51 protein-coding genes (1 of these 51 cut by a window edge) are annotated in these 57671 nt (G+C 69.1%); 37 read left to right on the top strand and 14 right to left on the bottom strand.

The genetic code is table 11. From position 1 onward, the window contains the following. The 3 genes from CHC08_RS09245 to CHC08_RS09235 form a co-directional block, all read left to right on the top strand. Window positions 1–733, top strand: the 3' portion of a protein-coding gene (locus CHC08_RS09245; RefSeq protein ID WP_089206755.1) for a patatin-like phospholipase family protein. It extends 203 nt beyond the left edge of the window; 733 of the gene's 936 nt are visible here — the last part of the coding sequence; the start codon falls outside the window, past its left edge; its stop codon occupies window positions 731–733. Window positions 734–1011: 278 nt separating this feature from the next. Beyond that, on the top strand, window positions 1012–1545 hold the full coding sequence (locus tag CHC08_RS09240) for a PaaI family thioesterase (protein WP_089206754.1): 534 nt from the start codon (window positions 1012–1014) through the stop codon (window positions 1543–1545). Further along, window positions 1542–1718, top strand: a complete 177-nt coding sequence (locus CHC08_RS09235; protein ID WP_218825189.1) for a zinc-binding dehydrogenase — start codon at window positions 1542–1544, stop codon at window positions 1716–1718. Before CHC08_RS09240 ends, CHC08_RS09235 begins: the two co-directional genes overlap by 4 nt. Before the next feature lie 126 nt (window positions 1719–1844). Here the strand turns inward: CHC08_RS09235 and CHC08_RS09230 are convergent, their stop codons facing one another. Then, complete coding sequence (locus CHC08_RS09230; RefSeq protein WP_089206753.1) at window positions 1845–3305, bottom strand: aminotransferase-like domain-containing protein; 1461 nt, start codon at window positions 3303–3305, stop codon at window positions 1845–1847. 367 nt (window positions 3306–3672) lie between these two features. Here CHC08_RS09230 and CHC08_RS09225 point away from each other — a divergent pair, with 367 nt between their 5' ends. From CHC08_RS09225 to CHC08_RS09210, 4 genes are all read left to right on the top strand, one after another. Next, complete coding sequence (locus tag CHC08_RS09225; protein WP_089206752.1) at window positions 3673–4182, top strand: PadR family transcriptional regulator; 510 nt, start codon at window positions 3673–3675, stop codon at window positions 4180–4182. Beyond that, entirely contained in the window at window positions 4179–4430 is a 252-nt protein-coding gene (locus tag CHC08_RS52355) for an ATP-binding cassette domain-containing protein (protein ID WP_275937160.1), read from the top strand. The genes CHC08_RS09225 and CHC08_RS52355 overlap by 4 nt, the downstream gene beginning before the upstream one ends. After that, on the top strand, window positions 4427–6931 hold the full coding sequence (locus tag CHC08_RS09215) for an ABC transporter permease (RefSeq protein WP_089206751.1): 2505 nt from the start codon (window positions 4427–4429) through the stop codon (window positions 6929–6931). The genes CHC08_RS52355 and CHC08_RS09215 overlap by 4 nt, the downstream gene beginning before the upstream one ends. Before the next feature lie 141 nt (window positions 6932–7072). After that, a complete protein-coding gene (locus CHC08_RS09210; protein ID WP_089206803.1) occupies window positions 7073–7558 on the top strand; it encodes a GNAT family N-acetyltransferase in 486 nt (161 codons plus the stop codon). 318 nt (window positions 7559–7876) lie between these two features. On the opposite strand, the gene CHC08_RS09205 is transcribed toward CHC08_RS09210, so the two are convergent. Further along, window positions 7877–8692: an alpha/beta fold hydrolase gene (locus tag CHC08_RS09205; protein ID WP_089206750.1), complete on the bottom strand. Its 816-nt coding sequence runs from the start codon at window positions 8690–8692 to the stop codon at window positions 7877–7879. A 93-nt stretch (window positions 8693–8785) separates the two neighbouring features. On the opposite strand from CHC08_RS09205, the gene CHC08_RS09200 reads away from it, so the two are divergent. Continuing rightward, entirely contained in the window at window positions 8786–9586 is an 801-nt protein-coding gene (locus CHC08_RS09200; protein ID WP_089206749.1) for a helix-turn-helix domain-containing protein, read from the top strand. A 324-nt stretch (window positions 9587–9910) separates the two neighbouring features. Here the strand turns inward: CHC08_RS09200 and CHC08_RS09195 are convergent, their stop codons facing one another. Together CHC08_RS09195 and CHC08_RS09190 are read right to left on the bottom strand one after the other, a co-directional pair. Further along, on the bottom strand, window positions 9911–10195 hold the full coding sequence (locus CHC08_RS09195; RefSeq protein WP_245878220.1) for a cupin: 285 nt from the start codon (window positions 10193–10195) through the stop codon (window positions 9911–9913). Window positions 10196–10259: 64 nt separating this feature from the next. Beyond that, window positions 10260–11735: an MFS transporter gene (locus CHC08_RS09190; RefSeq protein ID WP_089206748.1), complete on the bottom strand. Its 1476-nt coding sequence runs from the start codon at window positions 11733–11735 to the stop codon at window positions 10260–10262. Between the two features lie 293 nt (window positions 11736–12028). On the opposite strand from CHC08_RS09190, the gene CHC08_RS09185 reads away from it, so the two are divergent. After that, window positions 12029–13171 carry a sensor histidine kinase gene (locus tag CHC08_RS09185; protein ID WP_089206747.1) on the top strand — a complete coding sequence of 381 codons (1143 nt, stop codon included), beginning with the start codon at window positions 12029–12031 and terminating at the stop codon, window positions 13169–13171. After that, the gene (locus tag CHC08_RS09180) at window positions 13168–13827 is read left to right on the top strand and encodes a response regulator (protein WP_089206746.1); all 660 of its coding nucleotides are present in this window, start codon (window positions 13168–13170) and stop codon (window positions 13825–13827) included. The genes CHC08_RS09185 and CHC08_RS09180 overlap by 4 nt, the downstream gene beginning before the upstream one ends. A 166-nt stretch (window positions 13828–13993) precedes the next feature. Here the strand turns inward: CHC08_RS09180 and CHC08_RS09175 are convergent, their stop codons facing one another. Beyond that, on the bottom strand, window positions 13994–14902 hold the full coding sequence (locus CHC08_RS09175) for an SDR family NAD(P)-dependent oxidoreductase (protein WP_089206802.1): 909 nt from the start codon (window positions 14900–14902) through the stop codon (window positions 13994–13996). A 60-nt stretch (window positions 14903–14962) separates the two neighbouring features. Between CHC08_RS09175 and CHC08_RS09170 the strand changes: the two genes are divergently transcribed. Then, a complete protein-coding gene (locus tag CHC08_RS09170; protein WP_089206745.1) occupies window positions 14963–15892 on the top strand; it encodes an AraC family transcriptional regulator in 930 nt (309 codons plus the stop codon). Between the two features lie 150 nt (window positions 15893–16042). On the opposite strand, the gene CHC08_RS09165 is transcribed toward CHC08_RS09170, so the two are convergent. Then, window positions 16043–17566: a GntP family permease gene (locus CHC08_RS09165; RefSeq protein ID WP_089206744.1), complete on the bottom strand. Its 1524-nt coding sequence runs from the start codon at window positions 17564–17566 to the stop codon at window positions 16043–16045. A gap of 260 nt (window positions 17567–17826) precedes the next feature. Between CHC08_RS09165 and CHC08_RS09160 the strand changes: the two genes are divergently transcribed. Genes CHC08_RS09160 through CHC08_RS09150 form a run of 3 tightly spaced genes read left to right on the top strand, consistent with a single transcriptional unit; the run spans window position 17827 to window position 20851 of the window. Then, window positions 17827–19056 carry a CaiB/BaiF CoA transferase family protein gene (locus CHC08_RS09160; RefSeq protein WP_089206743.1) on the top strand — a complete coding sequence of 410 codons (1230 nt, stop codon included), beginning with the start codon at window positions 17827–17829 and terminating at the stop codon, window positions 19054–19056. Further along, window positions 19057–20094 carry a hydroxymethylglutaryl-CoA lyase gene (locus CHC08_RS09155; RefSeq protein WP_179281958.1) on the top strand — a complete coding sequence of 346 codons (1038 nt, stop codon included), beginning with the start codon at window positions 19057–19059 and terminating at the stop codon, window positions 20092–20094. After that, on the top strand, window positions 20042–20851 hold the full coding sequence (locus tag CHC08_RS09150) for an IclR family transcriptional regulator (protein WP_089206742.1): 810 nt from the start codon (window positions 20042–20044) through the stop codon (window positions 20849–20851). Before CHC08_RS09155 ends, CHC08_RS09150 begins: the two co-directional genes overlap by 53 nt. A 46-nt stretch (window positions 20852–20897) precedes the next feature. Here the strand turns inward: CHC08_RS09150 and CHC08_RS09145 are convergent, their stop codons facing one another. Beyond that, window positions 20898–21440, bottom strand: coding sequence for a hypothetical protein (locus CHC08_RS09145; protein ID WP_089206741.1), 543 nt, complete (start codon window positions 21438–21440; stop codon window positions 20898–20900). Window positions 21441–21516: 76 nt separating this feature from the next. Here CHC08_RS09145 and CHC08_RS48085 point away from each other — a divergent pair, with 76 nt between their 5' ends. Beyond that, window positions 21517–21738 (top strand): hypothetical protein, encoded by a 222-nt coding sequence (locus CHC08_RS48085; protein ID WP_143653148.1) that lies wholly within the window; start codon window positions 21517–21519, stop codon window positions 21736–21738. Window positions 21739–21770: 32 nt separating this feature from the next. On the opposite strand, the gene CHC08_RS49390 is transcribed toward CHC08_RS48085, so the two are convergent. Continuing rightward, entirely contained in the window at window positions 21771–21908 is a 138-nt protein-coding gene (locus tag CHC08_RS49390) for a hypothetical protein (protein WP_179281957.1), read from the bottom strand. A 134-nt stretch (window positions 21909–22042) separates the two neighbouring features. Then, window positions 22043–22954, bottom strand: a complete 912-nt coding sequence (locus CHC08_RS09140) for an SDR family oxidoreductase (RefSeq protein WP_089206740.1) — start codon at window positions 22952–22954, stop codon at window positions 22043–22045. A gap of 321 nt (window positions 22955–23275) precedes the next feature. Between CHC08_RS09140 and CHC08_RS09135 the strand changes: the two genes are divergently transcribed. Next, complete coding sequence (locus CHC08_RS09135) at window positions 23276–23866, top strand: TetR family transcriptional regulator (protein ID WP_089206739.1); 591 nt, start codon at window positions 23276–23278, stop codon at window positions 23864–23866. A 476-nt stretch (window positions 23867–24342) separates the two neighbouring features. After that, entirely contained in the window at window positions 24343–25815 is a 1473-nt protein-coding gene (gene rox, locus CHC08_RS09130; protein ID WP_089206738.1) for a rifampin monooxygenase, read from the top strand. Here the strand turns inward: rox and CHC08_RS09125 are convergent. Continuing rightward, window positions 25795–26859 carry an LLM class flavin-dependent oxidoreductase gene (locus CHC08_RS09125; RefSeq protein ID WP_089206737.1) on the bottom strand — a complete coding sequence of 355 codons (1065 nt, stop codon included), beginning with the start codon at window positions 26857–26859 and terminating at the stop codon, window positions 25795–25797. The two genes, rox and CHC08_RS09125, sit on opposite strands and share 21 nt — an antisense overlap. A gap of 456 nt (window positions 26860–27315) precedes the next feature. Here CHC08_RS09125 and CHC08_RS09120 point away from each other — a divergent pair, with 456 nt between their 5' ends. From CHC08_RS09120 to CHC08_RS50600, 10 genes are all read left to right on the top strand, one after another. Next, window positions 27316–29028, top strand: a complete 1713-nt coding sequence (locus CHC08_RS09120; protein WP_089206736.1) for an ABC transporter substrate-binding protein — start codon at window positions 27316–27318, stop codon at window positions 29026–29028. Between the two features lie 66 nt (window positions 29029–29094). Then, window positions 29095–30069: an ABC transporter permease gene (locus CHC08_RS09115; RefSeq protein ID WP_089206735.1), complete on the top strand. Its 975-nt coding sequence runs from the start codon at window positions 29095–29097 to the stop codon at window positions 30067–30069. Then, on the top strand, window positions 30066–30962 hold the full coding sequence (locus CHC08_RS09110; protein WP_089206734.1) for an ABC transporter permease: 897 nt from the start codon (window positions 30066–30068) through the stop codon (window positions 30960–30962). Before CHC08_RS09115 ends, CHC08_RS09110 begins: the two co-directional genes overlap by 4 nt. After that, window positions 30959–32671, top strand: coding sequence for a dipeptide ABC transporter ATP-binding protein (locus CHC08_RS09105; RefSeq protein ID WP_089206733.1), 1713 nt, complete (start codon window positions 30959–30961; stop codon window positions 32669–32671). Before CHC08_RS09110 ends, CHC08_RS09105 begins: the two co-directional genes overlap by 4 nt. Window positions 32672–32683: 12 nt before the next feature. Continuing rightward, on the top strand, window positions 32684–33928 hold the full coding sequence (locus CHC08_RS09100; protein ID WP_089206732.1) for an LLM class flavin-dependent oxidoreductase: 1245 nt from the start codon (window positions 32684–32686) through the stop codon (window positions 33926–33928). A 66-nt stretch (window positions 33929–33994) separates the two neighbouring features. Continuing rightward, on the top strand, window positions 33995–34975 hold the full coding sequence (locus tag CHC08_RS09095) for an LLM class flavin-dependent oxidoreductase (protein ID WP_089206731.1): 981 nt from the start codon (window positions 33995–33997) through the stop codon (window positions 34973–34975). Beyond that, on the top strand, window positions 34972–36240 hold the full coding sequence (locus tag CHC08_RS09090; RefSeq protein ID WP_089206730.1) for an acyl-CoA dehydrogenase family protein: 1269 nt from the start codon (window positions 34972–34974) through the stop codon (window positions 36238–36240). The genes CHC08_RS09095 and CHC08_RS09090 overlap by 4 nt, the downstream gene beginning before the upstream one ends. Before the next feature lie 102 nt (window positions 36241–36342). Continuing rightward, window positions 36343–37383: an aldo/keto reductase gene (locus CHC08_RS09085; RefSeq protein WP_089206729.1), complete on the top strand. Its 1041-nt coding sequence runs from the start codon at window positions 36343–36345 to the stop codon at window positions 37381–37383. Between the two features lie 46 nt (window positions 37384–37429). Beyond that, entirely contained in the window at window positions 37430–38461 is a 1032-nt protein-coding gene (locus CHC08_RS09080) for an aldo/keto reductase (protein ID WP_089206728.1), read from the top strand. A gap of 123 nt (window positions 38462–38584) precedes the next feature. Then, window positions 38585–40723, top strand: coding sequence for an NtaA/DmoA family FMN-dependent monooxygenase (locus tag CHC08_RS50600; protein ID WP_218825187.1), 2139 nt, complete (start codon window positions 38585–38587; stop codon window positions 40721–40723). 214 nt (window positions 40724–40937) lie between these two features. Here the strand turns inward: CHC08_RS50600 and CHC08_RS09065 are convergent, their stop codons facing one another. Then, on the bottom strand, window positions 40938–42044 hold the full coding sequence (locus tag CHC08_RS09065) for an LLM class flavin-dependent oxidoreductase (protein WP_089206727.1): 1107 nt from the start codon (window positions 42042–42044) through the stop codon (window positions 40938–40940). A gap of 129 nt (window positions 42045–42173) precedes the next feature. On the opposite strand from CHC08_RS09065, the gene cobF reads away from it, so the two are divergent. Beyond that, on the top strand, window positions 42174–42935 hold the full coding sequence (gene cobF, locus CHC08_RS09060; protein ID WP_089206726.1) for a precorrin-6A synthase (deacetylating): 762 nt from the start codon (window positions 42174–42176) through the stop codon (window positions 42933–42935). A 75-nt stretch (window positions 42936–43010) separates the two neighbouring features. Here the strand turns inward: cobF and CHC08_RS09055 are convergent, their stop codons facing one another. Then, window positions 43011–43793, bottom strand: coding sequence for an IclR family transcriptional regulator (locus CHC08_RS09055; RefSeq protein ID WP_089206725.1), 783 nt, complete (start codon window positions 43791–43793; stop codon window positions 43011–43013). Between the two features lie 93 nt (window positions 43794–43886). On the opposite strand from CHC08_RS09055, the gene CHC08_RS09050 reads away from it, so the two are divergent. The 9 genes from CHC08_RS09050 (at window position 43887) to CHC08_RS09010 (ending at window position 56101) form a co-directional block, all read left to right on the top strand. Further along, window positions 43887–45299, top strand: coding sequence for an aldehyde dehydrogenase family protein (locus CHC08_RS09050; protein WP_218825186.1), 1413 nt, complete (start codon window positions 43887–43889; stop codon window positions 45297–45299). Further along, window positions 45296–46780, top strand: a complete 1485-nt coding sequence (locus tag CHC08_RS09045; RefSeq protein WP_089206724.1) for a sugar ABC transporter ATP-binding protein — start codon at window positions 45296–45298, stop codon at window positions 46778–46780. Before CHC08_RS09050 ends, CHC08_RS09045 begins: the two co-directional genes overlap by 4 nt. A gap of 20 nt (window positions 46781–46800) precedes the next feature. Then, on the top strand, window positions 46801–47787 hold the full coding sequence (locus tag CHC08_RS09040) for an ABC transporter permease (protein ID WP_218825185.1): 987 nt from the start codon (window positions 46801–46803) through the stop codon (window positions 47785–47787). 92 nt (window positions 47788–47879) lie between these two features. Then, a complete protein-coding gene (locus CHC08_RS09035) occupies window positions 47880–48860 on the top strand; it encodes a substrate-binding domain-containing protein (RefSeq protein WP_089206722.1) in 981 nt (326 codons plus the stop codon). Between the two features lie 47 nt (window positions 48861–48907). Further along, window positions 48908–49897, top strand: a complete 990-nt coding sequence (locus CHC08_RS09030; RefSeq protein WP_089206721.1) for a sugar kinase — start codon at window positions 48908–48910, stop codon at window positions 49895–49897. Between the two features lie 266 nt (window positions 49898–50163). Then, window positions 50164–52833 (top strand): DUF5107 domain-containing protein, encoded by a 2670-nt coding sequence (locus CHC08_RS09025; RefSeq protein WP_089206720.1) that lies wholly within the window; start codon window positions 50164–50166, stop codon window positions 52831–52833. A gap of 74 nt (window positions 52834–52907) precedes the next feature. Continuing rightward, complete coding sequence (locus tag CHC08_RS09020) at window positions 52908–53120, top strand: hypothetical protein (RefSeq protein ID WP_089206719.1); 213 nt, start codon at window positions 52908–52910, stop codon at window positions 53118–53120. A gap of 61 nt (window positions 53121–53181) precedes the next feature. Beyond that, window positions 53182–54603, top strand: coding sequence for a hypothetical protein (locus CHC08_RS09015; RefSeq protein ID WP_218825184.1), 1422 nt, complete (start codon window positions 53182–53184; stop codon window positions 54601–54603). 379 nt (window positions 54604–54982) lie between these two features. Continuing rightward, window positions 54983–56101, top strand: coding sequence for an L-dopachrome tautomerase-related protein (locus CHC08_RS09010; protein ID WP_089206717.1), 1119 nt, complete (start codon window positions 54983–54985; stop codon window positions 56099–56101). Window positions 56102–56174: 73 nt separating this feature from the next. Here CHC08_RS09010 and CHC08_RS09005 read toward each other — a convergent pair whose 3' ends face one another. Beyond that, window positions 56175–56813, bottom strand: coding sequence for a nitroreductase family protein (locus tag CHC08_RS09005; RefSeq protein WP_089206716.1), 639 nt, complete (start codon window positions 56811–56813; stop codon window positions 56175–56177). Between the two features lie 172 nt (window positions 56814–56985). Then, the gene (locus CHC08_RS09000) at window positions 56986–57621 is read right to left on the bottom strand and encodes a class I SAM-dependent methyltransferase (protein WP_089206715.1); all 636 of its coding nucleotides are present in this window, start codon (window positions 57619–57621) and stop codon (window positions 56986–56988) included. Between the last annotated feature and the right edge of the window lie 50 nt (window positions 57622–57671).

Raw genomic sequence — 57671 nt, 5'->3', positions numbered from 1 at the left:
GCTGAACGCAGCGTGGCTGCTGTGCGGTCGCGCCGAAAGCAGCGTGCACGCGTGGTGGGATCCGATCATCATGGGGACGACCATCAACCCAAGGCGTGCACTGCGCCGACTGCCGGTCGTGGACACTCGTTTCCTTGTCCACACCGTGTACACCGAGATCATGCCGATGGGGTTCCAGGAGATCCTCGACAGCACCGTCGAGTTCCATCCGATCGCCACAGACGCCCTCACCGGCCAGGCCACCGATCTGCACGAGCAGATCCGTGACCGATCCAGCTTGCAGGCCGCGCTCCGCGCTTCGACGGCGATGCCACTTCTCGCGGGCGAACCGATCGAGATCGACGGGCGATCGTTCGTCGACGCCGGGGTGAGCGAGTCGGTCCCCGTACGGACGGCACTCGCCCAGAAGGCCACGCACATCGTCGCGCTTCGCACCCGACGTATGGACGAGACCACGTCGGCTCCGTCCCTCGGCGAACGTCTGATGATGTCGCGATGGTTCGCCCGGCGCGCACCAGGAGCCCTCGAGCCATGGCTGCGCCGCGAGGCCATCAGAGCGGAGGAAGAGCGGCTTCTGGCGTCGCATCCCGCGACCTTGCAGATCCGCCCGCCGATCGGCAGCGCGCCGATCGGCCGTACCGAGCGACGCCCACTCCCCCTTCGCGCAGCCGTCGGCACAGGCCGGCAGGCGGCATTGAACGAACTGGCGGGCTGCGTCGAAGAGCTTCCGTGAGATTCCCCCCGAACGGTGGACCTGGTCATATCCGCCTCCGGTCTGACCGCACCCCGCTGTAGTCCGTCGTCGCCGGACTCCGCCGCCGCGGTAGCCGAACAGACTCCCTGCACCGGTTTCATTCACGACGGTCCGCGACCACGGCGGCGGAGGTTGAATCCGTTCCCACCGGAGGCAAGACCGACGACCCGCGTGAAGTGTCACCGCCGCCTGCCCTCTGAGAGGTGCGAACGTGCGGCCCTCAATCCCTACCGCCGAAATCCCAAGGAGAAAACGCCATGGACAGGACAGGCACGGAGCAGATCAACCACGTCAACGGCGAATCCGAACGTCGTGTTCGGACCGTTTCCTGGGAGGATCACTCTGCGTTCGCGACCGCGGCCGTCGAGATGAACGGCCTGGAATTCCTCCAGGCCATGGTGCGCGGCGATGTTCCTCTCGCGCCGATGATGGAATTGATCGGCATGCGTCTGGCCTCGGCCGGGGAAGGCGAAGCGGTGTTTCGCCTCACGCCCGGCGAATTTCACTACAACCCCATGTGGTCCGTCCACGGAGGCGTGTATGCCACCTTGCTGGATTCGGCGGCTGCCTGCGCTGTGCACACCACGCTGCCTGCCGGAAGCAGATTCAGCACCCTGGACCTGTCTGTTCGATTCATCAGGCCTATCCGGATAAGCACCGGAACCGTCACGTCAACGGGCACGGTCATCCACGCCGGACGAAACATCGCGCTGGCCGAGGCGCGTTTGGAGGACACCGCGGGTACGTTGCTGGCGACCGCGACCGCCAACTGCTTCATCGTTCGACCGTGAGATCCGATGGAGACGGCGGCTGCCGTGGGGTTCAGGATCTCGCGGAGCTCGCCGAAACCGGCAAGCTCACCGTGAGGGTCGGGGCCACCTACCCCCTGGAACACGTGGCCGACGCCCAGCGCGCACTGTCCGCCGGCGGCACCTCCGGCAAAGTCGTCATCGAGATCACCTGACGCGATATCCCCATGGTCCCCGGCTACGGCCAGGGCCTGGATCGAAAATGCCGGTCAAAGACACTCGTTGACGACCGTGATGGTGACGGTGGTCTCGTAGCCGGCCTCCGATGCCGACCGCCGCGCTCACGTGCCGGCCACGACGCCGGTCTCGGCGCATGCGGCGGCGATGCGGTTGACGCCCTCGGAGATCTCGTCCGTACCGGTGTTGTCGGCGAAGCTGAGGCGCAGGTATGGAGCCGGGGCCTCAGCGGCGAAGTAGGGGCGGCCGGGAGATACGGCGACACCGGCACGGAGAGAGGCGGCCACCAGGGCGGCCTCGTCGGTGCCGTCCGGCAGGCGGATCCACAGGTGGTAGCCGCCGGCGGGTGCGCGGACCGTGGCGGCGAGACCGGGCAGGTCGGCCTGCAGTGCGGCGAGCATGGCGCCGCGGCGTTCGTGCAGGCCGGAGGAGATGGTGCGCAGATGGCGTGACCAGGCGGGAGCGCTGACGAGGTCCAGGGTGGCCTCCTGGAACGGGCGGGGCACGAAGAAGCTGTCGACGATCTGGATGGCACGCAGTCGCTCCATGACCGGCCCGCGGGCGATGAGCGCACCGACCCGCAGACTGGGCGAGGTGGGCTTGGTCAGTGAGCTGATGTGCACGACGGTGCCGTACGGGTCGTCGGCGACAAGCGGCGACGGGAGCTGTCCGCCGTGCCCGAGCCGGCGCGCGAAGTCGTCCTCGATGACAAAGGCGCCCGCGGCGTGTGCGATCTCGATGATTCTGCGACGCCGGTCGGGGGCGAGGACCGTGCCGGTGGGGTTGTGGAAGAGCGGCTGGCAGTAGAAGACGCGGGCTCCCGTGGCGGTGAAGGCGTGGTCCAGGAGGTCGGGGCGTACGCCGTCGTCGTCGATGGGCACCGGTACGGGGCGCAGCCCGGCGGCGCGGGCGACGGCCAGCGCGCCGGGATAGGTCGGCGATTCCACGAGCACCGGCGAGCCCGGCGCGGCGAGGGCGTGCAGCGCGGTGGTCAGTGAGGCCTGGCCGCCCGCGGTGATGAGCACGTGCGCGGGGGTGATGTTTCCATTGGGCCCGCCCACTTCCCGGGCGAACCAGGCGCGTAGCGCGGTCAGCCCCTCCAGCGGAGGCTGCTCCCACGCGCCGGGGCGGCGGGCAGCGCGAGCGAAGGCCGTGCCGAGGGCCTGTGCGGGCTGGAGCGAAGGGTGCAGATAGCCGCCGTTGAAGGCGATCACGCCGGGATGAGGGGCTGCCAGGCTGGCGGCGACACCGGTGGCATCGACGATCCGCGGGGCGGGCTCACCATGTTGCTGGTCTTCGGCGGTAAGCGCGATCTGCTGCCAGGATGTGTCGACGGCCCTGCTGTCGGAGACGCTGTTGTGTGCGCGGTATGCGCCGGCGCCGGGCCGGGTGACCACCAGCCCATCGGCGGCGAGAGTGCTCAGCGCGCGTGAGACGGTAACCGGACTCACTCCGAAACGTTCCACGAGAGCCCGGCTGGACGGCAGCTTCTCCCCCGGAGCATAGGACTGGAGCTCGCCGCGCAGGGTTTCAGCGAGATCTCGCGAACTGCTACCGTTCCTCATAAAGATAAATAATAGCGCTACGCTTCCTATTGCGGGCAGGGCTCGACTCTCCGGGCATGCCCGATGCTGCCGGCGGCCCTACTTGGGCGAGCTTCAACCACCTGTTATCAGAGATAACGAGAGCACAGAGAAGCGTTACCGCCACAGTATGGGTAACGATTCCCGGCTCACCGCGATCTCCTTCCGATACGGGCAGAGGTCGCCACGCCGCCCTCCTTCAAGCGCCCTGGACGCTCTGACCGCACCCGCCTCCACGACGGCGCGTCGTTGATCCCGGGGGCGGCCTTGATCGGAGTTTGGGCCATCTGACGTAGCGCTGCGGCGACTCCCTTGAGCAATGCATACTTCGTATGCATACTTAGTACTCATGCCGGTCAGACACGGGCTACTCGCCCTACTCAGCAAGGGGCCCCGGCATGGCTACCAGCTGCGGGTCGAGTTCGAGGCGTCTACCGGGGCGACCTGGCCGCTCAATATCGGCCAGGTCTACACGACGCTGTCCCGCCTGGAGCGCGACGGCCTGGTCAAGCCGGGCGAGTCGGACGAGCAGGGCCGGGTCGTCTACACGATCACCGCGGCCGGCCGGGAGGAGATGGTGCGGTGGTTCGCCACCCCCGTCATCCACTCCGACCGGCCGCGGGACGAGCTGGTCATCAAGCTGGCCATGGCCGTCGCGGCCAGGAAGGTGGACGTCACCGAGGTCATCCACAGGCAGCGGACGGCGACCATGCGCGCCCTCCAGCAGCTGACCAGGGCCAAGCGAGCCGCCACGGAAGGGGCGGCCCAGCGGCTCGTACTCGACTCCATGATCTTCCAGGCTGAGGCCGAGCAACGGTGGCTGGACCACTGCGAGGCCGTTCTCAAGGAGGCAAAATGACGTTCGTACGGCTGGTCGAGGTGGCCGGAGTTCATGGCGAAGGGGCGACAGCCGTACACGCTCTGAAGGGTGTCAACCTCAAGGTCGACGCGGGAGAGCTGGTCGCGGTCACGGGCCCGTCCGGGTCCGGCAAGTCGGCCCTGCTCAACCTCGTGGGCGGGCTCGACCGCCCCACGTCGGGGGCGGTGCACATCGACGAGCAGGACCTGGCCACCGTGCGCGACCCGTCGCCGGTGAGCGCCCGGTGAGCGCCCTACTGGTCGCGCTGCGCCTCGCCCGCCGAAACGCGTGGCGTTCCCGGGGGCGAAGCGCGCTCATCATGGTGATGATCGGCTTGCCCGTCCTGGTGATCACGGGGGTCTTCACCCTCACCGAGACAATGAGCGTCACTCCGCGGGAGGGGCTGGTGGCCGAGCTCGGCGCGGCCGACGCCCGCCTCGTCCAGACACCCGAGGGCACGGTGCTCCAGCAGCAGCCGAACGGGGCGAGCTGGAACACGAGCGGCGGCGACTACGAAGCGGCCGCTCCCGAGCTCGGCGCCGCCAAGGTGGCGGCCCTGCTCGGACCGGGCACCCGGTTGATCCCCTTCAGCACCGGCGCGCTCCGGCTGAGCACCGAACGGGTCGACGCGCTGGAGACCGACCTGCGCGATCCCCTCACCAGGGGAATGCTGACATTGAGCGAGGGCAGATTTCCCGCCGCCCGTGAGGTCGCGGTGACGCCCGCGCTCGGCCTGCGCCCCGGCGATCTCCTTCGGCCGTCCGGCGAGGCGCCGCTGACGGTGGTGGGCGTGGTCGAGCACCCGTACCGGCCCTCGCTTCGCGAGGTGGTGGGTCCGGATCTGCCCCTGGCGCCCCCGGACGGCTTCTTGTCTCCAGCCGAGTACGGCCCCGGCTGGCTCGCCGACACCGCGAAGCCCGTGACCTGGGCCGACGTGCCCGCGCTGAACACGGCCGGCCTGTACGTCACCTCCCGTGCCATGATCTCGGACTTCGAGCCGCGCGCCCTGGTTCGTTTCTCCTTGGACGTCCCGCGCACGGTCGGACTCGGCGCCATGGTGATCATGGTGGTGCTGGAGACCGTGCTGCTGGCCGGGCCCGCCTTCGCGGTCGGGCTCCGGAGACGGCGCCGGGAACTGGCCGAGATCGCGGCGCAGGGCGGCTCGGCCGGGCACCTGCGGACGATCGTGCTGGCCGACGGGCTGGTTCTCGGCGGTGCGGCCACCCTCGTGGCGACGGTGCTGGGCATCGGGGCCGGAGTGCTGGGCGCCTCGATCATGGCGCGCTGGGGAGGGCAGGTCGGCCCTCCGGGGGTACCGTGGCCGCCGGTCCTGGGCATCGCCGCACTGGGCCTGCTCACCGGGCTCGTGGCAGCGCTGGTTCCCGCCATACAGGCGGCTCGGCAGAACACCGCGGCCGTGCTGGCCGGCCGCGCGCCCGCGGTGGCCGATCGGCCGGGATGGCCCCTGGTGGGGGCCGCGGCCGTGCTGGCCGGGCTGGGGGCGACCGTGGTGGCGCGACGCCAGCCGGACTCGATGTGGGTGCTCGCCTCCGCGGTGCTGATCCTGCTCGGGCTGGTGGCGTTGATGCCCTGGCTGGTCCGCTGCACGGGACGGCCGGCCGCGCGGTTGCGCCTCCCGCTGCGGGTGTCCGTCCGCGACGCGGTCCGCCACCGATCCCGGACGGTGAGTGCCGTGGCGGCCGTCATGGCGGTCACGGCCACGGTCGTGGCGGTGGGCATCGGCGCCAACAGCGAATACATGGATCGGCGCAACGCCTATACCTCGGCGCGCCCGACCGGCACGCTGGCGATCTGGGCCGGCACCATCGGCGACACGACCTGGAACAGGCTTCGCGCCGAAACGGCCCGCCGGCTGCCGGGCGTGCCGCTGGCCGCCGGCTATCAGGTGAAGGACGCCCAGGGCCGCCGCTACGCGTTGCGGTACACGGTGCGATGGAACGGGATACGGACGCGCCGTACGATAGCCGTCGGAGACCAGACTCTGCTCAGGCTTCTGCAAGGGCGCCACGATCCGCAGGCGGCCGCGGCGCTGGCGAGCGGCAAGGCCGTGGTGTTCGACGCGTCCGCGGTGCGAAACGGCAAGCTGGCGCTGCGGGCGGGCTCCACGTCCGGCCCCGCACGCAAGCTCGAAGTGCCGGCGATGCTGGCCACACCCGCCGACGAGTACCAGGGCGGGGCCCTGCTGCCGCGCGCCCTGGTCGAGCAGGCGGGATTCTCGACGGTGGAGCGTCAGCTCTACGCCATGTACCGGCCGCCGGCCGACTCGACGCTGTCGCGCGATCTGGCCAAGGTGACCCCCCGCGTGACGGTCGCCTCCGAGGAGGGTTATCGCAACGTGCCCGACCCCGGCTTGTGGGGCTGGCTCGTCGGCGCTCTTGTCCTCGTCGTCGGCGGCACGCTGGCCGCCACTCGCCTGGCGGCCGCCGACATGCGGCCTGAGCGGGTGACGATGATGGCCATCGGCGCACCGCCGGGGACGTTGCGGATGGTCGTGGCCGGCCAGGCCCTCTACATCTCCGGGCTCGGCGCGCTGGTGGGGCTGGTCGCGGGAACGGTGACGGGTGTGGCGCTGAGCCGGCCGATGACGACGCACGGCGCCGGAGATCCCGCCACGATCGCCATACCGTGGCCGTTCGTGATCGCCGTGGTGGTGGGGCTGCCCATTCTGGCGACGGTGGCGGCGCTGATCACCCGGACCAGGCTGCCCCTCGCCCGCCGGCTCCTGTGACACGGTTCCTGCGATCTGAGGCACCGGAAGCTCCTGTTCTCTCTGGGTTCTGTAGCCGGCCCAGCCGGCCGCGGCGCGCTTGAACGACGAAGCCATGCGAAGATCAACTGATGGCAGCGTCACGGACGACGAAAGGTGATCATGCTGATCAGGGCAGCGCGGGCGGACGAAGCCGAGCTCCTGAGCGAGCTGGCGATTCGCTCCAAGGCTTACTGGGGCTACGACGAGGCATTCATGGCAGCCTGCCGAGACGAGCTGACCATTCCGGCATCGGAGGTTGAGAAGCTGCGAACCACAGTGGCTGAACATGACGGTCGCATCCTGGGTTTCGCCACGTTGGAGGGAAACCCACCAGAAGGGGCCTTGGACGGGCTCTTCGTCGAACCGGATGCCATCGGCCAGGGTGTCGGCCGACGCCTGTTCGAGCATGCCACCGCTGCAGCAGCAAGCCTCGGCTTCGCGCGTCTCACCATCGACGCAGATCCGAACGCCGAGCCGTTCTACGTGGCCATGGGCGCCACACGCATCGGTGCAACCCCATCAGGCTCCATCCCGGGGCGGATGCTACCTCTGCTCGCGATCACCATTACCGAATGCCACGTCAAGGGCGAGATTCCCATCCACTGATCTGTCCCCCAGGCCCGGGTGCCCAACAACCGTCGCTCACCATGACGCACGAAGAAGGTCTTCCTACCAGCGAAAACACCAAGCAGCGACATCGAAGATCAGATTAACCTCGAGAGAAGCGCAAGATGATCGGGGCCTCCCGGCGGCGCATCGTCCTCGCCGGCTCCTCCAAGCTGGGCCGGACGGGGCTCGCGCCCGTCCGTACCCTCGCCGAGGTGGATCTCCTGATCACCGGCGGGGAGGCCGACCCCGAGATCGTCGCCAACCTACGCGATGACGGAACGCCTGTGAATCTCGTGGACTGGTGGCTCGTCAACGTCAGATCGCGAGGAAGCTTGCCGCATGCCGTCCCCACCTGCGGAGGTCGCCGATGGTCTGGGCGATCTCCAGCTTGGAGCCGGGGATGAGGGACGCCATCTCGGTAGCCGTCGAGACGGGGTGTGTGGGGTCATCCGCCCAGGGCAGGATCAGCACCGGCAGGCGCAGCCGGGCGATGAACTCGCGTGGCGGCAGATCTGAGTCGCCCACCCCGCGCAGGAGCGACGGTAGCAGCCGTTCGTCGACGTCGACCGGCAGAGGCATACCGGGCGCACCCTGGTGCGGTGCGGGAACGGGCGCATCGCGCAGCAAGGACTCCATTGCGGCCGAGCCGCGTTCTTCTACGAGTTCGGCCAACGACGCATAGAGCTTGCTTTGGGGTGCCCGGGTCTCCCACGCTGTCGGCGGAGCGGTCAGCACGAGCTTCTCGAAGCGATCGGGAGCGAGAACCGCGGCATGAAGCAGCGTCGCCGTGCCCAGCGACATGCCGATCCCGGCGACCGGCGCCTCCGGCGAGAGCACGTCGATGAGGGCCAGCAGGTCACGGGCGAGGTTCTCGAAGGAGAAGTCCGCCGGATTCGGCTGTCCTCCAGAACGTCCGTGGCCACGGGCGTCGTAACGGATCAGGCGGTGCCCTGCTGCAGCGACCGGCTCCCAGTCGTAGGGGCCGACGGCCTCTGGGCTCAGGCTGCTGCTGCAGAGGGGATGGGCCCAGATGGCGATCGGGCCGCTGCCGGTTTCCGTCCAGGCCAGGACAGTGTCGCGGATCGCGGTCTCGTTCCAACGACGCTCGGTCGATTCACCTTCGATGCTCATGCTCCAAACATCCGCCCTGGCAGCGACACGTGGCAGACCGAGCCTCTCCCTGGGAGAGGCCCTCCCCGGCAAGGTTCGAGGCAGGATAGGGGCATGGACGGAGAGCAACTGGCGGATTTCCTGCGCGCACGACGCGCAGCCGCCCGACCGACGGATGCCGCGACCAGTGGCCTGCGCCGGGTCTCGGGACTGCGGCGCGAGGAGGTGGCCGAGCTCGCCGGGATCTCCGTCGACTACTACACGCGTCTCGAGCAGAACCGCACGAGCAGGCCGTCGGTGCAGGTCGTCGCCGCGCTGGCCGCCGCACTCGACATGACCCAGGCGCAGCGCGCCCACCTGTTCCGGCTGGCTGACCACCCAGTGCAGATGCCGCAGCCGCGGACGCAGCGGGCCGATCCCGCCTTGCTGCGCATCCTCGAGCAGCTTGACCAGGTGCCCGCGCACGTGATGACCGATCTCGGCGAGACGCTCGCGCAGAACCGGCTTTCGCTCGCGCTCTTCGGCGACGCGTCCGTCCACACAGGCGCCGCGCGCAGCACGTACTACCGGTGGTTCACCGATGCCGCGGCCCGCCAGGTGTTCGCAGAGGACATCCGCGAGCGGGAGAGCCGCGCCCGGGTCGCCGAGTTGCGCGCGACGCTCGTGCGCCGGTCGGATGAGCCGGCCCGCGAGCTTGGCGAGAAACTGCGCTCAGCAAGCGCGGAGTTCGCGGCGCTGTGGGACGCGCACGAGGTGGAGACGCGGATCAGCGACCGCAAACGGATCCTCGGCCCGACGGGCATGCTTGAGCTGTACTGCCAGTTCCTCACCGCCGGAGCCCCAGATCAGGTGCTCGTGGTGTTCACCCCGGTCGCCGGCACGGACGCCGCCGAGCGGCTTGCGCGAATCGGCTAGCGGGTCGTCACGCAGCCTTGGGCGGGTAACCGGTCCAGCTTCTGATGGGTGAGCCGGCGGCGAAGCCGGTCTTGGGCCGGGCTTGAGCGTTACGCCGGCGCACGCAGGCGTCGATCGCCGCGTTCTGCTCATCGTGCCATCGAAGAGACAGACCAGCCTGACGGGTCCACCGCCGGAGATCAGTTACCCGTCCGAAGCTCGGTGACGGGCCACTAGCTCCTTTTACCGGCGAGGACGGGTCTTTCCTGAGGCCCGCGTTTCCGAGCGAGGCCGGGAGGAACGCGGCGGCCCGGCGGGCCGCCGCGTTCTGGAGAGGTGTGGGGTTCATGCGGCGGGGGCGGTCGTCAACCTGATCTCCTCCTCCTCTTGTCCCGGCCGTTCCAGCCGGAGGTAGAGGCGTATCTTCCCGATGAGGCAGGACACGACCTCCTCGGCCTCGGGGCGGATCTCCCAGTGGTCGGCGTGGACGTCGGCGCCGGTCTTCGCGTGGAAGGCCGTCAGCTGCCAGCCGTCCTGGCCCGCGTCGTCCGTTCTTCTCACGGCGTGAATCTCGCCGCCGTGGTGAAGGTGGATGGAGGAGGCCAAGAGATCGATCGGGGTGACAGTCATGCCTGGACGACCTTCCTAGGATGATCTTTCATCTGGCGGGTTGTGGCGTGGGGCGGATCGCCGGTCAATCCCGGGCGAGGAGCGCGTCGCGGTCATCGGCCTGCTCGGCCCGTGACGGTGGGCCGGTCCGCGGCAGGACGGTGAGGGCGATGAGGACGGCGGTGGCCAGGAGGGCGGCGCCGAGTGTCAGGCCGAACGCGTATCCGTCGGTGAGGGCCGAGGGCGTGACGGTCTGACCGGTGCAGTGCTGGGCGGCGGCGCCGAGGACGGCCAGACCGAGTGAGGCGCCGATCTGGCGTGAACTGTTGAGCAGGCCGGAGGCGGTGCCCGTCTCGTGGGGCGCGACACCCGCGGTGGCGATGGAGACGACCGGTCCGAGGCAGAGCCCGAACCCGACGCTGGCGACGATCGACGGGCCCAGGACGTCGGTGAGGAAGGCGCCGTCGGAGCTGATCAGGCCGAACCAGGCGAACCCGGCCGCGGTCAGCAGCCCGCCGCTGACCAGGAGGGTCCGCGGCGCGAGCCGGTAGCCGAGTTTGATGGCGAGTACCGAGCCGACGATCACGCCGAGGGCGAACGGCAGGAACTCGAGCCCGGTCAGGGCCGGCCCGGTGCCGAGCACACGCTGGAGGTACAGCGACATGAAATAGAACGATGAGGTCATGGCCCCGCCGACGAAGAGGTTGTAGATGTTGGCGCCGGCGACCGAGCGGTTGGCGAACAGGCCGAGCCGGATCAGCGGTTCGCGCGTGGTGGTCCGCTCGACATAGACGAAGGCGGCCAGCAGCGCGGCGGCGACCGCCAGGGTCGTCAGGGTGACCGGGGAGGTCCACGGATACCGGTCGGTACGGACGACGCCGAACACCAGCAGGGCTGTGCCCGCGGTGGACAGGACGGCGCCCGTCACGTCCGGACGGCCGCCGCGAACCGGGGGCGGGCCGGCGGCGACGGCCCGCCAGGTCAGGGCCAGCGCGCCGGCGGCCATCGGGACGCTGACGAACATCACCCATCGCCAGCTGGCGTACTGGGTGAGCAGGCCGCCGATCAGGACGCCGAGGGCGCCTCCGGCGGCGTTCACCGCGGCCCATACGCCGAAAGCCCGGACGCGGGCCTTGCCCGTGGGGAACGTCGAGGTCAGCAGCGCCAGCGCGGCCGGAGCCACCGCGGCGGCCCCGATGCCCTGTACGGCACGAGCGGCCACGAGATGGCCGGGCGCCTGGGCGAAGCCGCCGACGAGTGAGGCGAGGCCGAACAGGCTGAGCCCGACCAGCAGTACCCGCTTACGACCGTAGCGGTCGGCGGCCTTGCCGCCCAGCAGGAGCAGCCCGCCGAAGGTGAGCGCGTAGGCGTGGATCACCCAGGTCAGCCCCGCCGCGCTGAAGCCGAGGCCGAGGCCGATCTGCGGGAGTCCGACGTTCACCACCGACAGGTCCAGCGACACCATGAACTGCACGACGGCCACCGCGGCGAGGGTGAGCCCTGGCCGGGCGCCCGCATCGACGATCGATTTTCTGCTCGCCGATTCCGTACGGGTCACCATGACTCAGTCCTCTGTGCCGTCCTCGCAGCCGGTGACCCGCTCGTGCCGGGTTTCGGTGCGGGGGGTGATGGCCGGCGGCTCTCCGGGCTCATGGAGCGGAACTCGCCCTTGATTCGGATCATGTGCATGCCGGACATCGTGCTACTCGGGCCGGTCAGCGGTCGTCATGCCCGGGGAGACTCCTCCGCCTGGCACCTGGGGAGCAGAGTCGGCCCCACTACATCGCGGGGAGTAGTGATTTATTACGACACACGGCGGACGACCCCCGGCGGGAAAAGCCCTAACCTACACAAATGATGCTCATGGACCGGGGGCGGCCGCTCGCCCAGGACGGCCTTCTCGCCGCGGTGATGGCCATCCTGCTCTCGGTCATCGTGTTCTCCACGCCGCACGCGGGCGCGCTGGATTTCGCGGCCGTCCTCGCCGGCTCGCTCGCGCTCGTCGCCTGGCGGCGGGCTCCCCTGGTGTCGTTGCTCGTCAGCACGGCCTGCATGCTCGTGGTCACGGCGCACATCCAGCCCGGTCTGCCGGTCGCCTTTCCCGTGATGGTGTCGGTGTTCGCCACGGTCTGGGCCGGCCATCGGCTGGCCGGGGCACTGGCGAGCCTGGCTTTCCTGGGTACCGATCTGGTGGTTCACCTGCCCGGCGCCGGCGGGCCCGTGAAGAATCTCCAGGACACCTCACTGCTGATCGGCTGGTTCGTGGCGGCCGGCGTGGCGGCGACGGTGACCCGGCACCGGCAGGCGTACCTGGAAGAGGCCGAGCAGCGGGCCGCCGAGGCCGAGCGCACCCGCGAGGAGGCGGCCCGGCGCCGCGCGGGCGAGGAACGGCTGCGCATCGCCAGGGAACTGCACGACTCACTCACCCACAGCATCTCGATCATCAAGGTTCAGGCCGGGGTGGCCGTCCACCTGGCACGCAAGCGCGGCGAGGACGTGCCCCCCGCGCTGCTGGCCATCCAGGAAGCCAGCGGCGACGCCATGCGCGAGCTGCGCGCCACCCTGGAGGTGCTGCGAGACCCCGGCGGCTCCGACTGCGAGACCCCGGCCAGCGGCCTCGACCGGCTCGACGACCTGGTGGATCGGGCCCGCTCGACCGGGCTGCCGGCCACGGTGACGATCTCCGGCACGCGGCGGGAACTGCCCGCCGAGGTGGACCGGGCCGCGTACCGGATCGTCCAGGAAGCGCTCACCAACGTCTCCAGGCACGCCGGCGGGGCGGCCGCGACGGTGCGCATCGGCTACGCGGACGAGGAGCTGGTCGTGCAGGTCGACGACGGCGGCACGGCCGACCCGGACGCGCCGCCCGTGCCCGGCACGGGTCTGCTCGGCATGCGCGAGCGCGTCGCGGCGCTCGGCGGCCGGCTGCGGGCCGAGCCCCGCCCCAAGGGCGGCTTCACCGTACGCGCCGAGCTTCCCCTGGGAGAGCCGTCGTGATCCGCGTGCTGCTCGTGGACGACCAGGCGCTCATTCGCGGCGGCTTCCGGGCCCTGCTGGAGATCGAGGACGACCTCGAGGTGGTGGCCGAGGCCGCGAACGGCGAGCAAGGCGTCGCCCTCGCCCGCGAGCACCGGCCCGACGTCGCCCTCGTCGACATCCAGATGCCGGTGATGGACGGCATCGAGGCGACCCGGCTGATCGCCGCCGACGAGCGGCTGAGCGGCGTCCACGTCGTGATCCTCACCAACTACGGCCTCGACGAGTACGTCTTCAACGCGCTCCGCGCCGGCGCCTGCGGCTTCATGGTCAAGGACACCGAGCCCGCCGACCTGCTGCAGGGCATCAGGATCGCGGCCCGCGGCGACGCGCTGCTGTCCCCCGCGATCACCCGCCGCCTGATCGGCGAGTACGTCGCCCGCCGCCCCGAGCCCGCGCCCGAGGGGCTCGACGTGCTGACCAACCGCGAGCGCGAGGTCACCGCGCTGGTGGCCCGCGGCCTGTCCAACGACGAGATCGCCGCCCACATGGTGATCAGCCCGGCTACCGCGAAGACGCACGTCAGCAGGGCGATGACCAAGCTGCATGCCAGGGACCGCGCCCAGCTCGTGGTGTTCGCCTACGAATCCGGCCTCGTCACCCCGCGGCGCGGCTGATCGCGTGCCGTCCGGCGACATCTCCCCCTCGATGAACCTCCTCGACCCGCACCGCCGACTCGGTCAGGTGGTCGCCCCACCGCGGGATCTTCCCGGGCGGCCCGGCCGCGCCGGTTGAGGCACCGCCCTTGCCCACCGCGTACCGTCTCCGGCGACGAGGGCCCGGTCAGTGATCCGCTGTCGCGGTGAGCGCGTAGTCCCAGAGACGGTCCGCGGCGGCCGGGTCGACCGACCAGGCCGCGACGCCGGCGGGCACGTCCGGTCCGCCCCGCACCACCTCGGCCTCCTGGTTGTCCGAGAAGAACCGGCCGGTCACGCCGTCCAGCAGCGGGGACGCGGCGAGCAGCACCGAGGTGGCGGCGCCCTGCTCCGGGGTCTTGTAGTAGTCCGGGGTCACGAGGTTCCCCTCCTCGTCCATCGCGCCCACCGCCCGCATGGTGGCGTCGTCGAGGTGCCGCTGCAGGTTGGTGTGGATGTAACCGGGCTCGAACGCGTTCGCGGTGACGCCGTCGGCGGCCCAGTGCCGGGCGAGGCCGACCGCGAGCAGCACGTCGGCCGTCTTCGACTGCGCGTACGCGGCCCACGGGTCGTACGGGCGGTGCTCGAAGTGCGGGTCGTCGAAGTCGAACGGCGCGCGCAGCTGAGCGCCGGAACTCACCATGACCACCCGCGCGTCGCCGGCCTGCCGCAGGTTCTCGCGCAGGCCGGTGATCAGCGCGAAATGCCCGAGGAAGTTCGTCGCCAGCTGCAGCTCCCAGCCGTTGGCGGCGACCTGGCGGGTGGGCAGCGCCATGATCCCGGCGTTCGCGACGATCGCGTGTACCGGCCCGGTCCAGCCGGCCACGAACGCGCGCACCGAGCCGAGGTCGCTCAGGTCCAGGGCCCGCTGGTCGCCGGTGGGGTTGCGGGTCGCGACGGTGACCTCGGCCCCCGCCCCCCGCAGGGCCCGGACGGTCTCCAGTCCGATCCCGGAGGCGCCGCCGGTGACGATGATTCGCCGCCCGGTGAGGTCGACGCCGATGAGGATCTCCGCAGCCGTGGTCTTGGCGTTGAATGGGGTGTTGATGCGTGTCATGACCACAACGGTAGGAACCGACGGTTGGACGTGGAATGGTTCAGAGTCCAACATGGTTGAGTGAGCGTCCAGCAGACCGATCCCCTCGAAGACATCCTCACCCTCGTCGGCACGACCGGCCACCTGTCCGTCGGGCTGGTGGCCGGCGGCGAGTGGGCACTGTCGTTCGATCCGCCGGTGGCGGTCAAATTCAACGCGGTGCGCCGCGGCCGCTGCCTGCTCACCGTCGACGGCGTGCCGGAGCCGCTCGAACTGGCCGAGGGTGACTGCTTCCTGCTCACCCAGCCGCGGGCCTTCACCCTGGCCAGTGGGCCGGAGGTGCGGCCGGTCCCGGCCGGCCCGGTCTTCGAGGCGGCCGTCGACGGCAGGGCCCGGGCGGGGACCGGCGAGGACGTGATCTTCATCGGCGGCCGGTTCGACTTCGGCGAGCGGGCCCAGGAGCTGTTGCTCGACGCGCTGCCACCGGTGATCCACGTTCCCGGACGCACCGCCGAGGCCGCGACCGTACGCTGGGCGCTCGATCAGATCGACGCCGAGCTGCGCGACCGGCCGCTCGCCTCGAAACTGGTCACCGAGCATCTCGCCCTGGTCCTGCTGATCCGTGTGCTGCGCCTGCACCTTGCCCTCGCCGGGCCGGGCTCGGCGTCCGGCTGGCTGGCCGGGCTCGCCGACCCGGTCGTGGCCCCGGCGCTGGGGGCCATGCACGCCCGGCCGGCCCATGCCTGGACGGTGGCCCAGCTGGCCGAGGTCGCGGCGGTGTCCCGGTCGACGCTCGCCGCCCGGTTCAAGCACGCCGTCGGGCAGGGCCCGCTCGACTACCTGACCGGCTGGCGGATCGAACTGGCCGCCGATCGCCTGCGCCGCGGCGACGAGACGATGGCGGCGATCGCCCGTGAGGTCGGCTACGGCTCGGAGAGCGCACTGAGCAACGCGTTCAAGCGGATCACCGGCGCGTCCCCGCGCGATTACCGCCGTCGGATCAGCCCGTGACCTTCCCGTCGGCGACCTCCAGGTCGTTGCCGCGAGGGCCGGCTCGATCCACCGCCTGCGAACGGCCAGATCAAAGACCACTTCGCCGGCAGTCGTCTCCCGGATCAGCCGCGGCGGCGGTGCCGGCGTCGCGGGTGCGGGGACCGGTGCTCAGAACAGCAGGCTGAGCGGCAGGAGCAGGAGGATGCCCACGACCGAGGCCACGGAGACGGCGGTGGTGCAGGTCTTGAGCGTGCCACGGGTGGTCTGGCCCAGCAGTGACTGCAGCAGCCAGAAGGTGTTGCTGGTGACGTGGACGGCGAACAGCGAGCCGGTCCCCGCGGCGAGTGCGATCAGCACCGGGTCGATGCCGAGCGCGGGCGCGACCGGGGCGAGGATGCCCGCCGCCGTGATGGCCGAGATGGTGACCGAGCCGACCGCGATGTGCAGGGCCGCGGCGACCAGCCAGACCAGCAGCAGCGGCAGAAAGGTGTGGGCGGTGAAGTATCCGCGGAGGATGTCGCCCAGGCCGCCGGCCGCGACCACCGCCGCCAGGGAGCCGCCGACCGCGGTCAGGGCGAGGATCTGACCGCTCTCCCTGAAACCGTTGGAGATGGCCGTCTCCACCCGCTTCCCACCCATGACGACGCGGCCGACGATCAAGGTGCCTATGAGTCCGATCAGCATGGCGAACACCGGGTCCGCGATGAATTTCAGCACCGCGTTCTCCCTGCCCACGGCATCGGAGACGGCACCGACGGCGATCATCAGCAGCGCGACGAGGAGCGGGGCGAAGCAGGCGAGCAGGCCCGGACCACTCGCCTCGCCGCCCGCCGTGTCGTCGAAGTCGTCGCCGTCGTTTCCCTTGAGGACCTCCGTTCCCTTGAGGACCTCCGTTCCCTTGAGGACCTCCGTTCCTTTGGGGGCCTCCGAACCGCTCGCCGGTGCGATGTCCGGCCATGCGGGCTCCTGGTCCGCCGTCCCCGCCGTCCCCGCGGTCCGTGCGGCCGGCACGGTGGTCAGGACCTCCGCCTTGGTCTCCTCGACGGCGGCGACCTCGTCGGTGGCGCTGTTCCAGAATCCCCGGCGGAACAGGAAGGTCATGATCGACACCGAGATGAGGATGGTCGGGATGATCAGCACCAGCCCCCAGAGCAGCATCGCGCCCAGCGGGACATGCAGCAGCGCCGCCAGGGCCAGCGTACCGACGCCCGGCACCATGAGGACGATGCCGCACTCGAGTCCGATGGCCATGGCGGCGGCCATCCGAGGCGTACCCAGCGGGCCGATCCGGCGTGCGGCGGATCGGGCCAACGGCGCCGAGATCACCAGCAGCACGTCCAGGTAGATCGACTGCAGCAGTGTGCCGATGGCCAGCGACATCGAGTACGGCAGCCGCCTGGGGCCGAAGATCTGGAGCAGCCGGTTGACCAGCCGCTCGATGGCGCCCATCTCCTGCAGTATCGCGCCCATCAGCACGCCGAAGACGATCAGAAGTCCGACCTCGGCCATGATGTCGCCGAAGCCCTTGGTGATCGTCTCGATGGTCCTGCCCAGGCCGAGGGGGGTCATCAGTCCCAGGCAGAGCGAACCGAGCACCAGCGAGATCACCGGGTTCACGCGGAAACGAACGATCAGCACCACGATGCCGACGATCGCCACCGCGGTGCTGGCAAGGACTGCGATATCTGACATCTCGTTCCTTCGATGGATACGGCGGTGAAGGTGAGAGTTCGTCGCCGCTGTGTGAGACCGGCCCGTAACCGAATTGTGGGATGCCAAGTCACCACGAGGATGACCGACGGGCAGGCCAAGAATCCCCTGCAGACCAATCTACGGGCAATTTGCCCTGTTTAGCCACGAAGATGCTCATATATTGCAATTTGACCCGTATGATAGGAAACCCTCATCCTGGGATGGGAACCCACGATGTGGGTTTTCGAGGGAGGCTTGCGATGGTTGAACGGAGTCCGAGCGGAAGGGAGACACCTGGGCCGCTGAGCGGTCTGCGGGTGCTTGAGCTGGGCAACTTCATCGCCGCGCCCTCGGCCGGCCGCCTCATGGCGGACTTCGGGGCAGATGTCATCAAGGTGGAACGCCCCCCTGGCGGAGACGAGCTGCGCCGGTGGCGGCTCCACGAAGGCGAGACCTCCCTGCTGTTCCGCGTGATGAACCGCAACAAGCGGTCCCTCACGCTGGACCTGAAACACTCCGAGGGCCGTACGGTCGCCCTCGACCTGATCCGCCGTTCGGATATGGTGCTGGAGAACTTTCGGCCCGGCACCCTGGAACGCTGGGGGCTCGGGATCGAGCGGATGCGCGAGGTGAACCCGGGTGTGATCCTGGTCCGCATCTCGGGATACGGACAGTCCGGCCCATACCGCGACCGCCCCGGCTTCGGTGGCGTGGCGGAGGCCGTCGGCGGGCTCAGAAACCTCACCGGCTATCCCGATCGGCCCCCCACCCGGGTCGGCATCAGTCTCGCCGACTCCGTATCCGGCCTGTACGCCGTCATCGGAGCCCTCGCCGCCCTGCACCGCCGCGGCGTCACGGGGCAGGGAGAGGTGGTGGACGTCGCCCTGTACGAGACGATCTACTCCCTGATGGAGTCGCTGACCCCTGACTACAGTGCCTTCCACGTCGAGCCGGAGCGGGCCGGCGGCTCGCTGCCGGGGATCGTGCCGTCCGGTACCTACGTGTGCGGCGACGGGCGCCACGTCGTGATCAGCGGCAACGGGGACTCCATCTTCAAACGGCTGATGCGGGTGATCGGCCGTTCCGACCTGGCCGAGGACGTGCGGCTCGCCGACAACGCCGGCCGAGTACGGCACGCCGGGCAACTGGACGCCGCCATTTTGACCTGGACCCGGGAACTGCCGCACGAGGAGGTGCTGCGGCGGTTGGAGGAAGGCCAGATTCCCTCCTCTCCTATCTTCACCGCGGCCGACATCGCCAAGGATCCGCACTACGCGGCCCGCGGCATGCTGGAGCGGCATCGGGTGACCATCGCCGCGGGCCGGGAACGGGAGGTGGTCTTCCCCGGCATCGTGCCCAAGTTCGCCCGGGAACCCGGCCGTGTCCGGTGGCTCGGTCCGGAGCTGGGTGAGCACACCGACGAGGTGCTCGCCGAGGTGGGGATGGACGGAGCACACCGCGGGAAACTGCGGGATCTGGGAGTGATCTGAGTGAGTGACGCTGCGAAGAAGGCCCTGATCACCGAGGTTCTGCTCCGTGACGGCTTTCAGATAGAGCCGATGATCGTCTCGACCGCCGACAAGATCCGGCTGGCCGACGGGCTGGTGGACGCCGGGCTGACCTCACTGGAGATCGGCTCGTTCGTGCACCCGGAGAAGGTGCCGCAGATGGCGGACACCGATCGGCTGGTCCGCGAACTGCGGCCCGGAGAGTCGGTGGCGCTGCACACCCTGGTCTTCAACGAGCGGGGAGCGCGCCGTGCGGTGGCGGCCGGAGCCCGTCACGTCCGGCTGATCGTCTCAGCGAGCGACGGCCACAGCCGCGCCAACGCCGGAGTGTCCACCGCGGCGGCCCTTGCCCGGCTGCGCCCCGCCGCGGAGCTGCTGACGCAGGCGCGGGTAGGGATCGAGGCCACCGTCGCCACGGCGTTCGTGTGCCCTTTCGACGGCGAGACCGATCCCGGAACGGTGGTGAACGTGGCCCGGGAGCTGACCGGGTTCGGCATCGAGGTGCTCCATCTCGCCGACACGATCGGTGCGGCCAGCCCACGGCACATCCGAAGAACGGTCTCCGCCGTACGCTCGGCGTTTCCGGAGCTGCCGCTCGGGCTGCACCTGCACAACACCTACGGCATGGCCTCGGCGAACGCCTGGGAAGCGCTCCAGCTGGGCATCCGCCGCTTCGACGCCTCACTGGGCGGAGTCGGCGGCTGCCCGTTCGCCCCCGGCGCGGCCGGGAACATCGCCACCGACGACCTGGTCAACCTCTTCCATCACGTGGGGGTCGCCACCGGGATCGACACCGGGAAACTCGTCGCTCTCCGGGACGACCTCCGGGCGCTGCTCGGCCGCAGGCTCGACTCCGCCCTCTCCGCCGTGGGTGCCACGCCGGTAGCCTTGCAGCGTACGACCACCTCGGACCTGACGTACGTCATGCCTTCGCAGGCGGCCCGGTACGGCCGGAAAGACAGGGGTGATGAGCAGCAAGAGCGACGAGGCGGGCACGGCATCGGTGCTGGTTCTCCGTAAGATCCGCCAGATCCTGGAGTGCTTCACCGTCGAGCGGCCCGAGCTGACCCTTCAGCAGATCACCCGGGCCACGGGTCTGCCCGCCAGCACCTGCCAGCGGCTGGTGAACAGCCTGCTGAGGGAGGGCTTCCTGGACCGAAACGAGGACACCTACCGCATCGGTCTCGCTCTGGTCCGGTGGTCGGCTCCCGGAACCTTCGGCCTGGACATTGTGCAGCTCACCCGTCCGGTGCTCCGGCAACTGCGTGACCGGACGGGAGAATCGGCCTGCCTGCACGTGCGGGACGGTCCCTTCCGCACGGTGGTGGGCCTGGCCGAGACCCGCCACGTGATCATGCGGATGTTCATGGTGGGCATGGTGATGCCCCTGCACGCCGGCTCGGCCGGCAAGGTTTTCATGGCCTTCGATCCGATGGCGCGCCGCGCGGCGGTCAGCCACGGTCTTACCCGGCACACGGCCCACACCGTCGTCGACATCGACGAGTTGGACCAGCAGCTGGAGGAGGTCCGTCGACGCGGTTACTCGGCGACGTTCGAAGAACGCGACATCGGCGCGGCCTCGATCAGCGCGCCCGTCTTCGGAGCCACCGGTGAGCTTGTGGCGGTCCTGGGCATCGTCGCCCCGACGCAGCGGCTGACCCCCGCCGATACGAGCCGTCTCGCGCCCGCGGTCGTGGAGGCCGCCGAAGAGGGATCGCGCCGCCTCGGGTACCGCCCTGACCTCCGCCTGGCTTCCCAGGACCCGGTTGCCGAGTGATAATCCGGCGTACCGCTATGCCGCCCGGCCCCCTCACCATGACGGGTCAGAACCCGAAGATCACCAGAAAGGTGAGGCCGAGGCTCAGCGCCACGAAGGGGAGCGTTCTGGGGTGCTGGGCGGCCTCACGCCGCGAGGAGATCACCAGCGCGGCGCCCACGGCCAGAGCCACCAGCAGGTGCAGGCCGTACCACCAGGGAATGGGCAGCTTCGCCAGGACGGTCCCGGACAGCACGTCGTCGGCGGCCGCGTAGCCGGAGAGCCCGCCGAGTATGCCCAGGCCCATCACCGCGAGTGCGTACCGGAAACGGCCGAGCAGGACCCAGACGACGGTCCCGATGCCGAGCAGGACGGCGGAGCTGTGATGCAGCTGCCGCATGAACAGGCCGCCGCGCACCTCAAAGCCGATCTTCAGGATCGAGTTGTAGGCGGCACTCATGGGAATGCCCCACAGCGGCTCGTAAGCGCCGTTGTAGGGCACCGTCTGACCGCCGGGCACGTAGAAGAACGCCAGGAAGCCACCGGTGAGCAGGACGACCACAAAACAGTAGACCAGCATCTCGCCCACCAGCTGCCTCGCCCGTTCCATCCGCATATTCCACCACAAAGAGCAGGCCAAGATCGCGGTATGTGAGCACTACCTCGACCGCGGCAGCCGCTTACCCGTGCACGCTGAGCGCGGACAGAACCTCGCTCGTGGTAAGGGAACGCAGCCCCTTGGCGCGCTTCTCGGCGGGGTGCTCGGATCGGTGCTCAGCCTCCGAGTCACCCTCGTCATCGGCAGCGGCGTGATGCTCCTCGGCACCGCGATCGCCTATGCCTCACCACTGCGCTCATTGCGAGAGTTGCCCGCTCCGGAGCGCGGCGACGAACCGACGCTGTCCTAAGTGGTCAGCTCCGGAAATCCTTCGGCGGTTGATCAGGCTGACTGGGCGGCGGAGGATTCTTCCTGGTGATCGGTGGTGCGCCGGTCGAGCCTGTCCAGCAGATCGTCCAGTTCGGAGGCACCCGCGCCCGCGTCTCTTGGCCCCAGCTCGCGGGCCTGGACGCCCGTCACCGCGCCAGTTCGCCCATGTCGACGGCGAACTGGCTGACGGACAGAGCGCCGGTCCCGGCCAGGGACTGCGGCCTCTGCACGACCCGGACGTCCCGAGGACACCGACGACGGGAGTTCGGATGGGTCTGAGGGGGTCAGAAGGCAGGCGTGGCCAAGTAGTCGCCGTGCTCCAGGTCATCGAGAAGTGTCGGATGGGTGGGAGACCAGCCAAGCAGATCCTGCGTGTGAGCACTGGAGACGGGCGCGTCGAAGCCGTAGACCCTGGCCATGAACGGGCTGACGTAGTGCCCGGCAGCCTCGTCGGGGGTCAGCGAGACCATCGGCAGATCCAGGCCCCGGGCGATCGTCTGCGCGATGTTCTTCATGGCGACGCCGCTTTCGGCTGCTCCGTGCAGCACGCTGCCCGCAGGAGCCTTCTCCAGTGCCAGGCGGAACAGGACCGCGGCGTCGAGCCGGTGTACTGCGGGCCACCGGTTGGTGCCGTCGCCAACATAGGCCGAGACGCCGGTCTTTCGTGCGGTGGCGATGAGCATGGGGATGAAGCCGTGGTCTTCAGGGCCGTGGACGGTAGGAGCGAGGCGAACCACGCTCGCGCGTACTCCCCGGGCGACGGAGTCCAGACAGGCTCGCTCGCCCACGATGCGGAAGGCGGCGATCCCGGCCGCGTCGGGCTCGTCCTTCTCCGTGGTCTCCCGGCCGGCGGGCATCACCAGCGTGCCCGAGGTGACGACGAGCGGCTTGCCCGAGTGTTCCAACGGCCGGCCAAGCGCCTCGATCGCGGTCCGGTCGCGCCTCATCATGTCGTCGAGGTCGGAGAAGTCCCCGCCGTAGGCCATGTGCAGGACTCCGTCGGCGGCTTCGGCGCCACGGCGCAGGCTGTCGAGGTCGTCCAGGGAGCCGCGGTGTGGTGTGGCGCCCAGCGACTCCAGCCGGGCGGCGGCGGCATCCGAGCGCGCCAGACCAATGATGTCGTGGCCGGCCGCGACGAGCTCGGCGACGACGGCGGGGCCGGTCTGGCCAGAACCACCAGTGACAAAAATATGCATGACACGCTCTCTCTGCGGGTGTGTGCACCGGGGCCGCTGAACGGGTCCGGTGCGGGTGAGGCGGGAATGGCCCGCCTTCGAGGGCAGCGGCGCAGCGACGTGTCGCATGCGCGTTCTGCCAGGGCCTGCGAGGCGGAACGGAGACCTTGATCGCCTCGACGGCGTTCGGACCGAAAGATCGGGGTCGCTGCCACCAGCGACAAAAACCTCCCACTTAACGACAGTCACTGGCACTAAGTAGCGCCAGTCACTGACTTTAAGTAGCGCCAGCCGCTGGCGTCAAGTGGTGTCAGCCACTGGCGTATGCGGTATCTTCGAGGGGTGCCACGAAGTGGATTAGAAGCGCGCCGCCGCCTTCAACAGGCGGCTCTGGAGCTGTACCGGGAGCGCGGGTTCGATCAGACCACCACGGCTGAGATCGCCGCTCGGGCAGGCGTCAACGAGCGCACGTTCTTCCGGCACTTCCCGGACAAGCGCGAGGTGCTCTTCGGCGGCGAAGCCGACCTGCGCGCCGCGCTGATACAGGAGGTCGCCGACGCCCCCGATGGCCTGCAGCCACTCGGCATTCTGCTGTACGCCTTCCGGAAGACCGGACGAATCCTTGAGGACAACCGCCCGTTCTCCGAGCCACGGCTAGCGGTCATCGCCAAGACCCCAGCCCTCCGAGAACGCGACTTGGCCAAGGCCGCAGCCCTCAGCGAAGCCATAGCGGAGGCGCTACGTCAGCGCGATGTCCCCGACCGGCTGGCCAGCCTGGCCGCACAAACCGGCTGGGCCACCTTCCACCACGCCGCCCAAGCCTGGATCGACGACCCCTCACAGAGCTTGGACGCACATCTCCTCCAAGCTTTCGACGATCTGCACGTCCTCTCCGCGACCGCCCCACCAGAGCACACGCGGCCTGAAATCTGACCAATCGCTCCTCGCGACAACGGCTCCGGAGTCAACCCCCAAAGGACTTTCGGAGCCGACCGCCAAGTGACACCACCATGACCGGAACCCGTGGATCCGGAAATCATCGGCTGCCTGCCGGGCATCGCGGGTGTCGGCCAGGAGAGCTCGCGGGCGTCGGCGCGGTCACCGTCGTCCGCCGCGTCCGCAGTGGGCGGGAAAAAGCAAAGGCAAGGAGGTTGCCGCTCCTTGCCACTCTCAATTTATAGCGGGATGGGGGGCTTGCGGCAAGACCCGGGTCATGCCGCAGAATCTCCGACCGAAGCCAGAACCCGCGGAAATCAAGGGTTGTCGACGTGTTGGTTTCGCGGAGCGTCGCACCGCCGGTGGGACCTGCGGTGCGGTTATGGGCGCTCGGCGCGGAGGTGCGGGTATGCCCGCCGCCCGACCGCGCGGAGCGGCCGGCCAAAATGCGATCTTGTTGAACGGGGGGCTTCATGATTGACGTGATCGTTGCCGGTGGCGGACCGACCGGTTTGATGCTGGCCGGCGAGTTGCGGCTGCACGGCGTGCACGCGCTCGTGCTGGAGAAGGAGGCGGAGCCGACCCGGGTTGTCCGCGCGCTCGGCCTGCACGCGCGCAGCGTCGAGGTGATGGACCAGCGCGGTCTGCTGGAGCGGTTCCTCGCGCTCGGCCGGAAGCACCCGGTCGGTGGTTTCTTCGCCGGCATCCCCAAGCCGTCGCCGGACCGGCTGGACACCGCGCATCCGTACGTCCTCGGCATTCCGCAGACCATCACCGAGCGCCTGCTGACCGAGCACGCCGCCGAACTCGGCGCCGAGATCCGGCGCGGCTGCGAACTGGTCGGGCTGAGCCAGGACGAGGACGGGGTGACCGCCGAGCTGGCCGACGGCACGCGGCTGCGCTCGCGCTACCTCGTCGGCTGCGACGGCGGCCGCAGTACGGTGCGCAAGCTGCTCGGCGTCGGCTTCCCCGGCGAGCCCTCCAGAGTCGACACGCTGCTGGGCGAGATGGAGCTGACCGAGGACCCGGCGGCGCTCGCCGCCGTCGTCGCGGAGATCCGCAAGACCCAGCTGAGGTTCGGCGCCGGGCCCCTCGGGAACGGGGCGTACCGCGTCGTCGTGCCCGCCGCGGGGGTGGCCGAGGACCGTACGGTCCCGCCGACCCTGGAGGAGTTCAGACAGCAGCTGCGGGTGACCGCCGGCACCGACTTCGGGGTGCACTCGCCGCGCTGGCTCTCCCGGTTCGGCGACGCCACCCGGCAGGCCGAGCGCTACCGGACCGGCCGGGTGCTGCTGGCCGGCGACGCGGCGCACACCCACCCGCCGATGGGCGGGCAGGGACTCAACCTCGGCATCCAGGACGCGTTCAACCTCGGCTGGAAACTGGCCGCCGAGATCGGCGGCTGGGCGCCGGAGGGGCTGCTGGACAGCTACCACACCGAACGGCACCCGGTGGCCGCCGACGTGCTGAACAACACCCGCGCGCAGATGGTGCTGATGTCCACCGAGCCGGGGCCGCTGTCGGTGCGCCGGCTGATGTCGGAACTGATGGACTTCGAGGAGGTGAACCGGTACCTGATCGAGAAGATCACTGCGATCGGGGTCCGTTACGACTTCGGCGAGGGACACGAACTGCTCGGCCGGCGACTGCGGGACATGGAGCTGAAGCGGAGTCGCCTCTACGAGCTGATGCACGGCGGCCGCGGGCTGCTGCTCGACCAGACCGGCCGGCTCTCGGTGGCGGGCTGGGCGGATCGGGTCGACCACGTCGTCGACGTCAGCGAGGAACTGGACGTGCCCGCGGCGCTGCTGCGGCCGGACGGTCATGTGGCATGGGTCGGAGAAAATCAGCAGGAGCTGGTCAGCCGGCTGCCCAGGTGGTTCGGCGCTCAAGATCGGCGTCCGGCACACCACGGGCACCGGCGCTCATCCACGCAACAGCGGTAGGAGCTGATCGCCCTGGCGCTTGATCTCCGGCAGGTAGGGAGTATCGGAGAGAACGAAGTGAGTGATGCCGAGACTCTGGTACTTGCGCAGCGACTTCGCCACGTCCTCGGCTGAGCCGACCAGCCAGGTGGTGCCCGCGCCGCCGCCGCCGAACTTGCCGGGGGCGGTGTAGAGGTTGTCGTCGAGCACCTCTCCCCGCGCGGCCAGATCGAGCAGCCGCTGCTGACCGACGGCGGTCTGCCGGTTCGGGTCCCGCGAGATGACGCCCTTGCCTTTTGCCATCTCCGCGACCTTGGCCTCGGCGTCGGCCCAGGCCTGCTCGGTGGTGTCCCGTATCAGCGTGGTGATCCGCAGCCCGAACTCCAGCGGAGCATGCTCGCGTCCCAGCTCCTCGCTGAGTCGCTTGAGCCGCTCGATCCGCTCGTGGACACCGTCGAGTGGCTCGCCCCAGAAGAGCTGGACGTCGGCCTCGGTGGCGGCCACCTTCGCGGCGGCCTCGGAGGCTCCGCCGAAGTAGAGCCGGGGGTGCCTGCGTTCGCCGCGGACGACCGTTCGCGGCACCACGGTGGAGTCGGTGACGCTGAAGTGCTCGCCGTGGTAGGTGACGTTCTCCTCGGTCCACAGCTTGCGCACGATCTGGAGGAACTCCTTGGTGCGGGCGTAGCGGTGGGCCTGGTCGCCTTCGCTGTCGCCGTACGCCGCCAGGTTGTCCTTGCCCGACACGATGTTGATCAGCACCCGGCCCCGGGTGAGGTCGTCCAGGGCCGCGGCGGCGGCGGCGAAGTTGGCCGGACGCCAGTAGCCGGGCCGGACCGCGATCAGCGGCTGGAACGTCGTCGTCTGCGCGGCCAGTGCGGTGGCGACCGTGAAGGTGTCGGGCCGCCCCCAGCCGGTGCCGATGAGCGCGCCGCCCCACCCGTGCTCCTCGAGGGCCCTGGCGTGGCCGGTGAGGGTCTCCAGGCTGTTGTGGTTCTCGGTGACGTCGTCGCCGCGGTGACCGGGCTGGAACTGGTTCGGGATGTACCAGAGGAACTCGAGGCTCATGAGTGGGTCTTCCTGTTCTCTTCGGTGATCAGTGTGTGAAAGTGCTTGAGTCTGGGCTGGTTGCCACCGCTCCGGTCGCTGCCGTCGTTCTCCTTGGTCCGACCCGGCTCGGGCCCGCTCTCACGACCTGTCGTTCAACCGGTGGTTAAACCCCATTCATTTGTGACCCAGATCACACTTAAATCATGTAATCCCTACAGGTATAGTATAGATTATGTTCATGTTCCTCCGTTACTCCAGACGCGAAATCGACTTCGCGCGCTTCGCCGGCGCTCTGTGTCAGCGCTGATCGGCTGTCGCACCGTTCGCACGTGAGTGCCCGCACCGGCGGCGAGGCCACACCTACTCCATCCGGCCCTAGGCCGCGCGTAGTCACGCATCCCCGAGGTGACGTGACCCCTTTCCGCCTGCCCGGATGCTGTCCGTCGGTCGCCCACTCAGCACGAAGGAAAGCTCATGTCCGACCTTCGCAGTTCCATCGAGAACGCCTCCCCCTCGCGTAATAAGTGGCCCTTGGTGGCCGGTATCGCCGCCGTCGCCGTCGCCCTCATCGCGGTGGTGGGGTTCACCGTCGCCCGTGGCGACTCCGCCGACAGGGCCGCCGGTGGTGGCGAGCCGGTGCGCGGCGGCACACTGGAGTTCGCCCTACTCGACTACCAGCGCAGCCCCGACCCGCAACTGGGCTCCAACTACGCCGAGTCGATCGTCACCAACAACATCGGCGACAAGCTCGTGTGGCAGGACCCGAAAACCGGTGAGATCACGCCGTGGCTGGCGGAGTCGTGGGAGTACAACAACGAGCTGACCGAGTTCACGTTCCACCTGCGCAAGGATGTCACGTTCAGCGACGGCACCCCGTTCAACGCCGAGGCGGTCAAGGCCAACTACGACCAGTTCATCCGCGGCGACGAGAAACTCGAGATCCTGCCGAACGGCGCTCGCCTGTTCCCGGGCTACATCGGCACCGATACGCCGGACGATCACACCGCGGTCATCACGTTCGAGAAGCCACTGGCCAGCACGCTCCAGGCGGCGTCGATCACCTCCAACCAGCAGCCGGTCTTCCTGTCGCTCTCGACCCTGAAGCTGAGCGCGAAGGAGCGGACGGACCCGAAGAAGGTGATCGGCACCGGTCCGTTCGTGTACGAGTCGTGGGAGGAGCAGGTCAAGACCGTCTTGGTCAGGCGCAAGGGCTACAACTGGTCCCCGCCCGCGATCGGGCACAGGGGCGAGGCATACCTGGACAAGGTCGTGTTCAACACGATCCCGGAGGCCAGCGTCCGGACCGGCTCGCTGGAGTCCGGCACGATCGACGCCACGCTCGACGTGGGCACCACGGACGAGAAGCCGCTGGCCACCCAGGGCTTCAAGGTCAACTACCGGGGCGTCTCCGGCACCGCGATCCGTTTCGACTTCAACGTCTCGCTGTTCCCGACCAACGACATCGCGGTGCGCAGGGCGATCCAGCGCGGCTGGGACCGTGAGGCGATCAAGAAGACGGTGCTCACCGACTCCTACTCCGTCGCCACCTCGATCCTCGATCCGTCGGTTCCCGGGTACGCGGACTACGGCGACTCGGTCCTCAAGTACGACCCCGAGGAGGCCAGGCGACTCCTCGAGGCGGCCGGCTGGATCGAGGGTCCGGACGGGATCCGGGTCAAGGACGGCAGAAAGCTCGTGGTCAAGCTGCTCGGCATCAGCAACCTGGTGGTGAACAAGCCGGCTTACGAGTCGATCCAGCAGGACCTGAAGAAAATCGGCATCGACCTGCAGCTCACCGTCGTCCCGATCCCCGACTGGACTGCTCAGCGTGCCAAAGCACAGACCGACTGGAACGTCACCGCGGCGAACTCCTCGCGGAACGACCCATCCGTGATCAACCTCACCTACGGCCCGCTACTCGGCAACTCCAGCTGGCTGAAGAAGGGCACGCCGGAATACGACAAGGCGCTCGATGTGCTCGGCAAGATCGAGACCACCCTCGACCCGGCCAAGCGCGGAGAGTACGCCAAGGCCGCGCAGGACCTGGTCCTCGACGAGCTCGCGCTGACCAACCCGGTCTACAACCCCTCCCAGGTCATCGCCCAGGCGGGCTACGTCCACGGGATCATCTTCGACGCCCAGTCCCGAAACAACTTCGTCGATACGTGGAAGAGCAACGGGAGGTAACGATCTGTGGTCGCCGGGCGCCCAGGCTACCGGCGGCCACCGCATCGCCCTCGTGGAAGGAACCTCGTGCTGCGCTACGTCACTCTTAAGGTCGGCCGGGCCTTGTTCGTGGTCTGGGCCGCGTTCACTCTGACCTTCGTCCTGCTGTTCGTGTTACCGGTCAACCCGGTGGATCTGCTCTTCGACCCCGCCGAGATCAACACCATTCCGCCGGAGGTCCGGAAACAGGTGGCGGAGAACTACGGCTTCGACGATCCGGTGATCGTGCAGTATCTCGACCGGCTGGGACACGCGCTGACCGGTGACTTCGGCAACTCGGTGCAGTCCGGGCGGCCGGTCACCGCCGCGATCCTCGACGTGCTGCCGAGCACCCTGGTCCTTGCCTCCGGCGCTCTTGTCCTAGCGCTGCTCATCGCCTTCGTGATCGCGCTCGTCGCGACCTCGACCCGCCACGCATGGGTGCGCAACCTGGTTGAGGCGCTGCCGTCGGGCTCGGTCTCGGTGCCGGTCTTCCTGTCCGGAATCCTGATCCTGCAGATCTTCTCGTTCAGGCTGAGCTGGTTCCCGGCCTTCGGAGGGGAAGGCGCCAGGAGTCTCGTCCTGCCGCTGATCACACTGGCCATCCCGGTGTCGGGTCCGATCGCGCAGCTCCTCGTCCGCAGCTTCGCGACCGAGTTCCACTCCGGCTACGTCACGACGAGCTGGGCAAAGGGCGCCACCCGCGGCGGCATCATCATCCGCGACGTCTTTCGCAACGCCAGCCTGCCGGCGTTCACCATCGCCGGCATCACGTTCGGCAACCTGATCGCCGGCTCGGTCATCACCGAGACCGTCTTCGCCCGCAAGGGCATCGGCCGTATGACGCAGATCGCGATCAACACCCTCGACGTCCCGCTCGTCCAGGGGGTCGTCGTGCTCGTGGCGGTCAGCTTCGCGTTGATCAATCTGATCGTCGACCTGATCTACCCGCTGCTGGACCCGCGGCTGCGGGCCACGCTCGCCATCTCGATTCCCCAGGCGGCTACAGGAGGATTGCGATGACCGCCGAACTCGACACGTTCGCCGCGCCCACGCGGCTACCGGGGCCGGCGGCTGAGCGGCCTGCCTTCGCTCGCTCGCTCGTCTCGCGCCTCGGTGAGCTCGCCCACCAGCCGATCCTGGTGCTCTCGTGGATCATCGTGCTGGTCGTGATCGGCTGGGCCGTCGCTCCCGGCCTGTTCACCTCCTACGGCCCCTACACCGGCGACACCGCCGCGAGCTTCGTGCCGCCGAGCGCGGAGCACTGGTTCGGAACCGACCGGCTGGGCCGGGACCTCTTCGCCCGCAGCGTGTACGGCGCGCGCACGACCCTGACCGCGACCCTGCTGGCCGTCATCATCGCCTTCGGCGTCGGCATGGCCGTCGGGCTGGTCGCCGGTTTCGCCGGACGGGTCGCCGACACCGTCATCATGCGGGTGGTCGATGTGTTCCTGGCGATCCCCAGCCTGCTGCTCGCGATGGTGATGGTCTCGGTCCTGGGGTACTCCACGACCAACATCGCCCTGGCGGTCGGCATCTCCTCCATCGCGTCGTTCGCGCGGGTGATGAGAGCCCAAGTGCTCTCGGTGGTGACCCAGGACTATGTCAAAGCCGCATACGGCCTCGGTGTCGGCCGGCTGGGCGTGATGGTCAAACACGTCGTCCCCAACTCGCTCAGCTCGGTGATCGCACTGGCCGCTCTCGAGGTCGGAACGGCCGTCCTCGCCGTCGCCTCGCTCGGCTTCCTCGGCTACGGCGCGCCGCCGCCGGAGCCGGAGTGGGGCCTGCTGGTGGCCGAGGGCCGCGACTACGTCGCGGTCCACCCGTGGGCCTCGATCATGCCGGGCGTGGCGCTCGCGATCGTCGTCATCGCCACCCACCGCATCAGCACCTCGTTCCGGAAGGACCACCGATGACCGACGCAGCCACCGTCACCAGCGAGGTCACCGACTCACCGGGGAAGGAACCCCGGGAGGAGAGGGAGCCGCTGCTGCGGATCAGCGACCTTGCGATCGACTACCGGACCGGGCGCCGCCGCTGGACTCCCGCCGTCCGCGGCGCCGGCCTCCACGTGGCACCGGGCGAGTTCGTCTCGCTCGTGGGCGAGTCCGGCTCAGGCAAGACCACCCTGGTCCAGGGCGCGCTCGGTCTGCTTCCGATCTCCGCGCGGATCCGGGCCGGCTCGATCGCCTACTCCGGCGTCGACGTCACCGGATGGAACGACCGGCGGATGGCGCTGGTGCGGGGCAACTACGTGGGCTTCATCCCCCAGGATCCCAACACCTCGCTCAACCCGGTCAAGAGGATCGGGCAGCAGGTGATCGAGGCGGTCCGGTTCAACGACCCCGACGCCGGCGACGCGGCGCGGCACAGGGAAGCCGCGCTGGAGAGTCTGCGTACCGCGGGTCTCAAGGACGCCGAACGAGTGTTCCAGCAGTATCCGCACGAGCTCAGCGGCGGCATGAAGCAGCGTGCTCTCATCGCGATCGCGCTGGCGGGCAAGCCGAAGATCATCGTGGCCGACGAGCCCACCAGCGCGCTTGACGTCACCGTCCAGAAAGTCATCCTCGACCACCTGGTGGGGCTGCGTGAGGAACTGGGCATCGGCATCCTCCTGGTCACCCACGACCTCGGCGTCGCGCTGGACCGCTCGGACCGGATCCTGGTCATGCAGGACGGCGAGATCGTCGAGGAGGGCCCGGTAGGTCAGGTACTGGAGAGCGCGACCAACGACTACACCCGCCGCCTGCTCGACGCGGCGCCCGCGCGGCACATCGGCCGGCTCGAACCGACGTCAGGCGCGCGACCGGTCCCCGCCGCCGCGTCGGCGGTGCTGGAGGCGCGTGCGCTCACCAAGACCTACCACCTACGCGGCCGGGGCCGGCAACGTGAGCTGCGGGCACTGGACGCCACCGGCCTGGTCGTGCGCAAGGGCACCACGCATGCGATCGTCGGTGAGTCCGGTGCGGGCAAGTCGACGCTGGCGAGCATCCTGGCCGGCTTCACCTCCGCCGACAGCGGCACGGTGCACGTCGGCGACCGCGAGCTGACCGGCCTGCGCCGCGGGCAGCTGCGGGAGATCCGCCGGGACCTGCAGTTCGTGTTCCAGAACCCGTTCACCTCGCTCGACCCGCGGTTCACGGTGAGCAAGATCATCGCTGAGCCGCTGGTGGCCTTCGGGTCGGTGACCGGTAAGCGGGAGCGGACGGCCCGGGTGGTCGAGTTGCTGAAGGCGGTGGCGCTGGACGAGAGCTACCTGCACCGGCTGCCGAGCCAGCTGTCCGGCGGTCAGCGGCAGCGGGTCGCGATCGCGCGCGCGCTCGCGCTCCGCCCCGAGATCCTGGTGCTGGACGAGGCGGTGAGTTCGCTCGACGTGTCGGTCCAGGCTCAGATTCTGCAACTGCTGGTCGACCTGCAGGCCGAGTTCGGGCTCAGCTACGTGTTCGTGACCCACGACCTCGGCGTCGTACGCCTGATCTCCGACGACGTCACGGTGATGAAGGACGGTGCCGTGGTCGAGACCGGCCCGGTCGAGCAGGTGTTCCGCTCGCCGCGGCACGAGTACACCCGGGAGCTGCTGGAGGCGATACCGGGAGCCCGGCTCGCCCCTGCCGGCGCGAACTAAAAGGAGAGCGTCGTGTCACGTCGACTGCACATCAACGTCAACATCCTCAACGCCGGCGTCTTCGGTGGCTCGTGGCGCTTCCCGGACACGGACGGCACCGCGAGCTACCGGATCGAACACTACACCTCGATCGCGAAGAAGGCCGAGGAAGCCAAGCTCGACGCGGTCTTCCTGGCGGACGGCCCATCGCTCGACCCGAGCGTCAGGCACCGCACCGGCAACAATCTGGAGCCCACCACGGTACTGGCACGGATCGCCGCCCAGACCGAGCGGATCGGCCTGATCGGGACGCTGTCATCGTCGTACAACGACCCGATCGAGCTGGCGCGCCGGCTCGGCGATCTCGACTACGTCAGTGGCGGCCGCTTCGGCTGGAACGTGGTGACCACCGCCGGGCCGGTGGCGGCACGCAACTTCGGACGGACCGGCGAGCTCGATCACGCGCTGCGCTACCGCCGCGCCGCCGAGTTCACCACGCGGGTCGTCGCCGGTTGGGCGCGGCGGACCGAATTCGCCTCCCCACAGGGCCGGCCGGTCGTGGTCCAGGCCGGTGGCTCCAGCGACGGCCGCCGGCTGGCCTCGCGGGTCGGCGAGGTGATCTTCTCCGCCGACCAGGACCTCGACCACGCCCGCGCGTTCCGCACGGAGATCCGCAACGGCGCGGTCACGTTCGGGCGGCGCCCCGAGGAGGTCGTGATCCTTCCCGGACTTTCCACCGTCGTGGGCAGCACCGAGGCCGAGGCCAGGGCCCGGCGTGAGCTGCTGGACCAGATCCTCCCCGACGCCTACGCCCGCAACCGGCTCGCCGGCCAGCTCGGCATCTCCCTCGACGGATTGTCCGACGACGAGCCGATCCCGGCCGGGCTCCTCGTCGATCCCGACGAGGCCGGTGGTTCACAGACCTTCTACCGGGTCGTCAAGGCGATCATCGACAGGGAGAAGCCGACGCTCGGTCAGTTGTTGAAGAAGCTCTCCGGCGGCGGTGGTCACCGCATCGTCGTGGGGACTCCGGAGCAGATCGCCGACGACATCGAGACGTGGTTCCGTGCGGGTGCGGCGGACGGCTTCAACGTGATGCCCGACGTGCTGCCATCGGGTTTCGACGACTTCGCCGACCACGTGATTCCCGAACTGCAGCGTCGTGGCCTGTTCCGGACCGAGTACGAGGGGACGACCCTGCGTGACCACCTCGGGCTCGGTCTCCCCGCGGTGCCGGACGAGGCGTACGAGCGCCGTCCCCTGGACGCGGTCCGATGACCGGCCCGGTCCACGACGACCCGTTCCACAACTTCCACAACTTCCACAACGAGAGGTGATCTCCTCATGAGTACGATCATCCAGCTCGCGGTCGGGGAGCCGTCCGGTCAACGGGCCGACGGCCCGGCGTTGGTGTCGATCGCCGACGCCGGCGCCATCGCGGCGGTGGCCGAAGAGGTCGGAGTCGCGGCGATCCGGCTCGTCGACGGCTCGGCCTCGGGCCGCACGCTCGACCCGACCGTGGTGGGCGCCTACCTCGCCGGCCTCCACGGCGGCGTCGGCTACGTCGCCGAGGTCCCGACGACCTGCAACGCGCCGTACAACGCCGCGCGCCGCGTGCTCTCCCTCGACCGGGCCACCGGCGGCCGGATCGGCGTCGCCCTGCGGGCGGGTGAGGGCGACGAGGTGAGCCAGGCGACCGGCCCGGAGCCCGGCGCGACGGACCCCACCCGGCGCTGGACGGAGTACGCTCGCGTGCTGACCCGGCTGTGGGAGTCCTTCCCGCGTGAGGCGTTGATCGGTGACCAGAAGGCGGGCATCGTCGCCGAGGACGCACTCATCAAGCCGATCGACCACGAGGGTTCCTTCTATCGTGTCGCGGGCCCGCTGGACGGGCCGTCGTCGGTGCAGGGACGCCCCGTGGTCGTCGCCGACCTCCACGCCCTCGGCGCCCTCGACGCGACGGCGGTCGCGGAGTCCGCGGACGTCGTCGTGGTCGACCGGGAGCGTGCCGCCGGTGCCGACGCCGCGCTGACGGAGGCGCTGTGGCACGTCGGCCGTTCCCGGGAGGACGTCGCGCTGCTCGGCCGTGTCGAGGTCGCCCTGGACGACCCGGCTGCCGCCGCCGCTCTCGGTGACGAGCTCCGCGCCTGGGCCGACGAGCACCGGCTGAACGGTTTCGAGCTGGTGCCCACGGGTGGCACCGAGGCGGTGGTCACCGCGCTGCGGACGTTGGCACCGCGGCTCGCGGACGTCGGTGCCGTCTCGTCGCCTCCCACCTTGCGGGCCGCGCTGGGCCTGCGCGAGGTCGCGGCGGTACTGACATGACCGCCGAACTGGTCGGCACAGAGAACGCCGAAGACTCCGAAGACACTGTTGCGGCAGAGCCTGTCGCGGCGGCCCCGCCCACGGACATCGACTACACCGTCGACGGCATCCGCGCGGCGGTCTCCCCGATCCTGCAACGCCTCGGTGCCGGTGCCCGTGCGCGCGAACTCGCCCGCGACTACGCGTTCGAGGACGTCCGGGCGCTCGCCGAGCAGCGGATCACGCTGGTCGGCATCGCCAAGGAGGACGGCGGCGCCGGTGGCTCGCTGCGAGACGTGACCGACCTGGTCCTCGCCATCGCCCGGGCCGACTCCAGCGTGGCTCAGGCACTGCGCAGCAGCTTCCTCACCGCCAACCAGGTGGCGAGCCGGCGCGACCTGCCCAACCGGGCGTTGACCCTGCGGCGACTGCGCGACGGCGACCTCTTCGCCGGCAGCGGCAACGAGCGCTCCGGAGGGGCCAGCGGGGCCGTGGGCACCACCATCCGGCGTGCCGGCGACGGGTACGTCATCAACGGCGCGAAATATTATTCGACGGGCGGGCTGTACGCCTCGTGGTTCTCGGGCTCGGCCAAGGACGAGGCCGGGACCGTGTTCGGCTTCACGGTACCGGTGGATCGCGAGGGCGTGGAGCGGCTCGACGACTTCGACGCGGTCGGCCAGCGGCTGACCGCGAGCGGCACCACGCGGCTGGTGAACGTACGGGTCTCCGAGGACGAGATCACGCCCCGTGACAACTCCCGGCTGGACAACCCGTGGCTGGGATCGTTCGCCCAGCTCTACCTGGCGGCGGTCGAGGCCGGCATCGCCGCCGCGGCGCTCGACGACGCGATCTGGTTCGTCCGCGAGAAGGCCCGGCCGATCAAGCACAGCACGGCGGACAGAAGCGTCGAGGACCCGTACGTCCGCGAGACCGTGGGCGAGATCGCCGCCCGGGCCCAGGCCGCCCGGTCGGTGGTGCTGCTCGCGGCCGACGTGCTGCAGGGCGTGCGCGGCCTGACCGGTCCGCAGGCGCGTGCCGCCGGTGCGGAGGCCGCGGTCACCGTGGCGCAGACCGGTGTGATCGCCATCGAGTCCGCGCTACGGGCCGCCGAGCTGCTCTTCGACGTCGGAGGAGGCTCGATCACCAACCGTGACCTCGGCTTCGACCGGAACTGGCGCAACGCCCGCACCGTCGCCAACCACAACCCCAGGCAGTGGAAGGCAGCGGTGGCGGGTGCGTATCACCTGACAGGCGAGGATCCGCCGACCACCGGGCTCTTCTAAGGACGCACGCCGATCGACGTCGTATTGACACGGCCCGCTCAACGCGAGCGGACGCCGGCGACCGCACCGCCCTCCACCTGACGGAACAACCGAAGGAATCCGATGACCATCAATCCCAGCCGGGTACTGGGCCGCACCGGCGTCCTGGTCACCCCGCTCACGCTCGGCACCATGAACTTCGGCCGGTGGCAGGAGGAGGACGAGAGCATCAGGATCATCCACGCCGCCCTCGATGCCGGCATCACGGCTGTTGACACCGCCGACGTCTACGCCCAGGGCGTCTCGGAAGAGATCATCGCCAAGGCGATCAAGGGCCGCCGTGACGACATCTTCCTGGCCACCAAATTCCACGGTCAGATCGGTGACAACCCCCAGCACGCGGGCAACTCACGTCACTGGATCGTCCGCGCCGTGGAGAACAGCCTCCGCCGGCTCGGCACCGACCACATCGACCTTTACCAGGCGCACCGGCCGGATCCGCGCACCGACCTGCTCGAGACGCTGCAGACCCTCAACGACCTGATCCACCAGGGCAAGATCCGCTACTACGGCACCTCGGTCTTCCCGGCGCACCAGCTGGTCGAGGCGCATTGGCTGGCCGAGAAACACGGGCTCATCGCCCCGCATACCGAGCAGCTGCCGTACTCCCTCCTCGTTCGCGGCGCCGAGCGAGAGGTCTTCCCCGTCGTGCGGAAGTACGGCGTCGGCGTGATCAGTTATGGCCCGCTGGCCGCCGGCTGGCTGTCCGGGAGGTACCGCGTCGGCGGTGAGCAGCCGGAGTCGGCGCGCGCCGACCTCGTCCCCGGCCGGTTCGACATCGGCATCGAGCGAAACCAGCGCAAGCTGGCCGCCGCCGACGCTCTGGCCCGGCTCGCGGAGGACAACGGTCTGACGCTGGTCGACCTGGCCCTGGCGTTCGCGCTCAACCACCCGGCGGTCAGTAGCGTGATCATCGGGCCGCGCACCTTCCCGCATCTGGAGGCCTACCTCAAAGCGGCCACCGTCGAACTCGGTGAGGACATCCTCGACCGCATCGACGAGATCGTCGACCCGGGCACCCACTTCCTCGAGCGCGACACCGGCCGTGACACCCCGTCCCTCCAACCGGCCGCGCTCCGCCGCAACCGTACGAACGACCACTGAGAACCGTACGAACGACCGCTGAGAACCGTCCAGAGAGGCATCCCCCATGAGCAACGACGCTTTCGAGAAGACTTACGCGGCAGCCGAGGATCGCTACGAGAAGCTGGAGTACCGACGCGCCGGAAACTCCGGTCTCGACCTGCCGGCGTTCTCCTTCGGCCTGTGGCAGAAGTTCGGTACCGACTATCCCTACGAGACCCAGCGCGAGATCGTGCTGCGTGCCTTCGACCTGGGCATCACCCACTTCGACAACGCCGACCGGTACGGCCCGCCGCACCGTGCCGCGCAGCAGCTCTTCGGGAAGGTGCTCAAGCGGGACCTGGCCACGCACCGGGACGAGCTGATCCTGTCGACCAAGGCCGGCAACCCGATCGGCCCCGGCCCTCACCTCAGGGGCGGCTCGCGCAAGTCGCTGCTCGCCTCGCTGGAGCACAGCCTGCGGGACCTGGGCACCGACTACGTCGACATCTTCTACAGTCACAGCCCCGACCTGACCACTCCACTGGAGGAGACCGTCGGTGCCCTCGTCAGCGCGGTGCAGCAGGGGAAGGCTCTCTACGTCGGCATCTCCAACTACACCCCCGAGCGGGCCCACGAGGCGGCCGGGCTGCTGCGCCAGGCGGGGGTGCCGCTGTTGATCCACCAGCCGCGGTACTCGGTCTTCGACCGGCGCCCCGAGCTCAACGGTCTGCTCAAGCTGGCCGCCGAGGACGGGTTCGGCCTGATCGTCTACTCGCCGCTGGCGCAGGGTCTGCTCACGAACAAGTACCTCGACGGCATCCCCCCGGGTACGCGCGCGCAGAACAGTGCGTTCCTCTCGCCCGACGTCATCGACGACACCTACCGCGAGCGGGCCACCGCGCTCAACCAGATCGCCGAGCAGCGCGGCCAGTCGCTGGCGCAGCTGGCGCTGCAGTGGGTGCTACGGCAGCCGCAGGTGACCTCGGCACTCATCGGAGCCAGCTCGACGTGGCAGCTGGACCACAACGTCAAGGCACTCGACTTCCCGCCGCTGACGGAGGAGGAGCTGGTGCTGATCGACGAGCACGGCGTACACGGGACGGGACTGAAGCTCTGAGATGACGGGCCTCAGCGTCGAGAAGTTACCCGGATGCCGGTCGCGCCGGTCGCTGCGACCACCTGACCCGCCGTCTCGTGTGAGCCCACCGCCACATCGAACCACCACGTCGAGAGGCACACCATGACCGGATTCCATCTCAATCTGTCGCTGATGACGCCCGGCCACTTCCGTCACGCCTGGCGGCTGCCGCACGTCGATCCGTTGGCCTACCTGGACATCGACTACTTCCAGCGGTTGGCGCGGATCGCCGAGGACGCGAAGATCGACGCGGTCTTCCTGGGCGACGGCCCCGCGTTGCGGGGCGAGATCGAGGAGGCCCCGGGCACGGGTCTCGACCCGCTCGTGCTGCTGGGCAACCTGGCGGCGATCACCACGAACCTCGGTGTTGTCATCACCAGCTCGACGACGTACAACTCGCCGTACAACCTGGCCCGGCGATTCCAGACCCTCGACCACGTCACCAAGGGCCGGGCGGCCGTCAACATCGTCACCACCGGGACCCCCGCCGCGGCCGCGAACTTCGGCCTGACCGAGCACCCCGACAGGGAGACCCGTTACCGTCGGGCGCACGAGTTCCTCGACGTGGTGACCCGGCTGTGGGACGGCTGGGAGCCCGATGCGATCATCGCCGACAAGGAGGGCGGCCGGTACGCCGACCTCTCGCGCATCCACCAGATCGACCACGGGGGCGAGTTCTTCTCCGTGGCCGGACCTCTCCCGGTCACGGGCGGCCCGCAGGGCAGGCCGGTCATCGTCCAGGCAGGCGGCTCCGAGGGTGGGCTCACGCTGGCCGGCGACTTCGCCGACGTCGTGTTCACCGTGGCCCAGACCCAGGCCAAGGCGGTCGCGTTCCGCGACGACATCCGCCGGCGCGCGGCCGCGGCCGGCCGTCACCCCGACGATGTGAAGATCTCCCTCGGCGTGGTGGTGCTCGTCGCGGCGACCGAGGAGGAGGCCCGGCGCCGGGAGCAGGAGCTCCATGCGACCCTGCCGATCGAGCGACTGACCGCCGCGCTCACCCAGAACCTGGGCCTGCCCGCCGGCAAATTCGGTCCGGACGACCCGATCACCGTCGGCGACCTCCCCGGCGCCATCCCCAGCGGCGCCTTCTCCGCCGGCTTCGGCGCGTCCACCCGCGCCCTGATCGCGGAGGGCCCCCGCACCCCCCGCGAGCTGGTTCAGCGTGGTGCCGGCGGCTCCGGGCATCGTCTGCTCGTGGGCTCGGCCGAGCAGGTTGCCGACGACCTGCAGTCGTGGTTCGAGGCGGGCACGGCTGACGGCTTCACGGTCATGCCGGCCGATACCGCCATCGACCTGGAGAATTTCTCCAAGCTGGTGGTGCCGATCCTGCAGGAGCGCGGCTTGTTCCAGAAGGAGTACAGCCACCCCACGCTCCGCGGGCGCTTCGGGCTGTCGTCCCCAGACCAGCCGCGGCCGGTGGCGGACGAGGTCCCGGGCCGGATATCCGCCGCCGCCCGCTACGGCGATCCCACCGCGACCGTCGGCGTGGTCAACGACGTTCTCAGCCTGCAGCTCGCGCATCGTTCGGTGCGCAAGTTCGGGTCGCGTGAGGTCACCGACGATGAGCTGACCGCGCTGATCGCGGCAGCACAGTCAGCGCCGACGTCCTCGAACCTCCAGCCGTGGAGCGTGGTGGCGGTGCGCGACCCCGAGCGCAAGGCACGGCTGGCCGCGCTCGCTGGCGACCAGGCCTTCATCGAGCAGGCGCCGTTGTTCCTGGTCTGGGTCGCCGACCTCGGCCGGGCCCGCCGGCTGGCCGAGCGCGCCGGGACGGAGGTCGCCGCCGCGGACTACCTGGAGACCACCATCATCGGCTTCGTCGACACCGCGCTGGCGGCCCAGAACGCCGTAGTGGCCGCGGAGTCGCTCGGCCTGGGCTCGGTGTTCGTCGGCGCTGTCCGCAACCACCCCGAACAGGTCGCGGCCGAGCTGGGACTGCCGCCGCATGCGGTGGCGACATTCGGGTTGGCCGTCGGCACACCGGACCCCACGGAGCACGCCGGTGTCAAGCCGCGGTTGCCGCAGGGCGCCGTACTCCATCGGGAGCGGTACGACGCCGTCGCCGCCGACGCGCACATCGTCACCTACGACGAGAGACTGGCCGCCTACAACACCCGGTTCGGGCTGCCGGGCAGCTGGAGCAACCGGGTGCTCGACCGGCTCAAAGGCCCGGAGTCGATGGTGGGACGGCACCGGCTGCGGGAGACGCTGGAGCGCCTGGGCCTGCCCTCACGATGAAGGACCGGCCAGGACACCCGCGCCGCCTCCTCGTCGGGTGCGCCGGACACTCACTCCGGCGCCCGGCATCTGGCCACCTGGCCACCTGGCCACCTGGCCACCTGGCCACCTGGCACGATCCGTACCACCTCCCAGCCGGGCGGGGCGAGTCGGCATGACCCTCAGCGAGGCGAACCCTCGCTGAACGGCCGTTATGGTCTGGCTACGGAGAGTGTCACGATCCCACCGAGCTGAGTGCGGCCGCCTTGTCGCGGTCCCTTTCCGCGACCCCCTCCCGGACCAGCGGGATCACGTACCGGCCGAAGTCGATCGCGTCGTCGAGGATGTCGTAACCACGCGCGGAGATGATCTCCACGCCGAGGTCGTAGTAGTCCAGCAGCGCTTCGGCCACGGTTTCGGGGGTGCCGACGAGCGCGTTGGAGTTACCCGCGCCACCGGTCGCGGCGGCGGTCGGCGTCCACAGCGCGCGGTCGTGACGCTCTCCCCTGGCCGCCACGTCCAGCAGCCGTTGGGATCCCGTGTTCTCCGGCGATCCTGAGGAACGTCGTCTGTTCGCACCGGCGCGGCGCAGGTCACCGAGGACGCGGTGTGCCTTCTCCCAGGCCAGTTCCTCGGTCGGAGCGATGATCGGCCGGAAGGCGACCTGGATTCTCGGCACATCCGCACGTCCCGCACGCAGCGCGGCCTCCTTGATCGAGACGATCTGCTGCGCGGTGTCGGCCAGGGGTTCACCCCACAGGCCGTAGATGTCGGCTTCCGCCCCGCCCGCCGCGTACGCCGCCGGCGACGATCCGCCGAAGGACACCGACGGGCGTGGGTTCTGCACCGGGAACACGTCGGAGACGAAGTCCCTGAAGCTGTAGTGCTCTCCCTCGTGGTCGAAAGGCTCTCGCGAGGTCCAGCCCTTCTTGACGATCTGGATGTACTCCCTGGTGCGGGAGTATCGGGCGTCCTTGGTCAGGACGTCGCCCTCCCGGCCCTGCTCATGGTCGTTGCCGCCGGTGATGAAGTGGACGGTCAGTCGCCCGTCACTGATCTGATCGAGCGTGGCGAACGTCTTGAGAGCGTACGTCGGGTACGACACGTTCGCCCGATGAGCGAGGAGGATGTCGAGATCCGTGACCTTCGTCGCCACATAAGCGGCGACCTGGGCCGGGTCGGGTGAGCCGGATCCGTAGGCGAACAGCACCCGATCCCAGCCGTACTCCTGGTGCGCCCGGGCGAGACGAAGCGCGTACTGCTTGTCGAACGAGGGACCGGAGCGCGGCGAGGTTTCGGAGCCGTTGTTGGTCCCGCCGATGCCGAGAAACTCAACGGGCATGAAGTGCTGCCTTTCTGGGGCGATGCGGACAGGTCCACCACAACACAATCCGATATTTCCGTCAAGTCCTACTTGTTTAGTAGGTTTTTATCGGCCCCTGCTCTCCGCCGGAAGGGCAGACTTTCCTGCGTGAAGCGAATCCTCATCATCGGCATCGGCGCGGGCGACCCGGACCATCTCACTCTCCAGGCGGTCAAGGCCATCGGCCAGGCCGACGCGTTCCTCGTCCTCGACAAGGGCGAGGCCAAACACGACCTGATCGAGCTTCGCCAGGAGATGATCGAGGCGCACGCCCGTGAGCCGTACCGCCTGGTGCGGGCCCGTGACCCCGAGCGGGACCGGACCACCCCCGCCTACGCCACCGCCGTCGAGGAGTGGCGGTCGCGGCGCGCGGACCTGTACGAGGCGTTCATCCGCGACGATCTCGGCGACGACGAGACCGGCGCGATCCTCGTCTGGGGTGACCCGGGGCTGTACGACAGCACGCTGTCCGGCATCGAGGAGGTCGTCGAGCGGGGCACGGTCACGTTCGGCTACGACGTCGTCGCGGGCATCACCAGCGTGTCCGCCCTGACCGCCCGGCACCGCACCAGCCTGACCAGGGTGGCCCGGCCCGTGCACATCACCACGGGACGCCGCCTGGCTCAGGAGGGCCCCGGCGCGGCCGACGACATCGTCGTCATGCTGGACGCGCACTGCTCCTTCGCCGACCTGGGCGCGGAGTTCCACATCTACTGGGGCGCCTACCTCGGCACCCCCGACGAGATCCTGGTGGCCGGGCCGGTGCCCGAGGTCGCCGACCGCATCCGCGAACTGCGCGCCGAGGCTCGCGAACGCAAAGGCTGGATCATGGACACCTACCTGCTGCGACGCCTCTCACCATTCCTCTAATCGCACAGCCATGATCGTCACTTCACGGCAGCGCCTCGGCGGCGTGTCTTCGGCAAATGTCTCTGAACTCCGCCATCAGAGAAGGTTCGTGAGAGAGGCGACGGCCGTTTGCAGAGCGGGGGCGAAGGCGAGCAGCTCCTCGCGGGGATGGAGAAAGGCGACCGTCGAGATGCTGACTCCGCCGACGACAGTATCGGTCCGGTCGAAAACAGGGGCGCCGATGCACCGTATGGTCTTCTCGTTCTCCTCGTTGTCGATGGAATAGCCCTGTTCGCGAATTTGCGCCAGCTCCACGGACAGCCGTTCGAGGTCGGTGATCGTCTCCGACGTCTTCGCGGGCATTCCCGCGCGGGAGAAGATGGACTCCAGCTCGTGCTCCGGCAGGTGCGCGAGGATGCTTTTCCCGATCGCCGTGCAGTGCAGGGGCAGACGCATGCCGACGCGGGAGGCCATCCGGTAGGGCTGGTCGGCCTCGACTTTGTGGACGTAGACGGCATGGTCGCCGCTGTGCAGCGCGAAGTGGACGGTCTGGCCCACGCTCTTGGAGAGCTTGGTGAGGACGTCGCCGATGCCGGTCGCGCCGGCGGCCTTGACCTCCTCGGCGAGGGCAAGCATGCGGATGCCCGCACGGTAGCTGCCGCCACCCTCACTGGCGATGAAGCCGAGGTCGATGAGCATTGCGAGGATGCGATGCACGCTGGCCTTCGGAACGCCCGAATCGGTGCAGATATCGGTGAACCGGCGCGGTCCGTCTCCGGCGACGGCGGCCTCCAGCACGTTGAGCGTCTTGGTCACCGCGTTGCCCGCCGAGGAGGACCGGCCGCCGTGACGTACGTTTTCGGTTGTTCCATAACCCATTGACAGTCTCGATCTTTCCGTCTTAATGTTCCGTCTATTCCACCGTGCGAAGCATTGTTCTACATAGTGGAACGACTGGCAAGGAGCTAGACGTTGAAGAATCCGCTGACCGACGGACGAGCTCTACTCGTTCACAACCCTGGGACCGGCGCCGTACTGGGCGAGATGCCTGTCGCGACCGAGGACGAGGCGCGCGCGGCGGTCCGGGCGGCTCAGGACGCCCGGACCGCGATGGCCGCGACCCCCGCGCACGAGCGAGCACGGCTGCTGGCCAAGGTCGCAGACGGGATCGCCGCGCGAGCCGAGGAACTGGCCCGGGATCTGGCCGCCGAGAACGGAAAGCCGATCCGGCAGACCCGCGAGGAGGTCGCGGCCGCGGTCCGGATCTTCCGCGGGTTCGCCGGGGAGGCGACCAGGATCTTTGGCCGGCAGATCCCGTTGGACGCCGTCCCCGGTCTTGAGAACCACCTGGCGGTAACGGTCCGGGAGCCGATTGGGGTGGTCGCGGCGATCGTCCCGTTCAACTACCCGGTCGAGTTGTGGGCACACAAAGCTGCGGCGGCATTGGCGGCGGGCAACGCGGTGATCGTGAAGCCGCCGGAGAAGTGCCCGCTCACGCTGATGGAGATCGGCCGGATCATCGAAGCGGCCGGGTTCCCCGAGGCGGCACACCAGATCGTCCCCGGCGGGCCGGAGCTGGCGCGGTTCCTCGCGTCCACCGACGGCGTGCAGATGATCAGCCTCACCGGCAGCACCGCCGCCGGCAAGGCCCTGGCCGAGCTCGCCGCCGGCACCCTCAAGCGGACGCACCTGGAGCTCGGCGGCAACGACGCGCTGATCGTATGTGCGGACGCCGACGTGGAACGTGCCGCCGAGGCCGTCGTGCTCGGACGGCTGGCGCGCGGCAACGGGCAGATCTGCTGCGCCGTCAAGCGCGTCTACGTCGAGGACGGTGTGTACGACGCGTTCGCTGAGGCGCTGGAAGCGCAGGCCAGGAAGCTGGTCGTCGGCGACCAGCTGGACGAGGCCACCGATGTCGGCCCGCTGATCACGGAGCCTGCCGCCGTCGCCGTGGACCAGGCGATTCGGGCAGCCGTAAGTGACGGCGCGCGCGTCGTGGTCGGCGGTCCCCGGGATGGGGCGTTCGTGCCGCCGACCGTGCTGGTGGACGTCGCTCCGCACGCGGAAGCCGTGGCCGAGGAGATCTTCGGGCCGGTCGCACCGCTGTTGCGGGTGTCCGACGCTCTGGAGGCGGTGCGTCTGGCCAACGATTCCCCCTACGGACTGCAGGCGGCGATCTTCACCAGGGACATCGGACGGGCCTTCTCAGTGGCCCGGCGCCTCCAGGTCGGTGCCGTCGTGATCAACGGCTCCACGGCACTGCGCGCGGAGAACCTTCCGTTCGGCGGCGTGAAGCTGACCGGCGGGGCCCGCGAGGGACTGCACGACACCCTCCTCGACATGACCGAGCAGAAGACCATCATCGTCATGGACGGCCTGGCGTGAGACTGGAACTACGGGGCGTCCGCAAGGGATACGGCGGCGTCGAGGTCTTGCACGGCGTCGACCTGACCGCCGAGGGCGGGCAGGTTCTCGCCATCGCGGGAGCGAACGGCGCCGGCAAGTCGACCCTGATCAAGGTGCTGGCGGGGGCCGCCCCGCTGGACGGCGGGACGATCCTGCTGGACGGCGAGCCGCTCACCCTGCGCGGCCCCGAGGACGCGCAGGCTCTGGGGTTCCGGACCGTCTACCAGGAGCTCAGCCTCGTACCCCAGATGACGGTGACAGAGAACGTGTTGCTGGGCGCGCTGCCCACCAAGCGCGGGCTGGTCGACTGGCCGGCGGCGCACGCGCGGGTGCGGGCGCTGCTGGAGGAGATCGGGTTCGCCGACATCGATCCGCGCGCTCGTGCCGGGAAGCTGTCGGTCGCGCGCCAGCAGATGGTGGAAATCGCCAAGGCACTGGCGGTCGAGCCCCGGATGCTCGTCCTGGACGAGCCGTCCGCCGTGCTCGCAGGCACCGACCTCGACCGGCTTTTCGACCTGATCCGCAGGCTGCGGGAGCGTGGCGTCGCGATCCTGTACGTCTCGCACCGGCTGGCCGAGGTGATGGAGATCTCCGACCGGATCACCGTCATCAAGGACGGCCGGGTGGTGGATACGCTCACCCCGGCCCTCACCAGCGAGGACGAGATCATCGCGTTGATGGCCGGGCGCCGGCTGGAGCAGATCTACCCGGACCGGGTGCCCGAGTCTGGTAAGCCGTTGCTCAGCGTGCGGGGCCTGAGCCGGGACGGGGCGTTCGACGACGTGTCATTCGACCTGGCAGCGGGCGAGATCGTCGGCATGTTCGGGCTGGTCGGCAGCGGCCGCAGCGAGGTCGCCCGGTGCCTGTTCGGCGCCGACCGGCAGACGTCCGGGACGGTTGAGCTGGACGGCGCCGTTACGCGATTCCGCACACCCGGCGACGCCATCGGCGCCGGGATCGCGCTGGTCACCGAGGACCGCAAGCACAGCGGGCTTGTCCTCGGCATGGACATCACCGACAACACGACGTTCGCGACGATGCCCCGGATCTCGCACGCGGGCCTGCTGAACACCAGGCGTCGGGCCGCGAACGTTCAGGACATGATCGAGCGGCTGGGCATCAACCCGCCGCGTCCGGAGATGCCGGTCCGCCACCTCAGCGGCGGCAACCAGCAGAAGGTCGTGCTGGCCAAGTGGCTGCTGACGCGGCCACGGGTGCTGATCCTGGACGAGCCGACCCGCGGGGTCGACATGGCCACCCGGGTCGACATCTACCGCATGATCGACGAGCTGACCCGGGAGGGGGTGGCGATCCTGTTGATCTCCTCCGACCTGGCCGAGGTCCTCGGCGCCACCGATCGCGTGCTGGTGATGCGCGGTGGACGACTGGTCGCCGAGGTCGGCTCGGCGGACACGACCGAGGACGAGGTTCTCGCGCATTCGGTGGGGGTCGCGGCATGACAGGGCAACAGACTTCGACGGTGCGGGACACGGATTCGGGTAAGGCGCCGGAGGCTACGGCACCGGCGTCCGCCCGGTGGCGCGCGGCCGTCCCGCCGCCGACCATCCTGGTGCTGATCGGCGTCGCGATCGCGATCGTCGTGGTCGCGGGCATCACCAATGACTCGTTCCTCACCGAGGGGAACATGACCAACCTGCTCCGGCAGATGGTCACCACCGGGCTGCTCGCCCTCGGCATGCTGCTGGTCATCCTCACCGGAGGGATCGACCTGTCGGTCGGATCGGTGGTCGCGCTGACCGGCATCATGTCGGCCGGCCTGGTGAGCGGACTGCCGCTGCCGCTGGCGGTCCTCATGGCGATCGTCATCGGCGTGCTGTGCGGAACGGTCAACGGCATCATGGTCGCGCGGTTCTCGCTGGCTCCGTTCGTGGTGACCCTCGCGTCCATGACAACGTTCCGGGGCCTCACCTACGTCTACTCCAAAACCCCGATCACTCCCACCACGCCGGACTTCCTGACCCTCGGCTCGCAGAATGTCGGCCCCATCCCGATCGCGGCGATCATCACGCTGTTGATGTTCGCACTGGGCTGGGTCCTGATCAACCGGACGTCGGCGGGCCGGGCGCTGCTCGGCATCGGCGGCAACCGGGAGGCGGTACGGCTCGCGGGCGTCAAGGTACAGCGTCACCTGGTGCTCGCGTACGCGCTGTCCGGGTTGTGCGCCGGAGTCGCGGGCGTCATTCTCGCCTCCCGGGTTGGCATCGCGCAGCCGAGCCTCGGCCAGGGCTTCGAGCTTGACGCCATCGCCGCTTGCGTGATCGGCGGAGCCAGCCTGTCGGGCGGACGCGGCACCATCGGCGGCACCCTCGCCGGCGTCGTTCTGCTCGGACTCATCGACAACCTGCTCAGCCTCTACGACGTGCAGAGCTACTGGCAGCAGGTACTGAAGGGGCTCATCATCGCGGTCGCGATCCTCGTGCGGCGAGGCGAACGGCAGAACACCTAGCTCCCCCACCGCACCGTCCCCCACCCCCTCATCCCCCCATCGCCTCGTTCGCCATGTCGTGAGGCGTCCCATCCCACCCCGAAGGAAGAACCATGAAGAAGATCGCCGGCTGTGCCCTCGTGGGCGCGCTCGCACTGTCGCTCGCAGCGTGCGGAGGCTCCGATGGCGGCGGAGGCGATGACGCCGCAGGCACCGCGAAGAAGACCCTGACCATCGGCATCGCGAACTTCAGCCTCCAGGCGCCGTACTTCATCGCGATGGCCAAGGCCATCGAGACCGAGGCCAAGACCTACAGCAACGTCAAGGTGATCAGCACGGACGCGCAGGGGGACGCGGCCAAGCTGACCACGAACGTCAACGACCTGCTCACCCAGAACGTGGACGGGATCATCATCTCCGGCGGCCCGCTGAACGCCGCGCCCGCCGCGATGAACGCGGTCGAGCAGAAGAACGTCCCGTCGATCCTGGTGGACCGCAAGTTCTCCGGCGGCCAGTACACCAGCTGGATCGGCCCCAACAACACCCAGATCGGGCAGGGCAACGGCCAGTACATCACCGATCGCCTGAAGGGCAACGGCACCCTCGTTGTCATCACGGGCGGCCCGGCCGACAACACCATCGGTCTGGACCGGACGAACGGCCTGCTCGGCGTGGTCAAGCAGTCGCCCGGTATCACGGTCGTGACCGCCCCGGACTTCGGAGGGTGGAGCTCCGACGGCGGCCTGAAGGTGATGGAGAACGTCCTCGCCAAGAACCAGCACATCGACGCGGTGTTCTGTGAGAACGACGCGATGTGCCTCGGCGCGCAGAAGGCGATCTCCGACGCCGGGCGGACCGACGAGATGTTCCTCGTCGCGGCCGACGGCCAGAAGGAGGCGTTGGCCGCCATCAAGAGCGGCTCGAACTACGCCGCCACCGCGGTCAACAACGCCGACACGATCGGCCGCTCCGGCCTGGACCGGATGATGGCGGTGCTCGCGGGGGCCGAGCCCAGCAAGGACACCCCCTTAGATGCCCCGCTGGTCACCAAGGACAACGTGGACAAGTACAGCAACCCGGACAGCATCTTCTGATCCGCCCGCCACTGTGCCGTACCGATATCGGGAGTAAGGAAGCCTGCGTGATCCAAGACAACACCGATCCCACGAGCAGCGAAGGGACGCCCGTCCTCGTCGCCGTGGGCGAGGGGCTGCTGGAGGTGGGCATGCGTAACGACCTTCCCTCCGGCTACCTCGGCCGGGGCTTCGGCGGGGACGTCGCCAACGTGGCCGTCATGGCGGCCCGGATGGGCACCCGGGCCAGGCTGCTGACCCGCCTTGGCGCGGACACCCCGGGCCGCCTGCTGCTGGACTTCTGGCGGCATGCGCACCTGGACGTCGACCGGATCACCGTCGATCCGTCCGCTCCCACCGGAATGTATGTCAACGCGGTGCGGCACGGCGGGCACACCTTCGACTACTACCGGTCCGGCTCGGCGGCGACGCGGCTCAGCGAGACGGACGTGGACGAGCACCTGCTGGACGGCGCCGGGGCGCTACACGTCAGCGGAATCTCGCTGGCGATCTCCGGCAGTGCCGCCCGGGCCGCCGAACGGGCGGCCGAACTGGCCCGTGACAGTGGCGTCATGGTGACCTTCTGCGTCAACCACCGCCCGATGCTGCGCCCCGACACCGACCGGAACCTCGCGTTCGCCCGCGCCGCCGACATCGTGATCCTCTCCAGCGAGGACGCCCTCGCGATGCTCGACACGGACCGTCTCGACCGGATCAGGGCCATGCTGGGCGAGGGGCCGCAGGAGATCGTGCTGACCGATGGCCCGGCCGGGGCGGTGGTGCTGAGCGACGGTGAGATCCATCGCGTCGCGGCGCCCTCGGTCGTGGTCGTCGACACCGCGGGCGCCGGCGACGCGCTGGCCGGCGCCTACCTGGCCGGACGGCTCGCCGGGACGGCGCCGCCCGACGCGCTCGAGCCGGCCGTGATCGCTGGGGCGCTGTCGTGCCGGTGGCCCGGCTGCGCCAGGTCCTACCCGAGCGCGGAGGAGGTCGCGCGGGTGCGGGCGGGCGCGTCCCCGGACGTCGAGCCGCAGCCGTTCTCCAGCGAATCCGCCTGACCGCCGCCGCACCCTCCGTTCACCGGCCGCCCTTCTACCGAACCGTCGGCTCTGATCCGTATCCCCTGGCTCGAACTTCTTCAGCGGACGTTCTCGGCTCCGGTGCCCGTCAGGTCTGGACGAAGTCTTGCCGTCATGCTTCCCGCCCCCACGCAAGAGGACGGGCGCGGAGATCGCTCCACATCCCGAAAAAGGCGGCTGAAAAAGCCACCGGAGCCCGGTCTGCACACCGGGCTCCGGGACCACCCCTCATTGGAGAGGACTACATGAGTACTCAGTTTAACCGGACGCGCCCGCGCGGCGCGGCCCTCGCCCTGGCGCTGGCTTTGGCCACGGCGGGCGGCACGGTCGTGTCGATGCCGCAGCCGGTGCTGGCCCAGTCCCAGCAGTCCGCGCAGCCGTCGCTGCGCGTCAGCAAGGTGTCCTCGGCCGACGACAAGTCGATCGACATCACCTTCAACGAGGCGCTCGGATCGGACATCCTGCAGTTCACCGCGGCCAACCAGGCGTACGCGGCCCAGTACATCAAGGTCAGCGGCGGCGTTGCCGGCGGCGCGGACGCGGCGCTCGACGGCCGGCCGCTCTCGCAGGTCGCGGGCACGACCGTCCGTCCCGTGGACACCCCTGACCACCGGACGCTGAGGGTGGTGCTGGGCGCCGGCGCCACGCTCGACGGCCACACCTACGAACTGTGGTTCGACGGCGGAAGCGACAAGCTCGGCGACCTGTTCTTCCGGTCCGCGGACGGCGGCGTGCTGCCCGGCTCGTCGACGAAGCAGTCCACGTTCCGCGGCACCCCCCAGGACGCCGCGCTCGCAACCGTCTCCTCCGCCAAGCAGGTGGACTCGCGCACGGTGGACGTCACGTTCGCCGGGACGATCTGGTCGGGGATGCCGGTCGGGGCCTACACCGGATCGGACATCACCCTCAAGAGCGGCGACTCGTCCGTCCACCCGGTGTACGTGGAAAGCCTCACCGGGACCAACCAGCGCGACTACCGGCTGTACTTCGGCGCCGACCTGAACAGCGACGCCTCCTACGAGTTGACCCTCGGCACCGGCCTGAAACTGACGACGAACGCGGGAGCGGCCACCTCCGAGGTCGGCGCGACCGTCGCGGGCGGCAGAGGCGCCTACGCGGCTCCGGAGATCGCCGGTGCCGAGGTCGGGGCGTCCGGCGACAGGATCGAGGTCCGGTTCAGCCGCCGGATCGCCAAGGCCGGCGACCTGGCGGTGAAGGAAACCCTGACCGGCGTGAGCGGCACCAACGTCACGGCCGACCAGGTCCGCGGACTGCTGCGCTTCACCGGCCTCACCACCACCTCGGGCCAGGACGTGAGCCAGGCGCTGCGTGACGACGCGGCGTACTTCCCCGACGCGTCCACCCTCGTGATCAAGCTGGACAGCGGGCAGACCCTCAAGGCCGGCGCGCGCGGCAAGGTGGCGCTGACCCAGGGGTCCGTCACCGACGTCACCGGCGCCACCAGCACGAACACCTCGTCCGTGTCCGTCCGTGCCCCGCGGCACTTCACCTCGCCGGGTGCCGGCTTCAACCCGAACGGCCCGGACTACCTCAAGGTCAACACGCACGCCACCACCGTCTTCGATCACTACGACTACCAGGTCAGCGACGACGGTGTGTCCGTCCGGTCCGACGGCGTGGCCAACAAGGTGGTCGGGCAGACCATCAAGACCATCGAGGTGGAGAACAAGTACATCAAGGCGACGTTCGCGCCCGGCTACGGCGGCCGTCTTCTCTCGATGATCTACAAGCCGACCGGGAACGATCTGTTCTACACCAACCCCGTCGGCACCCCGTACGGATTCTCCAGCAAGGCTCCCGGAACGCCCGGCAACTCTCCGTTCTACCAGAACTGGCTGATGGTGTACGGCGGCGTGTTCCCGACGCTCACCGAAGCCGAGCACGGCAAGTACTGGAACGTGCCGTGGGACTACAAGATCGACCAGCGTAACGGCAAGTTCTCGATCACCGTGACCAAGACCGACGACGTCGACTATCCGTACAAGCCGTCCAAGTACGTGCACGGCGCCACCGGCATCAAGACGGCCGTCACCTACTCCGTGGACGCGCACAAGCCGACCCTCGACATGGCGGTCAGCCTGAACAACCCCAGCGACCAGGACAAGCAGTTCGAGTACTGGACGTGCACGACGCTCGCGCCGGGCGCCCCGACGACCTCGGGATCCCCGACGATGTCGGTCGTCTCGCCGGTCAAGACGGTCTACCGCGACCCGGGTTACGCCTGGATGGAGGGCGTCGAGCAGCCCGCCGGCCCCGCCGGCTCCGGCCTGCTCAAGCTGGACAAGCTCAAGCAGATGTCGAACTGGACCCGGGACGGCATCGCCTACGGCCAGGACCTGGCCACCATGCAGCAGGGCAACTGGTGGGGCGTCGTCAACCACGAGAACAACGAGGGCGTCGTCCGGGTCGGCGACAACACCAAGACTCCCGGCATGAAGTTCTGGGAGTGGGGTCAGAACAAGTCGTTCGACACCAACGTCTACACCAAGGGCAACTCGGCCCGTCCCTACATCGAGCTGTGGGCCGGCGCGTCCATGAAGTTCTTCAGCCCCGCCACGCTCAAGGCCGGGCAGACCCTGTCGTGGACGGAGACGTACCTGCCGACGATGGACCTCGGCGACGTCACCAACGCCAACACCAACGGCGCCGCGGAGGTCAAGGTGGACGCGTCGGGCAACGTCACCAGCCGGCTGTTCTCCACCGCGATCGGGCAGAAGCTGCGCGCGACCCTGGTCGACGCCACGACCGGCAAGACGCTGGACCAGAGCTCCTTCACCGGTACGGCGAACACCGCGGTCAAGCTCAAGGGCAAGGTCACGCCCGGCACGCAGGCCCGGCTGGTACTCACCGACACCCACGGCACCACCCTGCTCACGGCCGAGTCCGGCACCTGATCGGAGTCGCCCGCCGCGCGATCCGCGGCGGGCGGCGCACCGTCTGGCAGCGGGAGATCCAGGTCGTCACCAGGTTGAACAGCGTCGACCAGATCGGCCGCCTCGGGCTCGACCGGGCCATCGAGGTGCTCGACGGCAAGCAGGTGGAGAAGGACACGGTGGTCGAGTCGCCACAGATCACTACGGAGAACGCGCAGGAGTACATCCAGAAGGACACGTTCCAACGGTTGTGCCGGACCGGGGCAGCAGTCACCGCGCCGGCAGCGGTACGGCGGAACGGGCACTGATCAAGGCAAGCATCTGAACCTGAGGCTGCACAACAACAAGCAGAATTTTCTAGGAGATGCAGTGCGTAGTAAGCGAACATTGAAGGCCGGTATCGCCGGACTCGTCACCGCGGCGGCCGTGATCCCGGGCATGAGCGTCGCGGCCACCGCGGCCACGCCGAACAGCAAGCCGCCGGCGACCGCCGGCTGGAAACTGAAGTACTCGGAAGACTTCCAAGGCAGCGAGAAGGACCTGGACACGGACTCGAGTCCGTGGATCCGCTTCACCGGTGACCAGCCCTTCGACACGAAGATGGACGACTACGGGGACTGGTGGAAGAACGACTACGGCCCCGGCATGCAAGCGGCGCTGAACAGCTACGCGACATACCGCAAGCAGGTGGAATTCGGCAAGGACGGCTGGCTGACCGCCTCACTGTCGGCCCGTGACTGGGACAAGAACGGCACTCCGGAGCGACCGCCGACAATCTCGACCGAGAAGGCAAAGGGCGGCAACGTTCTTAAGCTCAGTTCACCGGATTCCTACGATGGTGCGTTGATTACCACCTCGAAGAAGCTGCCACCCGAATACCGTCTCGAGTATCACCTCAAGACGCTCGACTTCGGCGGGGAGCGCAACGGCAGCATCTCCTACGACGGCAAAGAGAACGGCTACTCGACAGTGGCCGGCGAGTGCAAGACGCAGTTCCCGTACGCGGAGGGCATCGGGACCCGTGGGTGGAACAGCGAGATCACGACAGATCCGTGCGACTGGCAGAGCGTGACGAACGGTCCCTTCGGATATAACGCCTTCCACCTGCTCGGCATCGTCGACTTCTCGAACCCGGAGCCGGCGAACCTGCACTTCTGGCACTACCGGCGGAAGATCCTCATGGACTCGTTCGCCCAGCACCCCGACCGGATCGGCACGGGAAGCGGCGGGCGCGTCTGTGACCCGACAACCAACACGTACTACCCGTACCGCGACAGCACCAAGAACGTCGTGGACATGTGGATCAACGGCCTGCCGAACTTCCACCCTGGCAAGGGCGGAATCACCGGCAACTCGCAGTGGTTCATGACCACCTGCTCCGACGGCGCGGCCTCGGCGGAGGCGTCGCCGTCCGCGGCGGCAGAGATGGTCCCCGAACTGATGCCGAACAGCGACTACGTCTTTGCCGTCGAGCGGGACAAGACCGGCTACACCGAAGAGGTCACCGGAACGTTCCTGCACGGCGGGCACCAGACGATCCGCTTTCACCGAGACTTCATCGTCGACAACGTGCCCGTCTGGCACTACAACAACACTCCCGACCAGTACGACGGCCGCTACAACGACACTCTCGTACAGAACGGCGTCTACAACCAGCAGGAATGGCCGGACCAGTGGCCGGCCGGCTCGGGTTACCCCGACTTCCCCGTGATCGGCGACCCGTACACCGACGCCGGTGAGGGCACCGCGACGATCGACTCGATCAAGCTGTACGTCCCCAAGCACAGCTAGGCCCAACGAGGAAATCGAGGAGGGGGGTCGGGCCGCCCGACCCCCCTCCTCACATCACCGGGCATGCGGGCCCCGCACCGCTTCAAAACGGCTCCCACTTGGCTGCTCATGCCAAGTGGGAGCCGTTTTGAAATGGATCGCCATTTCCCTGTCTGGTGGGTGCAATGACCTGCTGCGAACCTGAGTGATCTCCGCTGAGGAGGGGAAGACGTTCCGCGTACGCTCCGAATCTTGGTTTGCGTCAGGGGCAAGGCCGTCATCCACTTCTCGCCCGAGCGGACGTGGGCGGCTTTCCGCGCCGCGATGTCGCTCCCAGGACCACCTCGCGACGTTCCGTAGCGGAGCATCAACCTGTCCTGAGCAGAGGGGAACACCGGTCATGACGGCAAACGATCACAAAGATGCCGGAGAGCAGACCGACCAGCCGTTCGGCACGCTGGAGCTGGTGCACGCCTTCGAGGAAGGCCCGATGCCGACCGGCGTCACGGTGTCGCACACCGGCCGGATCTTCGTCAACTACCCGCTCTGGGGCGACGACGTCGCCGCCACCGTGGCCGAGCTGCGCGACGGCGAGGCCGTGCCGTTCCCGGATCAGGCGTGGAATGCCAGGTCCGGTGACCTGTCCAAGCGGCTGGTGTCGGTGCAGAGCGTGGTGGTCGATCCGGCCGACCGTCTGTGGATCGTGGACACCGGCAGTCCGCTGTTCACACCGACCGAACCGGGCGGCCCCAAGCTGGTCTGCGTGGACCTGCGGAGCGACACCGTGGTTCGGGTCATCACCTTCGAACGCGACGTGGCGCCGAGCACCTCCTATCTCAACGACGTCCGCTTCGACCTGCGCAAGGCGACCGAGGGCGTCGCCTACCTCACCGACTCCTCCGGCAACGGCCCCAACGCCATCGTCGTGGTGGACCTGGCGACCGGACAGGCGTGGCGGCGACTGAACGACCATCCCAGCACCAAGGCCGAGAGCCCGCCCGCCTACCTGCCGATCGTCGAGGGCCGCGTCTTCATGGAACGCCCTCAGGACGGTCCGCCCAAGCCCGTCCTGATGGGCGCCGACGGCATCGCCATCTCGGCCGACGGCAAGCGGCTGTTCTACTGCCCGCTCATGTCACGGCACCTGTACAGCGTGTCGGCCGACGCCCTGACCGACCGCTCGGTCAGCGAGAGGGAGGTGGCGGCCACCGTCGTGGACGAGGGAGACAAGGGCGGATCGGCCGACGGCCTGGAAACCGACGACGCCGGACGCGTCTACATCACGAACTGGGAGCACAACGCCATCATGCGCCGCCTCCCTGACGGAACCTTCGAGACGCTCGTGCACGACCCGAGGCTGCTGTGGCCCGACACCATGTCGGTCGCCCGGCAGCACCTTTACGTCACCTCCAACCAGCTCCACCGGCAGGCGGCCTACCAGAACGGGCAAGACCTGCGCCGCTATCCCTACGCGCTGTTTCGTACACCGATCGACGCCGGCCCCGTCCGGCTGCTCTGAACAAGGAAGATCCGCCGTCGTAGAGGAGGATCAGCCCGTCAGGCCGGCCGGGTCGGGGCGGTATCCGATGGGTCTACCAGGTGTCCCAGTGGATCACCTGGTCAGGTTCCGGGCGGGCAGCCGGGCGGAAGTCGGTGCCCTTGGTGTAGGCGAGCGGCGTCAGCACCGCCTGCGCGACGGTGTCGTACGGGATGCCGAGGATCTCGGCGACCTCCTGCTCATAGACCAGGTGCATCGACGTCCAGGCGGTGCCGAGCCCGCGCGCCCGGGCCGCCAGCATGAAGCTCCACGTCCCCGGCAGAACGTTGCCGATCCCCGCGACGGCCGAGGCTCGGTCCCTGCCCTCGTTGCAGCCGAGCACCAGCACGGGAGCCTCTCCCATGTGCTCGCCCAGGTAGTCGGCCGAGCTCGCCACCCGGCTCTGGATCCGGTCACGCTCGGCGTCACCGGTCGGCCTGCCGGGGTAGCCGGGCGAGGCCTTGTATTTGGCGTACACCCGCCCGTACACGTCACCGATCGCGCGTCGTTTCTCCTCGTCCTGGACCACGACGAACCGCATGGTCACCAGGTTCGATCCCGACGGCGCCTGCAACGCCATCGCCACACACTCTCTGATCAGCTCGTCGGGAACCGGGCGCGTGAAGTCGAGACGCTTGCGCACCGCGCGGGTGGTGGAGAGCAACTGGTCTGAGTTGAGGCCAAGCAATGTCATACCGACGAGCTTATTGATCCACGCCGAGTAATCGGCCCTGCGGGCTGCCGGAAGGACCAGTTGTTCCCGGGCGACGCGACTGCGGACCGGTCCGTACTCATGGGATTCCTTTCAGGAAGGCAAGGGGAATCGGCGCCGGAGCAGCGGGCCCCGGCGCTGTCGGCTGGTGTGGTTACCGGCGTCGGGTGGCGCGCACGACGACATCCTGGAGGGGAGCCGCTCGGCCTCCGTGGCCGGTGAGCGTGCGGAGGCGCTCTTCGGCGGTGACGATCTCCCACTCCGCGCCGTCCAGGCGCGCGGTGATGGCCGCGGAGGTGACCGACGCTTCGGCGGGAGGGTGGTGCCCGTGGCCGGGAGAGTCCGGGGTGTGCAGGTGCCCCACGATGAGCAGCGTGCCGCCGGGAGCCACCCATCCGGCGATGCGGTCGTAGAACTCCAGCTGGGGCATCGCCGGGTGGGCGTAGTGGGTCATGACCAGGTCGAACTGCGCGTCCGGGCTCCAGGCGCTCAGATCCGCCTCAACCCACTGCAAGCGCTCGGGGGCCCCGCTCGCCACCGCGCGCTCGGCGGCGCGAGCAAGGGCCGCAGGCGAGATGTCGGCCGCGGTGACGTGCCAGCCGTGGGAGGCAAGCCAGATCGCCTCGGCACCGCCGCCGCACCCCGCGTCCAGTGCCGTGCCCGGTGTCAGACCGCTGGTCTCACGAGCGAGGTACGGGTTCGGCGGGTTGCCGCCCATGGACCCGGTGTCCCCATCTCGTCTCTGTGTCCAGTGCCGCTCCCAGAAGTCCTTGTCGAATCCGTGCGTCACAGGTCGTCCTCCTTGTTTGCGATGATCTCTCCGCCTGGCCGGTGACCTCG

Source organism: Streptosporangium subroseum, assembly GCF_900188345.1.
Classification (GTDB): domain Bacteria; phylum Actinomycetota; class Actinomycetes; order Streptosporangiales; family Streptosporangiaceae; genus Streptosporangium; species Streptosporangium subroseum.
The sequence above is the reverse complement of the archived record's forward strand: the minus strand, read 5'-3'. Positions and strand labels throughout refer to the sequence as shown.

Excerpts from the sequence above, each read along its gene's own strand:
- CHC08_RS09200 (WP_089206749.1), top strand. The coding sequence starts at position 8,786 with ATGGACGGAGAGCAACTGGCGGATTTCCTGCGCGCACGACGCGCAGCC.
- CHC08_RS09225 (WP_089206752.1), top strand. The coding sequence starts at position 3,673 with ATGCCGGTCAGACACGGGCTACTCGCCCTACTCAGCAAGGGGCCCCGG.
- CHC08_RS09240 (WP_089206754.1), top strand. The coding sequence starts at position 1,012 with ATGGACAGGACAGGCACGGAGCAGATCAACCACGTCAACGGCGAATCC.
- CHC08_RS09190 (WP_089206748.1), bottom strand. The coding sequence starts at position 11,735 with ATGGTGACCCGTACGGAATCGGCGAGCAGAAAATCGATCGTCGATGCG.
- CHC08_RS09145 (WP_089206741.1), bottom strand. The coding sequence starts at position 21,440 with ATGGAACGGGCGAGGCAGCTGGTGGGCGAGATGCTGGTCTACTGTTTT.
- CHC08_RS09010 (WP_089206717.1), top strand. The coding sequence starts at position 54,983 with ATGACGGCAAACGATCACAAAGATGCCGGAGAGCAGACCGACCAGCCG.
- CHC08_RS09005 (WP_089206716.1), bottom strand. The coding sequence starts at position 56,813 with ATGACATTGCTTGGCCTCAACTCAGACCAGTTGCTCTCCACCACCCGC.
- CHC08_RS09090 (WP_089206730.1), top strand. The coding sequence starts at position 34,972 with ATGACCGCCGAACTGGTCGGCACAGAGAACGCCGAAGACTCCGAAGAC.
- CHC08_RS52355 (WP_275937160.1), top strand. The coding sequence starts at position 4,179 with ATGACGTTCGTACGGCTGGTCGAGGTGGCCGGAGTTCATGGCGAAGGG.
- CHC08_RS09160 (WP_089206743.1), top strand. The coding sequence starts at position 17,827 with ATGGTTGAACGGAGTCCGAGCGGAAGGGAGACACCTGGGCCGCTGAGC.
- CHC08_RS09095 (WP_089206731.1), top strand. The coding sequence starts at position 33,995 with ATGAGTACGATCATCCAGCTCGCGGTCGGGGAGCCGTCCGGTCAACGG.
- CHC08_RS09120 (WP_089206736.1), top strand. The coding sequence starts at position 27,316 with ATGTCCGACCTTCGCAGTTCCATCGAGAACGCCTCCCCCTCGCGTAAT.
- CHC08_RS09230 (WP_089206753.1), bottom strand. The coding sequence starts at position 3,305 with ATGAGGAACGGTAGCAGTTCGCGAGATCTCGCTGAAACCCTGCGCGGC.
- CHC08_RS09055 (WP_089206725.1), bottom strand. The coding sequence starts at position 43,793 with ATGGGTTATGGAACAACCGAAAACGTACGTCACGGCGGCCGGTCCTCC.
- CHC08_RS09140 (WP_089206740.1), bottom strand. The coding sequence starts at position 22,954 with ATGCATATTTTTGTCACTGGTGGTTCTGGCCAGACCGGCCCCGCCGTC.
- CHC08_RS09210 (WP_089206803.1), top strand. The coding sequence starts at position 7,073 with ATGCTGATCAGGGCAGCGCGGGCGGACGAAGCCGAGCTCCTGAGCGAG.
- CHC08_RS09165 (WP_089206744.1), bottom strand. The coding sequence starts at position 17,566 with ATGTCAGATATCGCAGTCCTTGCCAGCACCGCGGTGGCGATCGTCGGC.
- CHC08_RS09185 (WP_089206747.1), top strand. The coding sequence starts at position 12,029 with ATGATGCTCATGGACCGGGGGCGGCCGCTCGCCCAGGACGGCCTTCTC.
- CHC08_RS09175 (WP_089206802.1), bottom strand. The coding sequence starts at position 14,902 with ATGACACGCATCAACACCCCATTCAACGCCAAGACCACGGCTGCGGAG.
- CHC08_RS09105 (WP_089206733.1), top strand. The coding sequence starts at position 30,959 with ATGACCGACGCAGCCACCGTCACCAGCGAGGTCACCGACTCACCGGGG.
- CHC08_RS09205 (WP_089206750.1), bottom strand. The coding sequence starts at position 8,692 with ATGAGCATCGAAGGTGAATCGACCGAGCGTCGTTGGAACGAGACCGCG.
- CHC08_RS09150 (WP_089206742.1), top strand. The coding sequence starts at position 20,042 with ATGAGCAGCAAGAGCGACGAGGCGGGCACGGCATCGGTGCTGGTTCTC.
- CHC08_RS09065 (WP_089206727.1), bottom strand. The coding sequence starts at position 42,044 with ATGCCCGTTGAGTTTCTCGGCATCGGCGGGACCAACAACGGCTCCGAA.
- CHC08_RS09195 (WP_245878220.1), bottom strand. The coding sequence starts at position 10,195 with ATGACTGTCACCCCGATCGATCTCTTGGCCTCCTCCATCCACCTTCAC.
- CHC08_RS09110 (WP_089206734.1), top strand. The coding sequence starts at position 30,066 with ATGACCGCCGAACTCGACACGTTCGCCGCGCCCACGCGGCTACCGGGG.
- CHC08_RS09025 (WP_089206720.1), top strand. The coding sequence starts at position 50,164 with ATGAGTACTCAGTTTAACCGGACGCGCCCGCGCGGCGCGGCCCTCGCC.
- CHC08_RS09035 (WP_089206722.1), top strand. The coding sequence starts at position 47,880 with ATGAAGAAGATCGCCGGCTGTGCCCTCGTGGGCGCGCTCGCACTGTCG.
- CHC08_RS50600 (WP_218825187.1), top strand. The coding sequence starts at position 38,585 with ATGACCGGATTCCATCTCAATCTGTCGCTGATGACGCCCGGCCACTTC.
- CHC08_RS09125 (WP_089206737.1), bottom strand. The coding sequence starts at position 26,859 with ATGAGCCTCGAGTTCCTCTGGTACATCCCGAACCAGTTCCAGCCCGGT.
- rox (WP_089206738.1), top strand. The coding sequence starts at position 24,343 with ATGATTGACGTGATCGTTGCCGGTGGCGGACCGACCGGTTTGATGCTG.
- CHC08_RS09085 (WP_089206729.1), top strand. The coding sequence starts at position 36,343 with ATGACCATCAATCCCAGCCGGGTACTGGGCCGCACCGGCGTCCTGGTC.
- CHC08_RS09080 (WP_089206728.1), top strand. The coding sequence starts at position 37,430 with ATGAGCAACGACGCTTTCGAGAAGACTTACGCGGCAGCCGAGGATCGC.